The sequence below is a fragment of the Sediminibacterium sp. genome, assembly GCF_019264485.1.
Classification (GTDB): Bacteria; Bacteroidota; Bacteroidia; order Chitinophagales; family Chitinophagaceae; genus Sediminibacterium.
In genome coordinates, this window is record NZ_JAHVAA010000007.1 from 171,789 (window position 1) to 215,731 (window position 43,943).

The following is a 43,943-nucleotide window of genomic DNA, read 5'->3' on the forward strand; positions in this document are numbered from 1 at the left end:
TTACTAATATTCATATAAAGCACATTAGGTATAAAAAATAAGCTATATCAAAAGCATGATATAGCTATTTAAATAAACTCTCTTAAAGTAGTCGGCAGTTGATTATTATACTAACTGACCGACTACTTTAATCATGTATAATGTTATGGTACCAGTTGCCCCCCGTTCAAAAATTCCTCAACTCTAGATAATATATCTGAAATGTCTGAGTTGCGAATATTTCCTCTCGCCTGACTAGATCCTGTAAAGAAAACGGTTAGTCTACCAACTTGAGAAGGATCGTGAGCTGTTTTTTCATTGTAAACACCAAAGTTTACGGTTACACTCTTGCCACCCTTGCGTTTCAAAACAGAAAGAAAATTCTGAAGATCTTTAATGTCAAAAGTTACTGATTGAGTGTACTTAGTATTGCGGCTGTTACTAAACAGTTTTGCATATTCTGCTGCCATTGATGCAGCTGCATCCTTAGAAATCATTCCAGGAATATTTGCAGCATTTACTTCAACAGCAACTATTGATTCTTCTGATTTTGCGCTTGCCTCGTTTGTAACACCATCCTGTTCTTTCTGGCAGGCTACCAGAAGGGTGGTAACAACTGACAGCAGTAAAACTGTGCCTAAGATTTGAAACTTTTTCATCTAATCTGTTTTTAAATAGGTTTGACCAAGGTTTGTTTGAATGGGTATTACAAGTTCTGCGATAGGGATTTATCCAATTACTTAATCCTATCATGTACAAAGTTCTGCTTTTTTTCTCAGGTTAGCACTATTTAATCACTGAATTCTGTTCCGTTTTTTCACTGAATTTTAGCACAGTGTTTTAACCGTATATTTTTAATTAGTCTTTATAATTAAATGATTATCATGATATTTAGTAAGTATAATTAATGTGTTTTCTGATGTTGATAAAATTAACTAACCCTATAAAAATGAGAATAAACAAGGCAGTCAAAACAGAAAACATAGAAATATAGGGAGAAATATAGATTTGCTGACCCGCTAAAACCCTATAAGCCAGGTATTGCAACATGCAAACGATTGCAAGTGATAGTATAATAATAATGATATTGGATGGGAAAAATTGCCGCATCAAAAAACGCGATAATTGTTTGGGAGAAGCGCCCAGTGTCAGCAATAATTTTATCTCTTCTTTACAGGAACTGATGGTTAACTGGATAAAAAGTGTAAAAATTAAAACTGCAAATAACAGCATCAGTAAACCCGTTACTCCCGAAATATTTACCACCATCTCTACTACCTGTCTGTACCTGCTGAATCTTGTTTTATCCTGATCAGTAGCTAAGTTTTTTTCTTTCAGGTAACGTACCAAATCAGGATTGCCGGGATCTTTTGTACGAATAATTATTCTTGACGGCGCTTTATTTCCTGTAGTACCATATTGTTGATTGGCCCAGTCCATAAAAGATTGCGGAACAAGTAAGGATGATACCCTGTCACTAAAACCAACCACCCTTCCACGCATGCTGTGTACCCCGCCATTTTCATCATAGAGGTTTACCTGAAAGAAAATCATTTTCACTACATCCCTTGTCAGCTGCGGTAACCCCTGTGATAAAGAAAACTGAAAATTATAAATGTCTAAAAACATTCCCGGTACAATGATGGGAACGAAATTGCTTGACTCATCCCAGTACCATTCTTTTGTATTTACATCAAGGAAACTGTCGGGTACACTTTCAAACGCGATATCGGTATAAAAAGGAAACTGTGCGCTGCTGCTTTGAATGGATGCTTTAAACCGGCTACTGTGTAAAATGCCCACAGCATCGGTAAAACTTTGCGACCCTATATCCTGAATCTCGGCTTCTGAAAGGGTGGTATTTTTCAGGTTCCGGTCTGTCAGTATTTTATTAACCACAAGAAAATTGGCAATACTGTCGCGATTACCGCTTCCGCTCAATAATTCATTGTAATTGCTTTGTAACTGAACAGCTGAAAGAATCAGTATCATGGCTATTGACAAACCAACAATGGCCATAGCAAAACGGATACGACCGGCACCGGTTTTAATGAGTTTTCGCAGCAGTATATTCAATCCTTTCATAAGAATCTTTATAAGATAAATTTCCTTGAATACGCAAAATGATCATCGTCGTGCAGATCGGTAATGATGATGCCGGCATTTCTTTCTTTACAGGCTTCGGCAATAAGTGCAGCTGCTTTGCCGGCATTTGTTTTATCTAAATGACTAAAGGGTTCATCCATGATAAGCCATTCAAATGGCTGAACCAGTGCACGTATAATAGCCACACGTTGCTGCTCACCATAACTGCAGCGTACAGCCGGCTGATGCATGATATGCTCAACACCCAGTGCCTGCGCCATTTCTGTGATCCGCTCTTTTTCGCAATACACAGTTTGTAAAACCCTGTTCAGTTCTATATTTTCAAATGCAGTAAGATTAGGAAACAATCGGAGATCCTGGAAAACAACACTGATTTTCTGCTGACGATAAACAGCCAGCTCTTCAGCTGCTAAACTGTTGATATCGCGTTCACCCCATTTAATGATACCCGTATAATCGGTTCTCATTTTATACAGCGAATGGATAAAAGTGGTTTTCCCTGTTCCACTTGGCGCTTTAATCTTGATCCATTCGGGGGCGGTAAATACAATATCACTGTTCCAGATACCCGATACCTGTTGCAGTAATTTTTCTTTTAATGGAACCGGTACTACTTCATGAAGCGAGATGGTCATAGCCTGAATTAATTTTTCAAACCAAAGAAAAAGTCCTGCCATGGCAGGACTTTTTTGCTATAATAATTTCAATTAATTGGTTCGGATGATGGCAGGTATTCCGCCAGGGAACATTTTCTCCTCGAGTTCTTTTTGTTTTTTTGATGCTACTCGCATGTCTACAGCAATATCTGTAAGCAGACTGGTAAGTGTAACAAGGCTGTTTTGTTTTTCATTCTGCATACGTATTTCAAAAACACCTTTCACGCTTTTGCCGTCGAAATTATCAGATGAACCAATAATATCTTTAAAAGTTTCTTTGGCAGTTTTCATCGACCTGTTATAGTCGCTTGTGCTGCTACTACTCATAAAGCCTCCGATGGTATTGGCAATGTCGAAATAAAAGACGGTTGATTTTCCTTTAAAGCGATTGAGTACATCGGTATTAATAACTGCCTGACTTTTGTTTGACATATACTGTGCATAGGTTAATGAGTCGCTGGCAATGACCAGGTTTTTCTCATCGGCCAGCATATATATACCCAGCATACTCATGAGCTCACCGCTTTTATAAGTAGCTCCTTCTTTACGGATATAACCCAGTTCGGCAACTTTATCCATCATTTTGGTGAAGCTGGCTTTATCGCCAACAGGGGCATTGAAAATCATTTTACCCAATGGTTTTTTCTTCGTCATATCCTCCTCATCCGTTTTTTGGTGAGGTTCAAGCTGACTAAAACCAAGGTCTGATACAACTACTGCGATTTCGCCTTTTAAAGATTTATAAAGATCCTGTAAAGTAAATCCTGCTTTTTCTAACCTGCCATTGATCAGTCCTTCCATTTCAAGTTGTTTCAGGAAACCGCCGAATATTTCAGGATTAAAAGAAGCCAGCATAAAGCCATTGATTTTGTCAGACGGATATCTTTCAATCATAGAGAGGTTTACAGTAGGGCCTGCATATTCTTTTAGTATGTTACTTACAACAGGGTTGGTGTAGGTAGCAGATTTAGCCACAATCTTGCCTGCTTCAAAACTCAGTGTAGCTGTAGAGTAATTATCTTTCATTAACTCTTCCACTTTCGGAAGCGATAATGGCAACATACTTAATGCACCCAGTGAACTGTTCGATGAACTGAATACATAACCGTCTGCCTTGTCTTTAAACATATTGGTAAATGCTGAAACACCTGCCATAGATGCATCTTTCTCGAGACTGTAATAGGAACCCACTTCTTTTTTCAGGTCTGCTTCTACATTTTTCTTTTCAGGAATTTTAAATTCCATATTTACTGTATCATAAGGAACATCACTTGCCATCTGAATATGTTTATAAATCGTAACGATTACATTTTTATCTGTCCAGGAAAGTGCTGTATTATCATCTGTAAGGAAATAGGAATGGTTTTTTTCTTTGGTGATGGTTTTTGAAGCAAATTCTTTTTGTGCTTTCAGCCAGCTTTCAAACTTGGCTGCATCCGACAATCCGCCCATTACATTCATGATGGTAGTATTGCCATCTTTTTGATCGCCTTTTTGTGAAAAGGAAAAGAAGAGTTGCTTTTTCCAGTCGATGCCTGCATTATTTCTGAAGTCGTCTAATTTTTTTCTGTCTTCGGTATCTGAAGAATCATTCTTGAAAATGCGGCTGAAGAGGGTATCAACACTGATTCCTCCTGAAGTTAATTTATCCTGCATGGCACCCGGATCGAGTACAATGACAGCACTGGCAGTTTTTGGAATTAAGGCAGCTTCCTTGGGTCCTTTGTTGGAACAGGAAGTGAAAATGACCATCAATAAGGTCACGGGCAGAATGTAACGCAGAGCAGACTTCATATGCTTATATTATATTATAGCATACGAAGTTATAGTCTGTTGGCGAAATATACCAGAAATCTGGTTTTACTTCATTATAGCTCCATAAATGGCTTCCTGTATGTTTGGACGCACATTCAACCGCCCCAGTTTATTGTCGTTTCGGGTAGGATTAACCCTGCTGGAGAGGAAAATATAGACCAGTTGCTTCTCCGGATCCACCCAAACACAGGTGCCGGTAAAACCGGTATGACCAAAAGTAGCGGCAGATACACTTAATGAAGGATATGGCTCTTTACGCGTGGCATTGTCTTTTTCGGGTTTGTCGAAACCAAGTCCGCGCCGGCTGATATCGCTGCTGTAAGCGGTAAACAGATCAATGGTTGATTTAGTAAGCAGGCGTACACCGTTTAATTCACCACCATTGAGTAATAACTGGTATAATTTAGCAAGGTCATAAGCACTGCTGAATAAACCGGCATGACCTGCAATACCGCCAAACATGGCAGCACCTTCATCATGCACATCGCCATGCATCTGCTGTCTGCGGAAATGGGCTTCTATTTCAGTAGGTACCAATGTACTCAGTGGCATTATTTCACGTGGCTTAAAACCAGTTGTGGTCATGCCAAGGGGTTCATAAAATGTTTTACGTACATAACTGTCTAAAGACATACCGCTGACAGCTTCTACAATTTTGCCGAGGAAAATAAAATCATTATCGCTGTACACATATTTTCCCTGCGCCGTTAACCTGCTTTTCAGGATACGTGCATACATGGTATCATGCCAGTCGTTACGGAGGTATAAGTTTTCCGCCACACGGTGTGAAAACTGTGCTGTAGGAACCTGTACAAAATATTGTGGAGAAGGCTGTCCGGTTGCGGTATCAATTACTTCACGGTAAAAAGGAATAAATGGATTTAATCCTGCCTGGTGCAATAAAATATCTTTCAGCTTCAGTGAAGCTTTATCGCTGCCATTTACCCAGGATAAATAATCGCCCAGTGTTTTATTAAGGTCTACTTTTCCTTCTTCGTAAAGCTTCATGACTGCAACAGTAGTAGCAGAAATTTTGGTAACTGATGCAAGGTCAAATACCATATCGTTGGTCATGGGTACTTTACGATCGGTATTTACATGACCAAAAGACCGCTGGTACACCAGTTTGCCGTTTTTTGCAACCAGCACTACCATTCCGGGTGTAGCGCCGCTGTCGATAGCAGCTTTGGCAATGGTTTCAATCTTATGCAATGAATCGCTGTTGAGACCAACAGATTCTGGTGTGGCAAGTGGCAGCATATTGTTGTACACGATGCCATCTCCAAAACGAAATGCTTCACAAACAGTAACAGGTAATTTTCCTTTGGCATTTATTTTTCCAAATAACAGATCGGCTGCTGCATCCTGCGTAATGGCATCGTCTTCATAACAAACCACGAGATTACCGGCATTACAGATGTACTGAACCGCATAAGGGTTGCCGAATGCAAATGTGATGCTGTTGTTTTTCTGCAATTTGTTCAGCAGGTCGAGGCTGTTTTTGCTTAGTCCAAACTGGTTTGCCGGTCTACGGCTATAGTTGTGAAAGCCTACTACCACTGCTTCGTATTGGTCTAACTGCTGTAAAATTTTTGCTGCTTTTTCTTCATTGTCTTTGTTTTCAAAGAAAAAAACATCTGCATTCAATTGTTGCTGTATACGGGTGGCAAACTGGTTGCTTTTATCAATTCCCAAACCCACATACGCCACTTTTTTTGCAAGAAGGGGTAAGAGTTTGTCATTGGTTTTGCGTAACACGGTGAGCGCATTGGCAGCAAGCGCTTTTTTAATCTCCTCTGTTTTTGCATTGAGGTCTGCAGCAATATTTTCTGTTGAGATGACCTGTTTTTTATTCAGTCCGAGGTGGTATTTAGCGAGTAATACTTTCTTAACACGGGCATTGAGATCGTCCCAGCTAAGCTTGCCTTCTTTGATGGCCTGTTTTACTTTGGCAATGCTGCCGGGAATATCGCCGGGTAAGCAAAGCATATCATTGCCTGCAATAAGCGACATCACAGAAGCATCTCCTTTGGGAAAAAATTTGGCAACACCCTGCATTTCCAATGCATCGGTAAAAGAAATACCCTGATACCCCAGTTCATTACGCAAAAGATCGGTTACATTTTTAACAGACAATGAAGTGGGCAGGTTAGCCGTGGTATCGATAGATGGAATAGCCAGGTGAGCAATCATCATACTTCCCACACCCGCTTTAATTAATTCGCGGAAAGGGTATAATTCAAGCTGATCAAGTTCTGCACGCGATTTATTGATCACCGGAAGATCGTAATGTGAATCAACACTTACATCGCCATGACCCGGGAAATGTTTGGCACAGGCCATCACGCCCTTATCCTGCATACCTTTCATATACTGCACACCAAACAGTGCTACTTTGTATTTATCTTCTCCAAAACTTCTGTCGTTGATGACAGGGTTCATTGGGTTATTGTTGATGTCGATATCCGGAGCATAGTTTACATGGATACCAATTCTCTTACACTGCTCCCCCACAGCCAGTCCAAACTGGTATATAAGCCTTGCATCAGGAACAGCGCCCATCATCAGCTGACGGGGAAAATTAATGACACTGTCTAAGCGCATACCCAGTCCCCATTCGCCATCAATGGCAATCATTAATGGTGTTTTGGCAATGCGCTGATAAAAATTGGTGAGTGTAGCCTGACGAACCGGTCCGCCCTGAAAAAAACAAAGACCGCCCACATTGTATTTTTTAATGAGATCGGTTACTTCTTTTACATGATCTGGTCCCAGGTTACTATGTGCCCTGATAATCATTAACTGGGCAATACGTTGGTCTTTCGACAATTTGCGGAATTGTTTTCTTACCCATTTATCGGCAGCAGGAGTATGTTCATAAAACTGCTGGGCTGATAAGCCACTCAGGAAAAGGGAAAATAAGACAGAAAGAATGCTTCTTTTCATTTGTGTATTTCTGTTGATTTTGGTCACATGGAATTCGCCGATAAACATTTCTTTTAATAACAAACTTTGTTACGGCTCATTTCATATAGCCCGGTTCAGCCCACAAGGTAAGGATTCTGTTTAATCTTGCGGTTTTTTGCGGTTTTTGAAATCTAAAGGGAGGATTATGACAGGCCTAATGAGCGGAATAAAAAAACCGCACTTTGCAGGTGCGGTTTTTAAGATGTTGATTGAATAATCAGGCTTCAGTTTCTTCTTCGTTTTCTTCTTCAGTTATTTTCAGCTCTACATTATTGGCTTTTAGTATACCAAACCACTTTACCATTTTTTTCATGTCGCTGGCATACACACGGGTGAAATCCATATCGGGATAAACTTTCTCGAAATAGGATTTAACTGCTTTCGGATCATTCTCGGCAGGCAATGCTGCTTTGTTTGCGGCCATAGCCTGAAACAGTTCCACGAGGTTGATATTCTCACGAACGGTGTATACTTCTATGCTTTCGAGGTGTGAGAAATTATGCACACGACTGCTCACAAACTTGGTTGTTTTATCGTCGAGAGAACGAACAATGGCACCATCTGTTTTGCTGCCAACCATTTCATACAAACCGCTGAGACCAGTGATGGATATCAGTTTACTATATTCCATATACAATATTATTAGGGCTGCAAAGTAAGGGAAAAAGGGTTAGACTAAATCAAGGAAATTAGATTGGCTTGCAGGTTCCTGCATTTTCATTTCTGTATATATGACCCTTCAGTTTTTACCGGTTATCAAAATAGTTCCTCAGCGGTAGGATTCGTCGACAGGAGGTTATAATTTGTGACAGACGATGCGTTATTGAATTGCATGCTTTTGTCTTTAGTGAAACTGCTGCTATGAAACAAGTTCTTCTGATTCTCTGTTTATTCCCCTTTTTCACATTCGCACAAAATGCTCAACGCCCCCGCTGTGCCGATCAGCCCGTGTACCGGCAATTTGATTTCTGGGTAGGTGAATGGGATGTATTTGCCACCAACGGACAACAGGCAGGTACCAGCAAAGTGGAAAGATTACTCGATAGTTGTGTACTGCTCGAAAACTGGCAGTCGGCAGGAGGCTCCAGCGGAAAAAGTTTTAATGCCTATAATGGCGCCAAAGCCAAATGGCAACAATATTGGGTTGATAATAGTGGTGGTGTTACCGAATACCTGAACGGGCGTTTTGAAAATGGATCGATGATTATGCAGACGGAAAAGATTCCGTTACCCAACCAAAGTTTCAGGATTATGCGAATGACTTTTACACCCTTATCAAAAGATAAGGTTCGTCAGCACGGAGAAAGTTCAACAGATGGTGGACAAAGCTGGAAAACAGATTTTGACCTCGAATATCGTCGTAAACAATAAACTTTTACGCAGAAGTGCTGCGTAACCTATATTATGGAACGTATAGATTTTTTAAAAACTTTTTCTGTAGGCGCCGCTGCGCTTTACGTGCCTTCAACAGTAATGGGTCAGATGGACAGACCACCTCAGCTCGACAAGCAACTGATCATGGATTTTGTGGGTGCCGGTCATAATAACCTGGAGAAAGTAAAACAGTTGTATGCAGAACAACCCACTTTGGTATATGCTGCGCATGACCTGGGCGGTGGCGATTTTGAAACAGCACTCGAAGGTGCCGGACATGTAGGTAATAAAGAAATAGCCAACTTTTTAATTGATAAAGGAGCGCGTACCAACCTATTTGTTTTAACGATGTTGGGTAAAACAAATATTGTTAAACCTTATCTCGAAGCATTTCCTTCTTATGTATTTGCAAGAGGTCCGCACGGACTTACTTTATTACACCATGCAATGCGTGGTGGAGAAGATGCAAAAGAACTGCTGGAGTATTTGAAAAGTAAAGGGCTGAAAGAAACAAAAACCAAACTATAACCTAAACAACCATTAACCATGCAACATGCCATTAGCTGGTTCGAAATTCCGGTTACGGATATTGATCGCGCCCAACGTTTTTATGAAGCGATTTTTCAATTCAGTATGATTCCGCTTGATTTTCCGAATATTAAAATGCGGATGTTTCCTGTAGACAGTCCGGATTCAATAGCAGGGGCTTTATGCGACAGTGGTGGTTTTCATCAGCCTTCGGAAACACATGGGCCATTGGTGTACCTGAATGGCAATCCGGATGTACAGATTGTGTTGGACAGGGTTGAAGCCGCAGGCGGAAAAATACTGGTTCCTAAAATGGAAATATCACCTGAGTATGGTTGTATGGCAGTTTTTTTAGACAGCGAAGGAAACCGGGTGGCATTGCACAACGTACCTCAGTAAAATTTTAATTAAACAATACCAACACTATGAAAAAAATGATTGCTATTTGTAGCGTACTTTTTTTGCTGATTCAGCATTCAAATGCACAGTTTAACAACGACTCTTTAAAAGCACAGTTAATTAAAGACTGGGAAAGAGCAAAAGTTTATACTGCTGAATACCTGGCTGCCATGCCTGCAGATAAATACACGGTTAAGCCGGTTGAGGGTATCCGTAGTTTTTCTGAACAGATGCTTCATCTGGCACAGGGAACCATTGGGTTGAGTGCCAATGGAACGGGTAAAACAAGAATTTATCCCGGCTACAATATGGAGCGTTCTGCAACGGCACAAACAAAAGATTCGGTAAGTTATTATGTAAATGCGGCGTATGATTTTGCCATTGCGGGTATTAAAGAAATGGATGTTTCCAAACTGAGTGAGCTGATAAAACGTGGTAATTTTAATGAATCAAGATTAAGTTGGATTTTGAAGGCTCACGAACACCAGACACACCATCGCGGGCAGTGTACCATTTACATTCGTTTTCAGGGAGTAACACCTCCGGCCGAGAAACTATTTTAGTCCCTGCGGAATCCTCTGTGTCCTCCTGTTCTCTGCGGTGAATATTCGAGTAAGTTCACCGCAGAGAACAGGAGGAAATGGAGATCATCGCAGAGCCGTTTATTTTAACATAAATTGAATAAAGGTTGTATTATATTTATCATATGAAGAAGCTGAAAACTATATCAACACCAGGTCTAATAATACTTATTTTACTTGTTGGCTTGTTGATCTGTTTTTTCTTATTGCCTAAAGTGGATAAGTTTGAATTTATCGGGGCAATTCTATTGACTGTATTTTCTTATGAAGGCCTATGCCTGTTATTACCGGATGACCCGTTTAAGCGTTTCAGAAAAAAAGAACGAAACCCTTTGCTGGAAGAATAAATAATAAATAGCTGCAATTTTCTAAGCCACAGATTCACATCCGCCCCAGGCGGATGTGAATCTGTGGCTTATGTATTAAGGGTTAATCTGGAAACAATGTCTTGTCAATATTTGGAATTACGCGCAGCGCATTTTTGTAATACACTTTCTTCAATACTTCATCACTCAAACCCATGCCATACATTTTCCAGAATGCATGGTATTTTTTGTGGTAAGGAAAATATTCATCAGTAGTTTCCAACACCCTGAAATAAGTAGGATATTCATCGGGTACCCAACTGTCTTTTCCAAACATGATCCTGTCCTGGTATTTATCGAAGAAAGCTTTTGCCATTCTTGGCTGACGACCGAGTTCTGCAATGACGGCACCAAATTCAACATACATATTGGGCATGGCATCCAGGAGGCTTGAGAGTTTACCAAGATCATTCGGATACCATCCAAAATGGGCGGCAATAAAATTTGTTTTGGGATGTCGCTTAATGATATTGTGTTGTTGCTGAATCAGATCAGACCAGGGAGCCGGATCTGTATTGCTGCGTTTTCTGTCGGGACGTGTTGCCAGTTCCAACCAGCGTTCATTTTTATCATCCAGTGGTTGCCAGAATGGTTCTGGATCGGCACTGTGAATGAGCACGGGTATTTTTAGTTCACCACATTTGGCCCAGATGGGGTCCAGTCTTGGATCATCAATGCGTAATAATTTACCAGTATTGTCTTTAAAAGAGAAGCCCAGGTTTTTATACACTTTCAAACCATTGGCACCGGCTTTTACATCAGTTTCCAGTTCTTTTACTGCTTTTTCGGCCCAGCCCGCTTCTCCCACACCAATAAAAGAAACATTGGTAAAATGAATGATGCGGTTCGGGGTCGATTTTTTTGCATTGGCGATGGCATCTGCAAGGTATTGTGGGTCCTGTAAACCAAATTGTCCGTTTACCGATTTAAATCCTCTGCCACTCAGGTTTACCATTACCCGCATATTCAGGTCGTCCATTTGTTTGAGTAATGCTTTTACATCCTGCGTAGGCATACTAAACTGATGGTTGTGAACATCAATAAATGGAAATTTGGCTTTGGTGGTTTTATGTTCCGGAACAACAAGGTTGCTCTTGGGTTCATATTTTTCAAAATCCATACTGGCATTTTGTGCCAGTGCAGCATAAGAGAAAAGAGATAAAAGAATCGTAAAAAAATGCTTCATGTGTATTGGGTTTGAACAGGAAAACTATTGAGTGCAGCGGAAACGGAATCGCCGTCCTTATATCTTAACGTTTTTTTCTAAAATCACTTGTCCTGGCTCAGCTCTTTCAACACATTGTTCAGTCTGGCTTTCAGGGTTTCGTAATCGGTAAATCCGCGTGCGAGTAAATGAAATTTCGATTCATTAACCTGTAAGAGTACACAGGGATAACCGCTCACCTGCAATTGTTTCACCAGAGAAAACTCATAATAGGCCTGTTCTTTGTATTCTTCACTTTTCAGTTTATTATAAAAAGTTTCGGGGTGGATGCTGTATTTCTCCAACAGGTGCCGATAGGCTTCATCATCTGTAAGGTCGCGTCCCTCAAAATGTAAAGCGTATTGAAGATCGGAAGCGAATGCTACCTGTTTATCGGGATAAAATTCTTTAAAAATACACAGGGCAATGGCAGGTTTTTCTGAATGCGGAAACCAGTCGCTCAGATCAGGGTTATTGATATGCCATAAATAGTCGGGGCCAAATCTAATACCTGTATATTCTTCCACTGTTTTATACGCTTTCTGGATATAACCGGCGGTAGCAGCAATGGATACAGGTTCTTCGGGCAAAATCATTCCACCGGATAATACTTCAACAGGCAATTGAGGAAAAGCCTCCTGAACCTGTTTCATCACCGGACTAAACCCATAGCACCAGCCGCAATAGGCATCGTAACAATAGAAAAGTGTTGGAGTCATGTGGCAAAGGTAAGCAGGAGATTTTAGGATGTCTGATGGCAGATCTCAGATTTGGGAAAAATAAGGGGTTGGGGTGAAAATAAATCTGCGATCTGCCATCTAACATCTGACATTCCGATTTCCTTTCTATTTTTGCAGTCTAAATCAATATTATGCCTGGGTTTGAATTATTTGGTGCCGAAGAAAGAAAAGAAGTGAATGATGTGCTGGAAACAGGCATCCTGATGCGTTATGGTTTTGACGGGGCCCGAAAAGGAATATGGAAGGCGCAGGAACTGGAGAAAGCTATTACAGAAGTATTTGGTTGTAAGTATGCTCAGCTTACTTCAAGTGGTACCGCCGCTTTAACTACGGCAATGGCAGCTCTGCATATTGGTGCGGGAGATGAAGTCATCATGCCTTCTTTCACTTTTGTGGCCAGTTTCGAAGCGGTACTGAGTGTGGGTGCCATACCGGTGCTGGTTGATATTGATGAAACATTAACCCTTGATCCGGCGGCGGTGAGAGCAGCCATCACACCAAAGACCAAATGTGTGATGCCTGTACATATGTGTGGTAGTATGGCCGATCTGGATGCACTCAAACAAATTTGTAAAGAGCATAACCTCATATTACTCGAAGATGCCTGTCAGAGTATTGGCGGAACTTATAAGGGCAAGGCATTGGGAACCATTGGTGATGCAGGAACATTTTCTTTCGATTTTGTAAAAACCATTACCTGTGGTGAAGGTGGTGTGGTAATGACGAATAATGAAGATGTGTACATCAAATCAGATGCTTATACCGATCATGGTCATGATCATAAAGGCGTTGACCGTGGTGCAGACCTGCACCCTTATCTGGGATACAATTTCCGGATCAGTGAGTTACATGCGGCTGTTGGTCTGGCCCAGATCCGTAAGCTTGATACATTTCTTTCTGTACAGAGAAAAAATAATAAAGCACTGCGTGTTTACCTCGAAGCCATACCAGAAATAAGTTTCAGAAAAGTGCCGGATGAAGCAGGCGACAGCTGTAGCTTTTTAAGCTGGTTCCTGCCAACAGAAGCCCTTACAAAAGCAGTAGTAGGCGAATTGAAAGAGCAGGGAATACTGGCAGGTAATTTTTACTGGTATGCCAATAACTGGCATTATATCAGCAAATGGGATCACCTGAAAACTGCAGCCAGCCTCAATAAACTAAGCGCACAGCAGGAGCAGGTTTTACTGCAACTCCAGACAACTCAATTTCCAGCCAGTGATGCCATTATGGGCAGGTGTATTTCTACTGCCATCAGTTTATTGTGGACAGACGAACAGATTAAAGAGAAAGGAGAGAAGATGGCAGCAGCGATTCGTAAAGTATTATCAAGCCATAGCATTTATGCCTGAGCCTAAATCATACACTGCTTATTATAAACCAGTACCACTTGGTTTCTGGTTCTACTTTTGGTTGGTGTTGCTGATAATCTTAATTGTTTATAACGTAATGAGATTATTATGGCCCTCCTCTGATATTAATAACTGGAGAAACTGGCTGACTCCGGTTGCTCATCTTTTTATTTTTTACAGTACCGGTGAACGGATTTATAAGCAGTATAAAAACAGTAAGCTTAAAAATTGTTTTGTTACCGTAGATGAATCAGGCATCAAATGGAACCTGAATCAGGGGAATTACAATGTAAAAGAGCGTGAAATGATTGTATGGGACGACATAAAAAAAATAGTGATTGAAAAGGATAAATTTACGGTGAAGTACATGTCTACCTATTTTTCTGACAGTATCCCTTTAGTTAAAATGAAGGAAGAAGACCGGAAATTATTGCTGGAAGCTTTAGTAGATCAAATTCAACATAGATCTATTTCTTCTGAGAATCGTATGGCAGCGGCTTGAAAGAAACAGGCTTAAAACTACGCTGTTTCCCTTCTAACATATTTACATGATCAAGACTGCCCAAACGGAACCGAAAGGGGACTTTGGTGATTTTCTCCAGTTGTAATTCCTTTTTGCAAAAAAAAGACAGGTTCTTGCTATAGTAATCATCTGGCAGCAAGCGAAAACCCGCAGCACGTATACTGTCTGTTATCGGAGGTTTTGGCAATAAAGCATTGTTCAATAATTGTGCTTTTACAGTTATTGAGGTAATTAGGAATAAATTCACAAACAAACAAATCCGTTTCACAAACATCTTGCATTGATTGTATGTAAATTTACAGCGTTTTACAATCGATAGATGTTAAAGCTGAATTACCTGTAAACAGAGTCGTTCATTATTGTATTTAGTTTGTATTATGTCGTTAAGTCAGTCACTGCAACAAAAATTATTACAAAAACTGTCGCCACAGCAGATTCAGTTAATGAAACTGTTGCAGGTGCCTACTGCCAATCTCGAAGAGCGTATCAAGGAAGAGCTGGAAGAAAATCCGGCATTGGAACTGGATGAAGAAGGGCATGCTGATGAATTTGGAGATGACTTAAAAGATGAATTCGACAGTAATGCAGATGATGATATGGAACGTGACGGCAGTGAAGAAGATTACGATAATGTAGACATCAGTGAATATGTGACCGATGACGATGGTGAGATTGCCGATTATAAAATGAAAGATGACAATTACCCGGAAATGGATGACCAGAAAGTGATCCCGATTCGTGTAGAAACAAGTTTTCATGAACTGGTATTGAACCAGCTGGGTATGCTGGAACTGGATGAACGTAATTTTAAAATTGCGGAACAGGTAGTAGGCAGTCTTGATGATGATGGTTACCTGCGTCGTGAACTCAGTTCCATCGCAGATGACCTCGCTTTCAGGCAGGGCTTAACAGTGGAGGAAAAAGAAATAGAAGCCATCATCCAGCAGATACAGCAGTTTGATCCGCCGGGTGTTTGTGCACGTGACCTCAAAGAATGCCTTTTATTACAACTCAAAAGAAAATTAACGGAGGGCATATCTGTAGAGCTGGCGATTCAGGTACTATCGAAGTATTTTGATGAGTTTACCAAAAAGCATTACGAAAAAATACAACGCGGACTGAACCTCAACGATGATCAGATCAGGGATGTGATCAATCAGATTATTAAGCTGAATCCCAAACCAGGCGGCAATATTGGTGAGATTAATAAGGCGGAGAGTTATATTATTCCCGATTTTTTCATCCTTAACAATAATGGAAAACTTGAGCTTACCCTCAATGCCAAAAACGCCCCCGATCTGCGTATCAGCGAAGGGTATAGGGATATGCTGAAAGAGTACGAAAAAGGAAGTAAAAAAGACAAGCGACAAAAAGAAGCAGTACTCTTTATTAAACAAAAGATTGATTCTGCCAAATGGTTTATTGATATGATCAAACAACGGCAGGATACATTGATTGGAACGATGAGTGCCATCATGCAACATCAGCAGGAATTTTTTCTTACCGGTGATGAAACCACGATGCGCCCGATGATCCTGAAAGATATTGCAGAGTTAACAGGGTTGGATATATCAACAGTGAGCCGTGTAGCCAATAGTAAGTTTGTACAAACTGAATTTGGTACGTACCGGTTAAAATTTTTCTTTAGTGAATCGCTGAGTACAGATAGTGGAGAAGAAGTAAGTACAAGAGAAGTAAAGAAAATATTAAGCGATATCATTGAAGCAGAAGATAAGCATAAGCCATTGAGTGATGAAGTGCTTACAGACATGCTTCAGGAAAAAGGATATAATATCGCCAGAAGAACTGTGGCCAAATACCGGGAGCAACTGAATATACCTGTAGCGAGGTTGAGAAAAGAGTTGTAGTAATATCCCTACTTTTTTATTTTATCTTCAGAAATACCTGATTTTTCCTGATTTCAGGTGAATAATCTTATTTGTTTTTAGCGCTTTTCTCTACCTTTATTTTAATCTGCAAGGGCAGCTAAAATTCAATATCCATCCACGTGAAAAAGCGAAATGTATTATTTGCTTTATTCATGGTCTTTTTTTTGGCCATGTCTCAACCCTGTCTGCATGCATCTTATACTGCAGATACCACCCGATTTATTATTCAGTCCGATACCAGTATTTGTAAAGGCGTATCTGTTCAATTACAATTGCGTGATCCATTACCCAAAGACACTTTGTTGCCGGGCGTATGGAAACAACTGATTACAGGTAACCAGATTAATCCGGCACTGTTTAATATCAGGCCTTTTGGATACGATAAAGTGAATCAATATCTCTATTCCATCATCAACAGAACAGTAACCCGTTACGACCTGAAAAAAAATGAAGTAACGATTATACCGGCAACCAACTGGCCAGGCGATTATTCTGAGTTTGTGTATGATTTTACAAACAATCGTTTAATATGCTGGAGAAGCGGGAGAGATAATATTTATGCATTACCTGCCAACGGGGGCACCTGGACACAGATTGGTGCAGGTGTAACTGACAACGAATGTTATGGTGCTTCTGCATACTGGAATCCACTCCTGCAGCAAACAGGTATTTACGGGGGGTATGGTTCTGCACAAGTGAAGAGCTGGATATTTGAACATAGCGGAACAGCCTGGCAGATGAAAAAAAACAATCCAGCCATCGATATGGTTCCGCCCAAGGGTGGCAATATTGTAGCGGGTAATAAAGATGGTTCGAAACTTTATCTTTTTTCTGGTCAGGGTAATTATAGTGGTAGTGAATTAACAGGTGCATGTGCCTTGGGAAGTCCGTGGGCAACTGCTACCGGTATTTTTTGCTGGCTCAAAGATTTGTGGGAACTGGATCTGAATACATATCAGTTCAGGAATATATTACCGGTGAATGATCCATCTATTCAATATGAAGGTGCACTGGCTTATGATTACGATAAATCAAGGTTTTTTCTTTTTGGTGGTTTTCAGCCAACAGGCGATTATATCAGTAACCTTTTTTTGAACAATACCAATAAAACATTTCGTTTCAATCCCTCCAAAGATGCAGGTTTTACAGAGTTTCAGGCAGAAGGAACATTAAGCCCACCGGCAATGGCCAGAACATCATTACCTAATTATGCCTACTATGATGAAATAGGGAAGCGTGTTATCTGGGCAAGGTTTGATGGTATCTGGGCCTATTATCCAGATTCGTCAACGGCACCAAAACCCGATACGGTATATAGATGGTCGACCGGTGCAACCACAAAAAATATCACCGTTGAACCAACACAAACCACCCGATACACAGTTACAAGAACCATTGGAACTGATATTTCAAAAGACAGTATACTGATTACCATTAATTCGCTGAATACTGCATTGACCGATAGCGTAAAACTCTGTGCTGATAGTACCCAACTTGATGCAGGTGCAGGGTTTAGTTCTTATTTATGGAACGATGGCACACAAACACAAACCATTTGGGCAAAGCAAAACGGCCGATATATCGTTACCGTTTCTGACGGAACCTGTTCGGTAAAAGATACAACAGAAGTATTGCTCGGTCGTGTGGTGGATGATTTCACTATAGGACTTGCGAAAGATTCTGTTTGTAGTGGAGAATCAGATTCTTTATTTATTCAGTCGCCTCAAACCGGCGTTACCTATAAATGGTATGTTCCAGGTAACCCCAATGCTGTTGCTACGGCTGAATACCTGAAACTGGCCAGTGTTGTATCTGATACAACATTTATGGTGAGTGCCAATGCCAGCCCGGCTTTATGTGCTGCAAAAGCTGCGAATATAACCGTCATCGTCAGGAAAAAAATTGCAGCACCAGATGTTCAGGCAGATAATATAACCGGCAATTCGGTGAGGTTTCGATGGAATGCCGTGGCCAATGCTGTAGGGTATAAACAGAGTACCGATAGCGGACTTGTATATAATGATCCATCATCTGGTTTTCAGGGACTCACACATAGCGTTAACGGATTAAATCCCAATCAAACCATTAAAGTATGGATAAAAGCCATTGGAAGAAATGCCTGTGAAGCGAGTGATAGTGTGAAAACCGTTGCTACTACGCTCAACCCTTTTGGTGATGGGATTTATGTGCCGAATGTGTTTACGCCCAATGGCGATGGGGTAAATGATATTTTCCTTGTGTATGGAAATACAATAGCAACCATGCGATTGGTCATTTATAATCAATGGGGTCAGGAGTTGTTTATAGCAACCGATCAGCAGAAAGGATGGGATGGTATATATAAAGGAAATCAATCACCCGCAGGTAGGTATTCTTATGCATTGGAGGTAAAGACACAGAGTGGCAGTAAACTAACAAAAGCAGGTTCATTCAACCTGATCAGATAATTATTGTATCATTAAATACATGAAATGAATGCGTAAAATTTTACTAATGACTGTTTTGGTGACGCTGATGCTGGTGAGCAGAACAAGTGCACAGGTGGATGCACATTTCACACAGTATTATGCGCATCCGCTATGGCTCAATCCAGCACTCACGGGAGTAAATGATGGCTATTACAGGGTAACTGCTAATTACAGGTATCAATGGCCTTCCATTTATTCGCCCTTTACTACCAAGGGTATTTCTGGTGATATGGCTGTGTCGGATGCTTTTGCAGTTGGATTAACTGTATTGAGCCAGACTACAGGCGATGGGGGATATTATTACAACAATGGTTATTTATCGGTTTCGTACAAAGCAAGATTAACCGAGTATAAAATTATCAGTGGCGGTTTCCAGGTGGGTATGTTGAATAGGGGTATTGATCCGGGAAAATTTCAATATGGTAACCAATACAACCCGTTGGTTGGTTATGACCCTACCATTCCGTCGAATGAGCAGTTCATGAGAAACAATGCCACGGCAGTGGACGGAAGTTTAGGGCTGGTATATTTCGATGCCGAACCCGACAAAGCCATGAATGCTTTTTTTGGTGTGAGTATTTATCATCCTACACAACCCCGTAATCAGTTCCTGGCCAATGGCAATAATAATAAGATCCCAATGCGTTATGCAGTTCATGGCGGTATGAGGATGCGCATGAGCGACCGGGTAGACCTGACGCCACATGCGGTTTTACTGAAACAGGGAGATGCAAGTGAAATTACGGGTGGTTTATCACTTAATATGCAGTTACAGGAGGGCACTGATTTTCTGTTGGGAACCACTTACCGGTTAAATGATGCAGTAGCACCTAATATTGGTATTCACCTGAATGGACTCACCATTGGATTCAGTTACGATATTAATATGTCGAAAATGAAAACAGCTTCCTCCGGAAATGGAGGATATGAATTATCTATCAGTTTTATTGGTCGAAGAAAAATCACTGACGCTAAGTTTGTATGCCCAAGATTGTAAGCCCTAAATATCGTTTCCTTTTTATAGCTATTACATTACTCACCATTATACCGGGTAAGCAGGTATTATATGCGCAGCGTGCGAAAAAAATAGTAAAAACAGCAGATGCCGCTTTTAAAGCAAAGGATTATTACCAGGCGGCCAAATTATATGCAGCAGTTTTATATGATAGTCCACTGGTAAAATCATCACCCGGTAAAGTATACCCATTTCAACCGGTAAGGGGTCGCGGAAAATTTAAACCTGCTGATATAATAAGGGTTACCTACCAATTGGCAGAATCTTACAGGTTGCATGATAATAGTGCAGCAGCTTTACTGCAATACAAGCGATACCTCGACTTTAACGACAAGCGTTTTCCACTGGCGCAGTTATGGTATGGTAATACAGTGTTGGCAAGCGGTGATCCTCAGCTTGCACAAAAATCATACAACGATTTTTTAACCCAGTACCGGAAAGAAGATGAGTACGCCAGCATGGCAAGATTGGGTATTGCATCCAGTTCCTTTGTGATGAAGGAGATGAGGGAAAATCCAAGGGCGAGCGTTAGAAAAACTGTTCTTACAGTATCCGGTGATGGTTCCAATTTTGCGCTCGAAAAAACCAGCGACAGTATTATCTGGTTTACCAGCTCGAGACATGAGATAGTGAGGAAGCAAAAAATATACCCTGTACGTCTTTATACAGGGAATGAAACCAATGGTTATGTAAGAAAACTGGTTTCAGGAGCAGAGGATCAGTTGAATATGGGTGCTTCTTCATTATCAGGTGATGGATTAACCCTTTATTTCACAGGCTGGAAAACAATTAATGGTTCGGCAGATCAATTCCAGATTTATTATATGGAGCGCAGTTCTGTATCTGCAAAATGGGGTAAACCAGTTGCATTACCTGCTCCTGTAAATGTAAAAGGGTATCAGTCGAAACAACCATTTATAACAGCAGACGGACGCTATCTTTTTTTCTCCTCCGATCAATCAGGTACAAAGGGTAATTATGATATCTGGTTGGTGAAAATGAATGGCAAAACACCAGATGGTGCCGCCATCAATGCGGGTGTAAATATTAATACAACCAGGGATGAGGTTTCGCCTTTTTTTGATGCAAGTGATAGTACCCTGTACTTTAGTTCGGATGGTGCAGTGGGTATGGGTGGAATGGATATTTATAAAAGCAGGGGAGCGCCGGGTCAAAATCAGTGGTCAGGTACCAGCAATCTGGGACACCCGCTTAACTCTGGTAAAAACGATCTGTACTATAAAAAGTATAAAGGATCTGATACGGTATATTTCAGCTCAGATAGAAACTCTTCCTGTTGTCTGGAGATATTCAATGCCGTACTTCTCCCTTTTTCACCCAAAACAGATACTGTATTAGTTGCACCGGTAATCCCGAAAAAAGATACAACTGCAAGTTCAGTAAAAGCGGTTATAGAGCCAGTAATCAAGCGAGATACGGTTGTAACAGTAAAAATTCCGGTTGATTCTGTGGATGCCATTACTACTGAAAGGGTACATGTAAATTATAATTTTGCGAGTGCCCGTATCAGGGATATAGATATGCCGAAACTGGATGATATTGTTCGGCAGTTAAAAGAGAATCCCGAACTCAATATCATGGTAGCTTCTTTTACAGATTGTATCGGATCGAGGGAAGCAAATGTGAATATGTCGAAAAGAAGATCTGCATCAGTTAAAGCCTATCTGGTTAAAAAAGGTATTGACCCTGCCAGAATCAATACCGATTATTTTGCAAAAAGATATTTCCTGATGGCCTGCAAAGAAGATACTTCATACAATAAGGCAGAGCAAATAGCCAACAGAAGGTCAGATCTTATTGTAACCACTGAAAAAAATCCACGCTGGCAGCCCTCAGGTAATGAAGTGGATGAAAATGGACAGCGTGATGGTAATCTATATACAGCCAATAGTGTAAACAATGAGTTGAAAACTGTTCAGCTGAAAAAAGAGACTGTCAATAAGCCTGTAAATGAAAGTCAGTCAGCAAAGGCTAAAAGGAAAACCCGTAATCAGAAAACCAAAGAGGAGAAAAGTATTGAAGAAAATAAGGAGAAGGTGTCAGGTAAGTTTGATCTTAAAAAATCTTCTCCCATCACTATAAATAAACAAAAACCCGTTGCTGAAGAAAAGATGGGTCCGAAAAATAACACGGCACAGCAGAAAAAACTGGATATCAGTGATCTGCTCGAGTTTGTGCCAAAAGTAAAGGCAAGCAATCTGGTGGATGAAATGAAGATGCGTATTCCCAGCAAGCCATTATTTGTTTATACCACTTCAGATTCTGTCAGGATTGACTTATATGATAACGGATCGTTTGATTATGATTCTTTATCTGTTATCTATAACAAAGAGATTGTGGTGTACAAACAATTACTTCGTACCAATAAGCCTGTTACTTTTTATGTGAAACTAAGTAGCAACCAGCGTGAAAACGAAATGATCTTCTTTGCAGAAAGTCTGGGTATTACACCACCCAATTCGGCATTGATGGTTATTACTGATGGCGAAAATAAACGTACTGAAGTGAATATCTCCAGTGATTTCAATAACAATACAGTGGTGTATTTTATCAAAGTCAGCAAGTAATCGTAGTTTTGCGGTGTCAAAATAAAGAATTGGCACTCAAACCCGGTTTATGAAAGATGTTGCTGAGATGCAGGAAAATAAACAACCATTACCACTTGTGATTTTTGCGAAAATCATTTCCTATGTTTTTCACCCCTTGTTTATTCCTACGTATATTTTCTTCTTTTTAATGCAGCAGGTGCCGTATGAGTTTGCGGGCATTACTCCCTGGCAGTTGAAGATGCGTTTGTTTGGTTTATTCTGGCTCACGGCTTTTTTCCCGGCTTTTGCAGTGTTCCTGTTGTGGCGACTGAAATTCAGTGAGAGTATTTTTTTGAGAACACAAAAAGAAAGGATCATTCCTTTCGTAATCACCATGTTCTTTTATTGGTGGATGTATTATCTCAGCAGAAATTTTACAGACCAGCCTATTGTACTCAAGTTTTTCTTTATGGGTATATTTATTTCAACCTCAGTAGGACTGGTGTTTAATAATTTCATCAAGATCAGCCTGCATGCTATGGCAGCAGGTGGTGCTGCAATGGCCATCATTTTATTTTCTTATTATTACCAGGCTCCTTTTGGTCTTTTTATCTGCATTGCTTTAATACTGGCAGGACTAATCTGTACTTCACGTTTGCTCGTGAGTGATCATACGAATGCCGAAATCTATTATGGTTTATTGGTAGGTGCGGGTTGTCAGTTAGGTGCTTATTTCTTTGTGATGTAAATGCCATCAGAAACGTACGCATCTTGTTTTATCGATGGTTGAATTTCTGATCTTCATGAAGCCACGGTAAGTGGCTGTTAGCTCCAGTCCGCCTCTCCAGTTAGATACTACTTTTAGTTTTGAGATGTTCACATCATAACTAACACCCACACTAAAATGCTCGAATTCCATTTTAATGGTAGGAATCAATGCATCACCCCATCTCATAAAACTTCCGATATAAAACAGATCGGGTTCATTACCATCATCATATTCTCTTACGGTAATTCCATATAAAACGCCTCCAAGGATCTGTTTGTTTTTATTCTGGGTGAAATAGTCGATAAAGCCCATGATTCTGCTGCGTTCACCGGAAGGCGCATTAATACCTGCATTGAATGACAGTCTTGGTGAAAGAAAATTTTCTGTAGAGCCAGTTACTGATTTAATGGTAGGGTTGGTTACATGCGATAAGCCAGCAGCCACATATACCCTTGTTTTATCATTGAAAGAAGTGCTTAATGACAGACCGGTACTCAAATCCCAGTAAGAATAACTGGTGTTGGTGATAGGTTGTGAAGTGGGATTGGATGGATTGTATTCTCCTCCGCGAAACTGGTCACCCAGTTTTAATTTCGATGCATCGAACTGACTTGAAACGGGGCCTCCCATAAATGCCAGCGAGAGGTAGGTGTCGTCATTATTACTGAGTGATTTGTGATAATTGATGGCAGGTAATATTTGTGTTCTTCTTAAACGAAGATCTCCTGCCACATCGATACTCATTTGAGAAGCGATAGTGAGGAAATCATTTTTTCCACCCATCGGAATTTTATGTTCTACACTAAAAGAGGATGTTTTGTAAGGAACGGTTACGCTTCCCCACTGACTGCGATGTGCCATGGAGACCCTGATATCGCCTGTAAATACACCGGCAAGTGAGGGGTTACGTAATAAAGGCTGCTCATAAAACTGTGAGAATGTAAAATCCTGGGCATGTGTCTTACCGGTAACCAGTAATGCTGCCATTACAATAAAGCTGAGGGTAGAATTTTTGCTCATTTGAGTATGGTTATATTTCCTTTAAATATGGTTGGTAACCCTTTTTCACAGATGACTTCCGATACATATACAAATACATCCGGTGTTACCGCTTTGCCAAAAGCAGTGCCGTTCCATGCATATGCCGGATCGCCGGGTGAGAAGTTGGCTTTTTCAAAAACCAGTTGCCCCCATCTGTTATATATCCTGAAACTTTTAATCAGTTTAACACCCTTACCCTGCACCAGTAATACATCATTCACACCATCGCCATCAGGTGAAAACGCATTGGGAACAAAGAGTTCAGTCGCAGGACAAAGTGTTTTAATACAAAGGGTATCTGTACTCACACATCCGTAGTTGTTTACTACTGTACAGGATATACATGCATCATTAGATAATTTTACTTCGGGTGTTGGGCATGTTGGACAACTGATAGATGCGGCACCACCCCAACGCCATTTTCTGATTTGGTCAGTGCCTCCATTGATACTGTTATTGGAAAGCACACTTAACTGGAAGCTGGTTCCTGCAGTAATGACTGTATCCCTGCCGATATTGATGGGTGTTGGGCGACCCACAACCACTTTTATCTGTGCAGTATCTGTAAAGCAATTGAATGCGTCTTTTCCGATAACATTATAAATAGTGGTTTCAACTGGTTTGGCTACAGGGTTAGCAACACTGGCATTGCTTAAACCATTTTCCGGATACCATTTGTATGTGCTGGCGCCTGTGGCGATGAGTTGTTTGCTTTCGCCAATACATAAGGTATCGCCCTGAGCGGCAAACATTTTTAATGGCTGTATAACACGTATGTTGGTTGATTTGATTTCACTGCAACCATGCTCGTCATATCCAATTACACGAACTGTTGTTGAACCAGCGGGTCTTACAGTTTTATTATTCGGGCCAGATGCAGTGATATTATTTAACTGATCATACCAGATATAACTCATGGCACCAGAAGCAACGAGACGAATTGAGTCACCTTTACAGATCGTGCTGTTGGGGGTTATATTGATAACGGGTAATGGATGTACTGTCATGGCTTTGTAGGCAGAGTCAAAGCAATTGTTAACAGTTGTTGCGGTAAGACGAACAGTGTATTGTCCATCAACGAGGTAACGAACAGAAATAACAGAGTCGGTACTTCTTGTGCCATTACCCAGGTTCCACAATAACATGGCGATGGTATCTCTTGAGTTTACAACGGGTAACAATTGCGTAAGCTGCCCCTGGCAAACATCCCTGATGGCATCAATGTCTACCTGCGGGAATTCAAAAACATCAACTGTAAACTGGGCTTGTAAAGTATTTACACAACCTGCATTGCTCTGTACGCTCAGGTTCATGGTATAAGTACCTTCACTGGTGAACCTGATACTATTCTCTTTTTGGTTAACGGTGTCGCCGGGAGCAATACTCCATTTCCAGCCAGCTATTCCAAAATTTGAATGACTGCGGTCGTTGAACTGGTAAATCGTATTACCACAATTATGAACACCTGATAAAGTAAAGTCAGCAATGGTTTGGTCAACTCTTACCATTACGGTATCTGAAGAACTTACGCAGATACCATTTGATATTTCCCATGCAAACTGGTAAGAACCTGTTGTTAATCCTGCGATTGTAGTATTCGGATTGGCAGGATCGGCTATTAATGCAGTATTCGGGCCAGTTACCTGTTTCCAACTACCGGTTCCTGCAAATGGAGTATTTCCCCTGAGTGCCGAACTGGTTGCAGCATTACAAACAAGTACATCAGCGCCGGCATCGGCAGGAGTTACAGGAGATACTACTGCTATTTCAACCGGTGCAGTATACATAACGGCACAAGTGCCATTTTTAACCAGTGTGCGATATAATGTGTTCCTGGTAAGATTATTATACCTTAATGTATCTGAAACGATATTGCTTAAACTACTCCAGCTTGCGCCACTGTTTTCAGATGATTCCCACTGAACAATCGTTCCAAGTCTGCCCGATAAAATAATATTTCCAGTATTGTTATTGTAGCAGACAGTATCAGTACCGGTTAAGTTTCCTGCAACGGTAGCCGCATCAACAACAATATTTACAGAATCGCTGAAGGCAGCAGAACAAACGCCACTTTGTACGAGTACCCTGAACATGGTTGTTGTGGCCAGATTACTGAAACTGTACTGATCGCCGGTGTAATTAATAAGGTTCCAACTGCTGCCATTGTTGGTTGAAGACTCCCAGCGAATCAGGTCGCCTACATAGTTGGTAAGTTGTAAGGTTCCATTATTTGATGTAACACAAACAGTATCGTTTGCAGCAATATGTCCGCCAACAGTAAACGGATTAACAGTTATGGTAACGGTGTTTGAATAGAGTGAAGCACAAACACCACTCTGTACCAGTACCCTGAATCTTGTGGTAAGGGTAAGATTTGAATAAGTATAGGTGTTTTGAGTTGTATTGATAATATTCCAGTTGGCTCCATTGTCAGTAGAACTTTCCCATCTGATGATAGTACCTGTATAGTTATTAATAGAAAGACTGCCGGTATTCAGGGTGGTACAAACTGTATCATCATTACTCAACAGACCTGCAGAAGTTGGAGGGTCTATTCTTACCTCAACTTCATTACTGGATGCCTGACAAACACTGTTTGAAATGGTCCACATAAAACGATATGTACCTGTACTCAAGCCCGATAAATTTGTACCAGCGAGGTTGGCATTGTCGAAGACAGCCGTTGTAGGTCCGGCTGTCTGGCTCCATATACCCACTCCTGAAGCAGGTGTATTACCATCGAGTCTGGCCGAACTACTGTTACATAAAGTCTGGTTCATACCCGCAACAGCAATTGTTACCTGCGGCATTACTGTAATTAATACAGGGTTGGAATAACCGGTAGCACAAACGCTGTTCTTCACCAATACCCTGAATAAAGTAGAACTGGTGAGATTGTTATACGTGTAGCTGTTCGTTGTATTTGATATAACAGACCATGAAGCACCATTATCGGTAGAATACTCCCAATGTAAAATATTACCGGTAGTTCCTGATAATTGCAGAGTACCTGTATTTGAACCGGAGCAAACAGTTGCATGTGATGATAATGTTCCGGGAACGGTAACAGGATCAATCCTTACCTGAACCGTATCTTTTGAATCAACACAGAGATTATTTGTAATCGTCCATACAAAAGAATAAGTACCCACAGCAAGACCTGTTACAACGGTATTAGGATCTGCTGCATTGGCAAAAACCGGAACAACGGGGCCAGACAGGTAAGTCCATACACCTGTTCCCGACACAGGTAAGTTAGCCTGCAATACAGTGGTTGTTGCATTACAAAGAATCTGATCGGCACCTGCGTTTGACGTTGTTACGGGTTGCACTACAGTTATGGTAACATTATTAGAGTACAAAGGATTACAGGAGCCACTTTGTACAGCAACACGATAAGACGTAGTTGTATTCAGGTTTGTGTAGGTAAATGTATTGGTTGTGTTTACGATACTATTCCATGAAGAGCCTCCTGAAGTTGAAAATTCCCACCTGAGAATATCGCCTGTATTTCCACTGAGTGAAAGAATATTATTATTGGAAGTGGCACAAACAGTAGCATCAGCTATCAAAGATCCAGGAACGGTTTGAGGGTCTATCGTGATCTGAACAGTATCTGCCGAGTTGGCACAGGTACCATTGGCAATTGTCCAGATAAACTGGTAGGTACCGGTAGTTAAACCATTTACTGTTGTATTCGGATCAGTTGGGTTTGTAAAGCTGATGGCAGATGGTGCACCTGCAATAACTGTCCAGGTTCCTGTTCCTGATGCAGGTGTGTTGGCACTTAATGTTGCAGTACTTACATTACATAAACGCTGATCTGGGCCTGCATTGGCAGGTGTTACAGGAGGAATGACTGTAACAGTTATGCCATTTGAATATACAGCAGGACAAATTTCATTTTGAACCAATGCCCTGTAAGAAGTGGTTGTATTCAGGTTGGTATAAGTGAAAGTATTAGCTGTGTTGGAAATGTTGCTCCATGATCCTCCATTATTAGTAGAGAATTCCCAGCGAATGATATTTCCATTATTACCAGACAGTGTAAGTATATCGGTATTGTTAGTGGCACAAACAGTAGCCGAAGCAACCAGATTACCCTGCACTGTAGGTGCGGCAATATATACTTCAACAGTATCAACCGAATTGGCACACATACCATTGGCAATGGTCCAGATGAAATGATACCTGCCATTCACCAATCCATTTACAGTTGTGGCCGGATCATTGGCATTGGTGAAATTAACCGCCGATGGTGCGCCTGCCGCAAGCGTCCATGTACCCGAACCCGAGCTGGGGTTATTGGCGTTTAATGCAGCAGCAGTTACATTACAGAGAACCTGGTCTGTACCTGCATTGGCAGCAGTGACAGGAGGTATTACCGTAACGGTAACTTCATTTGAATACAATGCGGGACAGATTTCATGCTGATTTATTGCCCTGTAAGAAGTGGTTGTATTCAGGTTGGTATAAGTGAAGGTATTAGCTGTGTTGGAAATAGTACTCCATGATCCGCCGTTGTTGGTAGAAAATTCCCAGCGAATAATATTTCCATTATTACCTGACAGTGTAAGTATATCAGTGTTGTTGGTGGCACAAACAGTAGCGGAGGCAACAAGGTTACCTGCAACCGTTGGAGGAACAATGCGTATTTCAACGGTATCTGAGGAGCTTGCACAGAGGGTATTTGAGATGGTCCATACAAAACGATAAGTACCCTGCACCATTCCATTTACGGTGGTGGCCGGATCTGCAGCATTGGTAAAACTTACTGCTGAAGGGGCACCTGCAAGAAGTGTCCAGATACCCGTACCCGAAACAGGGGTATTGGCATTTAACAGAGCGGCCGTTACATTACATAATACCTGATCACTTCCTGCATTGGCAGGTGTTACTTCCGGTAAAACGGTAACGGTAACAATATTGGTGAATAATGCAGGACATACACTATTTTTTACCTGGCCGCGGTATTGAGTTGTCTGTGTAAGATTGGTATAAGTTACGGTGCTGAGATTAGCTGTATTTGTTACACCCAGCCAGGTTATTCCATTATCAATTGAGTATTCTGTTTGTACAATATTTCCAAAAAATCCGGTCAGGGTTAATGCCCCGTTGTTACTGGTAATACAAACTGTATTATCGGCACTTATATTTCCGGCAATGGTAGGTTGTTGAATGGTAATGGCTACGGTGTCTTTAGAATCGGAACAGATACCGTTAGAAATGGTCCATACAAAATAATAAGTACCAAAACCTAAACCACTGATGACACTATTGGGATCTGCAGTGTTTGAAAATGCTGCAACGGTTGGATTGCCGGGCAGTGCCGACCATGTACCCATACCTGAAGTAGGACTATTACCTGCAAGGGTAGAAGAAGTAGTATTACAAAGCAGTTGGTCGGGTCCGGCATTGGCAGGTGTAACCAGTTCCAGAACGGTAACTGTTGCGGCAATACCGGAATATAATTCTGCACCTACACCATTTTTAACCAGGGCCCTGAATAAAGTAGTTTGGGTAAGGTTGTTATAAGTATAAGTATCCTGATTAGTACCTACAGTAGAACTGATAATGGTCCATGTAGTACCATTGGTAACAGAGAGTTCCCACTGAAGAATGGTTCCAAGATAATCGGTTAGCTGAAGTGTACCGCTGTTATTGCCGGTACAAACCACCGCATCAGGCCCAATAACACCCGGGTTGGTAGGAGGCTGAACTGTAATCTGCATGGTATCTCTCGAAACAGGACAATAACCGTTAGAAACAGTCCATACCAATAAATATTTTCCATCGGTAGGAGGAGCGCCATGAACATAATCAAGACCGGTAATGGTTGATCTTGGATTGGTTATTCCTGAAAAATTAAGTGTAGTAGTAGCGCCCGGTACAACAGACCATATTCCCGTTCCTGATACAGGCGTATTGCCGTTCAGTGTGTAACTGGATACACCATTGATAAATGTGGTATCGGGCCCTGCATTGGCAGGTGTTACCGGTTGTAATACAGTAATGGTATTCAGATTGGTATACAATACCGGGCAATTCTGGTTTTGTACTGCAGCCCTGAAAACAGTTGTTGCGCTTAGGTTGTTATAATCCAGCGTATTGGTGGTATTGGCAACAGTGGTCCATGAAGTACCATAATCAGTAGAATATTCCCAGCGTTGAATACTACCGGTGTTGCCGCTTAAAGTAAGTGTTCCATTATTTGATATAGCACAAACAGTTGCTTCTGCTGTAATATTACCCGGTACTGAAGGTGGATGGATAACAACCTGAACAGTATCTTTTGAATCTGCACAGGTTCCATTTGAAATGGTCCATACAAATTGATAAGTACCTGCCACCAAACCACTCACTGTTGTAGCCGGATTGGCAGTATTGGTAAAGGTTACAGTTGAAGGTGCACCAGCCAGTACAGACCATGTGCCAGTTCCAGATGTTGGATTATTCCCGTTTAAAGTAATACCTGTAACATTACAGATAGATTGATCAGTTCCTGCATTAGCTGTTGTTACTGCTGGTAAAACAGTAAGGGTAATAATATTTGAATACAATGGAGCACAAACACCACTTTGAACCGATGCCCTGTATTGAGTAGTGGAAGAAAGATTATTAAAGTTGAGTGTATTAGTAGTATTAGAGATAATGGTCCATGAAGTACCATTATCAGTTGAAGCTTCCCAATGAAGAATATTACCTGTATAACCTGCCAAAGTGAGTGTACCGTTATTTGAAGTGGCGCAAACAGTATTACTTGCAGACAAAGTACCAGGAACAGTTTGCGGATCAACAGTGATAGATACAGTGTCTCTTGAATCAGCACAAGTGCCGTTAGAGATAGTCCAGACAAACTGGTAAGTGCCCACTACAAGACCATTAACAGTTGAGTTGGGGTTGTTGGCATTGGTAAAGCTGACAGTAGAAGGAGCACCCGGAACAACAGTCCATGTGCCAGTACCATTTACAGGTGTATTGGCAGCAAGTATGGTAGCCGTTGTAAAACAAACATGTGTATCCGTTCCTGCATTGGCTGTTGTTACTGCGGGTAAAACAGTAATGGTAATAATATTTGAATACTGGGAATTACAAACGCCGCTTTGTACGGCAACCCTGTATTGAGTTGTAACAGATAAATTAGTATAGTTAAATGTGTTGGCTGTATTTGCAATAGCTGTCCATGAAGTACCATTATCAGTTGAAGCTTCCCAATGAAGAATATTACCTGTATAACCTGCCAGAGTGAGTGTACCGTTATTTGAAGTGGCGCAAACAGTATTACTTGCAGACAAAGTACCAGGAACAGTTTGCGGATCAACAGTGATAGATACAGTGTCTCTTGAATCAGCACAAGTGCCGTTAGAGATAGTCCAGACAAATTGGTAAGTGCCTACTACAAGACCATTAACAGTTGAGTTGGGGTTGTTGGCATTGGTAAAGGTTACAGCAGAAGGTGCACCCGGAACAATGGTCCATGTACCGGTACCATTAACCGGTGTATTGGCAGCAAGTATGGTAGCTGTTGTAAAACAAACATGTGTATCCGTTCCTGCATTGGCTGTTGTTACCGCTGGTAAAACAGTAATCGTAATAATATTTGAATACAATGGAGCACAAACACCACTTTGAACCGATGCCCTGTACTGCGTGGTAGTGCCAAGATTAGTATAGTTGAGTGTATTGGTTGTGTTGGCGATAGTAGTCCATGAAGTACCATTATCAATAGAACTTTCCCAATGAAGAATATTACCGGTATAACCTGCCAGTGTAATTGTTCCGTTATTGGTAGTAGCACAAACTGTATTGCCTGCAGACAGTGTGCCGGGAACAGTAGCGGGGTATACAGTAAGTTGAACGGTGTCTTTTATATTGGTACATACACCATTGCTAACTGTCCATTCGAATTGATATACACCGGCAACAAGACCGCTTACTGTGGTATGGGCATCCGCAGCATTAGTAAAGCTAACCGCAGATGGACCTGAAATAAATGACCAGCTACCACTTCCGGAAGAAGGAGTAGTGGCATTCAAACCTGTGGCGGAAACATTGCACACACTGAAATCAGTTCCGGCATCAGGCATTTCAACAGGAGGTACAACCGTAATGGTGGCAATGGTTGAATATACCGGGGTACAAACACCACTCTGTACCAGAACCCTGTATTGGGTAGAAGCAGTAAGATTTGTATAAATGTAAGTATTGGTAGTGTTAGAGATGGTTGTCCAACTTCCGCCGTTGTTAACAGAGAACTCCCATTGAATTATGTTTCCTGTATAAGTATTCAGGCTTAGCGAACCGGTATTTCCTGTAGCACAAACAGTGGCATCATTTCCCAGTGTGCCGGGAACAGTAATTGGAGAAACGGTAATAGTGATATTATTACTATATGCAACAGCACAGCTTCCGCTTTGTACTACTGCCCTGAATGAAGTAGTTTGGGTAAGATTATTGAATGTGTAAGTGCTGGTATTAACTGCATAGCTGTTTGGCCAGGTAGTTCCACCATCTACCGAAGATTCCCAGCGAATAATATTACCTGTATTACCTGCGAGGGTAAGCGTACCTGTATTACTACCGGAACATACAGTCATGGCACTGCTTAAAGTACCTGGTACAGTTAACGGATCAACAGTAACAGTAACCGAATTGGAAAACTGAATACTGCAACTTCCACTTTGTACCACAGCCCTGTATAAAGTGGAAACAGTGAGGTTGCTGAATGTATAAGTATTGTTTGTGTTGGTAATAGTTGTCCAGCTTGTACCATTATCAATTGATGATTCCCAGCGAATAATATTTCCTGTATAACCTGTGAGTGTAACAGAACCCGTATTGGTTCCGAAACATACATTGGTATTTGCTGAAAGGGTACCTGCAACAGTTTCCGGACTAATGATCACATTTACAGTGTCTCTCGAAATAGTACAGGGATTATTTGATATGGTCCATACAAATACATAAGTACCTGGAATCAATCCGCTTACTGTACTGTTGGGTAATGCAGCATTACTGAATATAACAGCAGAAGCACCGGAAGCCATTGTCCAGTTACCTGTACCCACTAAAGGAGTATTACCACTTAGTTGAGCAGAGCCGAGGTTACACAATAACTGATCGGCGCCTGCTGCAGCTGTGGTTGGGTTTGGTTTAACGGTAATGTCTGTTGAGTCTGTTGCTGTACAGCCATTGGTTGAAATAGTAGTTATTCTGTATCGTACAATTGCATTTGCTGTAGATGTATTGGTTAATACATCTGTAATAGTAGTTGTTGAAGAAGGCGTGTTGTTTGATGAGTAACCGGTAACTATTCCTGAAACAACTGAAGATGTCCATGAAAAGGAAGACCCTGGCAGTGAGCTACTGAACTGGATATTGGCAGCAGTACCCGAACAGATTTGAGCTGCATTGTTGGTAACTGAAATGGCAGGATTTGGATTGATGGTAACAGTGAGTGTATACGGTGTTCCTGCACAACCTGCATAATATGGGGTAATTACATACTGCACAACAGCAGCTGTGGTAGAAGACGAATTAATAAGTAAGTCGCTGATATTGCCTGAGCCATTTGTGGTATTACCGCTACCTGTGCCGCTTGTAAAAGAAGATGTCCATAAAAAAGTACTTCCTGTCTGTGAAGCAGAGGGTGTATAAGATAAGAGTTGATTGGAGCAGATGGCTGTGGTTGTATTTGTGCCAATATTGTTGGGGTATATTCTTAAAATCATTGAATCCCGACTGGTATTGCTGCCGCAGTTACCGGTGGCATTGTAAGTAGATGTTCCGGTGAAATACAGTTTTACTGAACCGGCAGTCTTATCGGCCAGACTCGGAGTATAAGTTGGGTTTAAAGAATTGGCATTGGAGAAAGTTCCGGTACCGGAAGTACTCCAGCTATAGTTATTGGTGACATAAGAAATAGCACCTGATAGATTTACCGTATTGGTATTGTAACAGATTGAAGTATCTTTTGAATTGAGGATACTTGCCATTGCTACTGCGTTTTTAAAAACTATCTGTGTGTCACTGCAGCTTACACCATTCGTGGTAAACTGAACACTCACAGAATAAGCTGCAGAACTGTTGAACTGAAAACGCGGATACTGAGAAGAAGCATTATTAGAGCCCTGAAAACTCCATGATCCAGTGCTTGATACTGCCCATAAATAACTATTGCCTGCATTACTGTTGCTGTAAGTAACTTTATAATACTCATCAGTTGCGCTATAACTTGTTATTCCATTATTACATTCAATCACATCAGGATTCAATTTTACAGAAGCTATAGTTAGTGATATGGAGGCAGATGCTGTAATACAAGTGCTTGATGTTAAACTCGCCACATCGGGCCCAACAATTACACGATAGGAGGCGCCGTCTGTACTGGTAGCATTACTTATGGTATAACTGCTGGTTGTGGAAGCTGTTCCGATATTGGACCATGTAACACCCCCATCTGTACTTTTCTGCCATTGGTAAGCTGGCGATGTAAATGGATTATTGACAATAGATGCATTAATAGTTGTGCTTGTACCCGCACAAATGGTGGTACCTGTATTGAACGAAACAGTAGCAGTAGGTGTACAGGCGGTGAAAAGAATATCATCGATAGCCAGATCATTGCCGCACTGGGGCTGGCCACCATAAGCATCAACCATTTCCAAGACCAGCGATGTAGTACCAGATGGCAATGCAAAACTAAAACCATATTGAAGCCAGTTAGGCGCAACAGAACGGTTGGCTGTAAGTGGCAGATCACCAGTGTTATAAGTGGCAAGAACAGTACCTGAAGTATTTTTAATATTGAATGTAACATTGGGATAAACATAACCACTGCCACAAATAGGTAAAGTATTACTGGTGGTATTTACATTGGCCATCCAGGCAGAAAAATTATAGGTAGAACCCGGACAGAGATTGTCGACCTGTTGCGTAAAAAATACTGATCCGCCGGTACCTGCATTTACCAGAAACATATTACCATTTGAATTGCCTGTATGGTCGGCACCTACAGCCCAGTCGTTGCGGCCTGAATTTTGAACACGTGGGGTAACTATATACCTGCCATCATCCAGTGCACCGCTGCTTTGGAAAGAATAGTTGGTATTGAAACCAGCGGGTACTGTGGTTTTGGAGGAAGAAGAAGAACCTTGCCCGAAGGTTTGTGAAAAAACCGGCGCTAACGCGCTGCTGGAACAAGTGCCTTGCCCTTCTACCAATAACGAGGTATACAGACAACAAAGCAAGAGCACAACATGGTATGTGTACTTCTGGGGGATCATGGATATTGGATATAAGATGTTATCAGAAAAAAGCGGGATAGATCACTTTTCTCTGCATACAGCTCTCATAGGTCAATGCAATGTACACAGCTTATTGTGCTAATCAATGTTATGCGTATATGACATATTCTTCTTTTCTTTGTAGTTCAAATCCTACACAATTATTATCACTAACTCTATTCTTTATACATTAAGAAAAATACTATTTACAGATCATGTGGTATCGACTGGGTCAATTCATTTTAAAACAAAGGTTATTACTGATTTTTTTGTTGATGATTGCTACGGGAATCATGACGTATTATGCAACACAGGTGCGTTTAAGTTATGAGTTTACCAGGGCTATACCCACCGATAATCCCCGTTACCAGGAATACCAGTCATTTCTGAAAAAATTTGGCGGAGACGGTAATATGCTTGTTTTGGGGTTTGATAAAAACGATTTCTTTTCTCTTGATTATTTTAATCAAGTAGGTGCTTTACATGCGTCATTAAAAAAAATAAATGGTGTAACAGGTGTATTGAGTATTCCCGATGCAGTAAACCTTCGTAATAATCGTGAGCAGCAGCAACTGGTTCCTGAAAAAATATTTCAGCTCCCCTATCAGTCACAAAGCAGTCTTGATTCATCAAAGCAGGTCTTTCTTAGTTTACCTTTCTATAAGACCTTACTCTACAGCGATTCCGGTAGTGCATACCTGATGGGTGTTTCAGTAAATGGCGATACCATAAACAGCAAAGGGAGAACAAGACTCATCAATGATATCATGCAGCAGGTTGAATTGTTTGAATCAAAAACAAAAACCAGTTTACATGTAAGCGGACTCCCATTCATCAGAACAACAGTGGGTAACAGGATTAAAGATGAGATGAACTGGTTTCTGATAGGATCACTTGTTTTGTCTGCCATTACCTTATTGATATTTTTCCGCTCCATCAGTGCCATGCTTATGAGTCTTGTAGTAGTAGGTATAGGTGTTGTGTGGAGTTTGGGGACCATCGTACTACTGGGTTATAAAATTACCTTGCTAAATGCATTGATACCACCACTGATTGTAGTAATTGGTATTCCCAACTGTATTTACTTCCTCAACAAATACCATACTTCATATAGAGAAACGGGTGATAAAGAGAAAGCACTCATTACCATGGTGGGCAGAATGGGTATTGTTACACTCTTTTGCAATATCGCTGCAGCTATTGGTTTTGCTGTATTTGCATTAACCAAGAGTGCTTTGTTACAGGAATTCGGGATGGTAGCCGGAATTAATATCATGGCTCTCTTTGTGATATCACTCATTTTTATACCGGTAGTATTGAGTTATCTCAAGCCACCTAAAAACAGACACACTAAATACCTCGATAATCCTTTTCTCGAAAAAATGTTGGTGCGTATTGAACGTTGGACTTTTCATCATGCCAAATGGGTGTATGGTATAACTATTGTATTGAGTGTATTTGCAGTGCTGGGAATTTTTCGTTTGAAAAGCGAAGGGTTTATTGTGGATGATCTGCCAAAGACAGATAAAATATATACCGATCTAAAATGGTTCGAAGCACATTTTGGTGGTGTAATGCCGCTGGAGATTTTAGTAGATACAAAAAAGAAAAACGGATTGCTGAGAAATACAGGACCTGTTTCCAGAATCAATGAATTATCTGCATATATCGGTGCAAAGCCAGAAGCTGCAAGGCCTCTATCATTTGCTGAAGGACTCAAATTTGCCAAGCAGGCTTATTATGATGGCGATATATTGAGTTATGATGTTCCTTACGAAGGTGATCTTGCATTTATGGGGCCCTACCTGAAACAAAAAGCAGACAGTAATGCGGGAACAGGTGTGTCGAAAATCATCAGCAATTTTATGGACAGCGCCAAACAGGTAGCGAGAATAACGGTGAATATGAAAGATGTGGGTAGTTCGCAATTGCCATTACTGATTGCCGATTACGAACAAAAGGCCAGGCAAATATTTGATACTGCTTCTTATAAAATTACCTTCACAGGCAGCAGTATCACTTTTCTCGAAGGGTCAAGTTTTATTATTAAGGGGTTGAAGGAAAGTATTTTCTGGGCTTTTTTACTCATCACTTTATGTATGCTTTACCTCTTCAGGTCTTTTCGTATACTGGTTTGTTCATTAATACCCAACCTTATTCCACTGGTTATTACCGCAGGTGTTATGGGATGGGTGGGTATTGCACTGAAGCCCTCAACTGTACTGGTTTTCAGCGTAGCACTTGGTATTGCCATCGATGTAACCATTCGTTTTCTTATCAATTATAAACAGGAACTGCCGCATTATAATAACCAGGTAGCCCAAACATTGGTGCAAACCATCAGGCATACAGGAATCAGTATCATTTATACATCATTGGTACTTATTGCCGGCTTTATTATTTTCTGTATCAGCGATTTTGGGGGTACCCAGGCCCTGGGCTGGCTCACTTCACTAACATTGGTAATCGGTACATTAACCAACTTAGTACTTTTACCTGTACTCATTCTTCATTTTCAACAAAAGAAAACCAAACCGGTTTTATAGGCGGGAAAGAAATACGTTAATTAAATATTACATTTATATACTATTTATTCCAAATGTCAAATAGAGGGTCAAAAATTGATCTTGCAGGAAGAAATGAGCGTTCTTAAGAGAAATAATTTCACCAAAATGATACTCTCAAGATAAAAAAAGCAGTAGATACTAAAGGTATTTTAGCATTTATGGTGTCTTTAATTATTGATTATCATTTTGTTATAAGTTAGCAATAATTAACTTTTAATTCAAAGTCAAAATTTTTTCGGCGAGTTTATCTTTTTTTTAGGTCAAACAGCGTTTTTGTAAAGCTAGCTGTCTAAATTTAACACTTCTATAAACCTAAAAAACTAAATGCGCATGAGAAAATTATTGGCACTAGTTGCCAGTGTTGTGCTATTGATGGTACAGCTACAGGCACAGACCGGCCGGACCTTCACGGGTAAGGTCACGGATTCCAAGGGTGCACCGCTTGCAGGTGTTACCGTTTCAGCGGGCTCTGAGAGGAGAACCGTAACAGACAATGCGGGAAATTTTACCATTCAGGTGGCCGCTAATGTCAGATCACTTCGTTTCAGCTATGTTGGCTACAATATTCTGGACGCCAGCATTTCCGACAAAAATTCCATTACCGTTAGCATGACTGAAGAAGACAAATCATTGTCTGAAGTAGTGGTGGTAGGTTATGGTACGCAGAAGAAAAAAGAGATCACCGGTAGTATTGTAAGTGTTAAAGGCGATGCATTGGCCAATAAACCCAACCAGAGTTTTGATCAGGGATTGGGTGGTCGTGCGGCAGGTGTTCAGATAACCATTCCAAGTGGTGTACTGAATTCACCACCCGTTATCCGTATCCGCGGTACAAACTCTATCTCTCTGTCATCGTATCCACTGATTGTATTGGATGGTGTTCCAATGTTTACCGGAGACTTCAGTGCTACCAGCTCTGCAGGTAATATTCTGGCGAGCATTAACCCTAACGATATTGAAAGTGTAGACGTAGCCAAAGATGCGGCTGCAACTGCTATCTATGGTAGCCGTGCTGCTAATGGGGTATTGTTTATTACTACTAAAAAAGGTAAAGCAGGCCGTTCAAAAGTAACCTTAGACAGCTGGGTAGGTTTTAGCCAGGTGCAGCGTTTACCTGAACTGATGGATGCTTTCCAGTATACCGATTACAAGAACTCTGCACTGGTAAATGCAGGTACATTCAATGCCACTACCAATGCTTTTGCATTAACCAATGGTCCTGATGGTCAGCCGATTAATACTCGCTGGACAGATTATGTTTATCGTACAGGCGTTCAGCATAGCAATACCATCAGTATATCCGGAGCCAATGAGGCAACCAGCTATTATTTCTCTGCAGGTTATACTGAGCAACAGGGTATTATCAGGAGGAATGATTACAAGCGTTTGTCACTTACCATGAATGTAGATCATAAAGTAGGTAAGGCAGTTAATATTGGAGGTAAAATTCAGTATTCATCTGAGAAAAACCTGGCTGCTGTAAGCTCTGGTTCTTTAGGTGATGCTTTTGCTACTGCAGGTCTGGGTCGTGTGGTTCAGGTAACTGCTCCTAACATTTCCCCGTACAACAATGATGGCACCTATAATTATAATGGTGCGTTGATTGGAGTAATGGGCAATAAAGTGGGACAGGTTGGTTTTAACAACCCTGTTATTCAGTTAGACCTGAACAGGAACGATAACTATATTGAACATATCATCAGTAATGTATACGCACAGATCAAACCATTTAGCTGGTTAACTGGTCGTACTACTTATGGTATTGATTATGTTTTATCGGATAACGATATTTTCTTCCACCCAATTTCGGGTGAAGGTTTTGCTTCAACAGGTTCTGTTACTTCTACTTATAGTAAGAACAAAAGATGGGTATGGACTACTACCTTACAGTTCGATAAAACTTTTGGTGAAAAACATACTGTAAGTGCTTTAGCAGGGATTGAGCACCAAAAATCTGATGCTGTTGGTTTTGGTCTGAACCGTATTACCGTTTCTGATCCTGCATTTACCAATATCCAGGGTGGTTGGGCTACACCTAATACTGCTGGTTTAGGTATTGGCGAAAACTACCTGTATTCAGAGTTTGGTCGTGTTCAATATAACTACGATCGTAAATACTATCTTACTGGTAACCTGAGAAGAGATGGTGCGTCTCAATTGGGAGCCAATACCAAATATGGTACATTCTGGGGAGTGTCTGCAGGATGGGAAGTAATGAATGAAAAATTCTGGTCTGCAGCTAAACTGGATCGCGTATTCAGCAGCTTTAAGCTACGTGCCAGTTATGGTAAAGTAGGTAATATCGGAGGTCTGGGTAACTTTGCTTCCTTATCACAATATGGTTCTGGTTTATATGGTGGTGCTGCTACTGTAGCTTACAGCCAGGCAGGTAACCCTAACCTTACCTGGGAAACCAGTAAGAAAACAGATATCGGTATCAACTTTGGTATCCTGAAAGATAAGATCACTGCTGAAATCGGTTATTACAATAGTAACAACGATGGTTTGTTATTATTTGTACCACAGCCTCCTTCTGCCGGTTTACCTTCTTCTATTCCTCAGAATATCGGAACCATGTATAACAGAGGTTTTGAGTTTCAGGTAAACTGGAATGCAGTAAGTAAAAAAGATTTCAGCTGGAATACTTCATTCAACCTTGCTACCAATGCCAACAAAGTAACTTCACTGGCACCTGGTATCAATAATATCATAGGTTCAACCGGCGGTCTGGAAAATCCTAGTATTACATTGCCAGGTCATCCGATTTCTATGATTTTTGTAACCCGTACAAAAGGAGTTGATCCTGCAACTGGTCGCAGAATCTTTGTAAACTCTCAGGGTCGTGATGTTTACTTCCAGCACGTTGCTCCTGCCGGACAATCAAGGTTTATGTTTGCTGACGGAACTACAGCAGGTACAGTAAGTAATGCTGACGCCGTTGTGTATAAAAATACCAATCCTAAAGTCTTTGGTGGTTGGGAAAATACTTTCCGTTTCAAAGGGTTTGAGTTAACTGCATTGTTAACTTATCAGTTCGGTAACTGGATTTATTTCGGAACCCAGGCTGGCTTAAGAGATCAGCGTTTCTGGAACAATGAAGTAGCTGTATTAAGAAGATGGCAGAAAGCGGGAGATATCACTGATATTCCTAAAGCTGTATTTGGTGATAACGTATCAAACGGTTCTTCATTCCCACTTGATATTAACGTGTTTAAAGGCGATTTCGTAAAACTGAGAACGTTGACTTTAGGTTATAACCTGCCTAAGTCATTGCTCGAAAAAATTAAAATTACCAGCGCACGTTTCTACATCAATGGAAACAACCTGCTGATCCTTACCAAATATCCTGGTCCGGATCCTGAAGTATCCTCTAATGGTAATGGTACTACCAACTTTGGTGTTGACAGAAACACAGTTGCTAACCAGAGAGGTCTTACTGTAGGACTCAGTGTAGGATTTTAATTGTTAAACTATTAATGCAGTAAAATGAAAAATAAACTTTTATATGTAATCATGGCTGCAGCGGTGGTTCAATTGACCTCCTGCGCCAAAGATAAATTTATCAACCCGGTACCCACGAATGCCATTTCTGATCTGACAGCTTTCGACAGCAAAGACAGAATTGAAGGTCAGGTACGTTCCATCTATGCATCTATCAAAAATGCTGGTATGTATGGTGGTCGTTATCAGATATTCAACGATATCCGTGGTGAAGAATTCATGAACGACCGTACCAATGTGGTAACCGGTTTTGATATCTGGAACTATACACCCAGTAACAGTTCTACCAACAGCGTACTGAACCATTGGTCGCGCGCTTATTATGTAATTAACCTGGCCAACGTGTTTATAGATGGTATGGCGGCAAAAGGCACAACAATAGTCGGTGCTAATCTGTCGAATAACTATCTCGGTGAAGCACGTCTGTTAAGGGCATTGAGCTATTATTCACTGTTACAACTGTATGCCCGCCCATTCTGGGATGGTAACGGAAGTAAACCAGGTGTTCCTCTTCGTTTAAAAGGAAATACCGGTTCTGGCGATTATGCTTTGGCACGTGCTACCGTTGCTGAAGTATATACACAGATACTGGCCGACCTCACTTTTGCTGAACAGAACCTGCCATTAACAAATGCCAATGCAACATTGAATACAACACGTGCACACAGAAATACAGCTATTGCTTTGAAAACACGTGTGTTATTAAGTATGCGTCGTTATGCAGATGTAATCACTGAAGCCAATAAAATTGTAAGCGCTACTGCTCCGTTTGTTGCATCTTCCGGTGTGGCTCATGCATTACAGGCCGATTACAGAACCATGTTCACTACTAACTATTTCACAACTGAATCAATCATGTCAATGCCATTTGCTTCTAATGAAACTCCTGGTGGACAAAATCAGTTGGGTTATTATTATGGACCTTCTGCTTTCAATGGTGGTAATGGAGAATATTCATTGTTAGCAAGCGGTATCATTTCAGATGCAGGCTGGTTACCAACCGACAGAAGAAGAAGTTTTGTACAGGTATTCAGTGGTAAAAGCTACCTGACCAAATACAGTGTTGCGTCAACATTTATTGATCCTGCTCCTGTAATGCGTTATTCAGAAGTATTACTGAACCTCGCAGAAGCAAGGGTACGTTCAACCAATACAGTTGATGCACAGGCAATCGCTCTCTTGAATGCAGTACGTGGCCGTTCTGATGCAACGACTATATTTACTGCCCTCAACTTTGCAAATGCAGACGCTTTAGCAAATGCAATTGTAAATGAAAGAAGGATTGAATTCCTTGGTGAAGGTTTACGCGGTACAGATATCACCCGCTTAGGCTTACCATTGCCTGCGAAACCAGGTGTTGCAGCTATCGCGGCTACTGCCCAGCAGTATATATGGCCCATTTCTTCAAGCGAATTGTTATTGAACCCATTGTGTGTAGACAACTAATACATAATTGACGAACGATTTATCAGTCGTCAGAAGATTACATAAAAGCTGGTATGCATTTGCATACCAGCTTTTCTTTTACCTAAATGATTGACTTACAGTATGTATAAAGACGGAGAAATTGATATGAATACGGAGTAAAACCTATCGTATTTGAATCTGATTGTATTACCAATTGACCGTACAGCCCATTGCTTTTTCTTCAAAAACTAAGTAATGTTAACATAATTTTAATCTTAATGTGTTTAACATTAAGTTAATAAACAGCGTATTTTATATGTTCTTTTTTTATCTGCGTTGTTTTTTTTACAAAAAGCGCAGCATTTTGCCCCCTAAACCTGTCCATTAGTGTGCATTTATGTTTTCTTTAACTAAATTGCGACTCGCATTTTTTATTTAAAAACTGAAATAATGAGAAAATTCGTCACAGTCTTTCTGTGTGCCTTGCTCAGCATTGCACAGGTTTGGGCTCAAAACCAAACCGTTACAGGTAAAGTAACAGACCAAAAATCAGGCCAGCCGCTTGTTGGTGTTACTGTATCTTCTGGCAGCACGAATGCATTAACAGATGGAGCCGGTACTTACCGTATCTCTGTTGCCGCAGGTGCCAAAACAATCACTTTTATGTTCGTGGGTTATGATCGCATCGAGCTTCCTATCAGAGGCGCTGTGGTTAATGCTTCACTAAACCCTGAAACAAAATCACTGGAAGAAGTGGTTGTAACAGGTTATTCCCGTGAAAGAAAAACACAGTTTGCCGGTGCTGCCACTGTTATCAGTGCAAAAGCAGTTGAAACTGTACCAGTAGGTTCTTTCGATCAGGCTTT

General features: G+C 40.9%; 26 protein-coding genes. 16 read left to right on the forward strand and 10 right to left on the reverse strand.

Translation table 11 applies throughout. The features are described 5' to 3' along the window. Nucleotides 1-143: 143 nt before the first annotated feature. The 6 genes from KXJ59_RS05130 to KXJ59_RS05155 all read right to left on the reverse strand — a co-directional run bounded on the left by KXJ59_RS05130 (nucleotide 144) and on the right by KXJ59_RS05155 (nucleotide 8,154). Entirely contained in the window at nucleotides 144-638 is a 495-nt protein-coding gene (locus KXJ59_RS05130) for a hypothetical protein (RefSeq protein WP_295201874.1), read from the reverse strand. Between the two features lie 232 nt (nucleotides 639-870). Beyond that, nucleotides 871-2,064 (reverse strand): FtsX-like permease family protein, encoded by a 1,194-nt coding sequence (locus KXJ59_RS05135; RefSeq protein ID WP_295201876.1) that lies wholly within the window; start codon nucleotides 2,062-2,064, stop codon nucleotides 871-873. A gap of 8 nt (nucleotides 2,065-2,072) precedes the next feature. After that, nucleotides 2,073-2,720 (reverse strand): ATP-binding cassette domain-containing protein, encoded by a 648-nt coding sequence (locus KXJ59_RS05140; RefSeq protein ID WP_295201879.1) that lies wholly within the window; start codon nucleotides 2,718-2,720, stop codon nucleotides 2,073-2,075. A 72-nt stretch (nucleotides 2,721-2,792) separates the two neighbouring features. Further along, nucleotides 2,793-4,535 carry a DUF4836 family protein gene (locus tag KXJ59_RS05145; RefSeq protein ID WP_295201881.1) on the reverse strand — a complete coding sequence of 581 codons (1,743 nt, stop codon included), beginning with the start codon at nucleotides 4,533-4,535 and terminating at the stop codon, nucleotides 2,793-2,795. Between the two features lie 66 nt (nucleotides 4,536-4,601). After that, the gene (locus KXJ59_RS05150) at nucleotides 4,602-7,502 is read right to left on the reverse strand and encodes a glycoside hydrolase family 3 N-terminal domain-containing protein (RefSeq protein ID WP_295201883.1); all 2,901 of its coding nucleotides are present in this window, start codon (nucleotides 7,500-7,502) and stop codon (nucleotides 4,602-4,604) included. A 238-nt stretch (nucleotides 7,503-7,740) separates the two neighbouring features. Beyond that, nucleotides 7,741-8,154, reverse strand: coding sequence for a DUF5606 domain-containing protein (locus tag KXJ59_RS05155; protein WP_295201884.1), 414 nt, complete (start codon nucleotides 8,152-8,154; stop codon nucleotides 7,741-7,743). 230 nt (nucleotides 8,155-8,384) lie between these two features. Here KXJ59_RS05155 and KXJ59_RS05160 point away from each other — a divergent pair, with 230 nt between their 5' ends. The 5 genes from KXJ59_RS05160 (at nucleotide 8,385) to KXJ59_RS05180 (ending at nucleotide 10,752) form a co-directional block, all read left to right on the forward strand. Next, nucleotides 8,385-8,894, forward strand: coding sequence for a hypothetical protein (locus KXJ59_RS05160; RefSeq protein ID WP_295201886.1), 510 nt, complete (start codon nucleotides 8,385-8,387; stop codon nucleotides 8,892-8,894). Between the two features lie 33 nt (nucleotides 8,895-8,927). Then, on the forward strand, nucleotides 8,928-9,425 hold the full coding sequence (locus KXJ59_RS05165; protein WP_295201888.1) for a hypothetical protein: 498 nt from the start codon (nucleotides 8,928-8,930) through the stop codon (nucleotides 9,423-9,425). Nucleotides 9,426-9,443: 18 nt separating this feature from the next. After that, nucleotides 9,444-9,824: a VOC family protein gene (locus tag KXJ59_RS05170; RefSeq protein ID WP_295201890.1), complete on the forward strand. Its 381-nt coding sequence runs from the start codon at nucleotides 9,444-9,446 to the stop codon at nucleotides 9,822-9,824. 26 nt (nucleotides 9,825-9,850) lie between these two features. Next, on the forward strand, nucleotides 9,851-10,387 hold the full coding sequence (locus tag KXJ59_RS05175; protein WP_295201893.1) for a DinB family protein: 537 nt from the start codon (nucleotides 9,851-9,853) through the stop codon (nucleotides 10,385-10,387). 143 nt (nucleotides 10,388-10,530) lie between these two features. Continuing rightward, nucleotides 10,531-10,752: a hypothetical protein gene (locus KXJ59_RS05180; protein WP_295201895.1), complete on the forward strand. Its 222-nt coding sequence runs from the start codon at nucleotides 10,531-10,533 to the stop codon at nucleotides 10,750-10,752. 82 nt (nucleotides 10,753-10,834) lie between these two features. Here KXJ59_RS05180 and KXJ59_RS05185 read toward each other — a convergent pair whose 3' ends face one another. Next, nucleotides 10,835-11,956, reverse strand: coding sequence for an amidohydrolase family protein (locus tag KXJ59_RS05185; RefSeq protein ID WP_295201896.1), 1,122 nt, complete (start codon nucleotides 11,954-11,956; stop codon nucleotides 10,835-10,837). Nucleotides 11,957-12,039: 83 nt separating this feature from the next. Then, entirely contained in the window at nucleotides 12,040-12,693 is a 654-nt protein-coding gene (locus tag KXJ59_RS05190; protein ID WP_295201898.1) for a DsbA family protein, read from the reverse strand. Between the two features lie 152 nt (nucleotides 12,694-12,845). On the opposite strand from KXJ59_RS05190, the gene KXJ59_RS05195 reads away from it, so the two are divergent. From KXJ59_RS05195 to KXJ59_RS05225, 7 genes are all read left to right on the forward strand, one after another. After that, nucleotides 12,846-14,063 (forward strand): DegT/DnrJ/EryC1/StrS family aminotransferase, encoded by a 1,218-nt coding sequence (locus KXJ59_RS05195; RefSeq protein WP_295201899.1) that lies wholly within the window; start codon nucleotides 12,846-12,848, stop codon nucleotides 14,061-14,063. Between the two features lie 97 nt (nucleotides 14,064-14,160). Beyond that, nucleotides 14,161-14,565, forward strand: a complete 405-nt coding sequence (locus KXJ59_RS05200) for a hypothetical protein (protein ID WP_295201900.1) — start codon at nucleotides 14,161-14,163, stop codon at nucleotides 14,563-14,565. Between the two features lie 398 nt (nucleotides 14,566-14,963). After that, entirely contained in the window at nucleotides 14,964-16,454 is a 1,491-nt protein-coding gene (gene rpoN, locus KXJ59_RS05205) for an RNA polymerase factor sigma-54 (RefSeq protein ID WP_295201902.1), read from the forward strand. A gap of 140 nt (nucleotides 16,455-16,594) precedes the next feature. After that, a complete protein-coding gene (locus KXJ59_RS05210) occupies nucleotides 16,595-18,922 on the forward strand; it encodes a gliding motility-associated C-terminal domain-containing protein (RefSeq protein ID WP_295201904.1) in 2,328 nt (775 codons plus the stop codon). A gap of 28 nt (nucleotides 18,923-18,950) precedes the next feature. Continuing rightward, nucleotides 18,951-19,940, forward strand: coding sequence for a PorP/SprF family type IX secretion system membrane protein (locus KXJ59_RS05215; RefSeq protein WP_295201905.1), 990 nt, complete (start codon nucleotides 18,951-18,953; stop codon nucleotides 19,938-19,940). Beyond that, nucleotides 19,925-22,546, forward strand: coding sequence for an OmpA family protein (locus KXJ59_RS05220; protein ID WP_295201907.1), 2,622 nt, complete (start codon nucleotides 19,925-19,927; stop codon nucleotides 22,544-22,546). The genes KXJ59_RS05215 and KXJ59_RS05220 overlap by 16 nt, the downstream gene beginning before the upstream one ends. A gap of 49 nt (nucleotides 22,547-22,595) precedes the next feature. Further along, complete coding sequence (locus KXJ59_RS05225) at nucleotides 22,596-23,255, forward strand: hypothetical protein (protein WP_295201909.1); 660 nt, start codon at nucleotides 22,596-22,598, stop codon at nucleotides 23,253-23,255. A gap of 6 nt (nucleotides 23,256-23,261) precedes the next feature. On the opposite strand, the gene KXJ59_RS05230 is transcribed toward KXJ59_RS05225, so the two are convergent. Together KXJ59_RS05230 and KXJ59_RS05235 are read right to left on the reverse strand one after the other, a co-directional pair. Continuing rightward, the gene (locus KXJ59_RS05230; RefSeq protein ID WP_295201910.1) at nucleotides 23,262-24,296 is read right to left on the reverse strand and encodes a PorP/SprF family type IX secretion system membrane protein; all 1,035 of its coding nucleotides are present in this window, start codon (nucleotides 24,294-24,296) and stop codon (nucleotides 23,262-23,264) included. Continuing rightward, nucleotides 24,293-35,602, reverse strand: coding sequence for a PKD-like domain-containing protein (locus KXJ59_RS05235; protein WP_295201912.1), 11,310 nt, complete (start codon nucleotides 35,600-35,602; stop codon nucleotides 24,293-24,295). Before KXJ59_RS05235 ends, KXJ59_RS05230 begins: the two co-directional genes overlap by 4 nt. 215 nt (nucleotides 35,603-35,817) lie before the next feature. Between KXJ59_RS05235 and KXJ59_RS05240 the strand changes: the two genes are divergently transcribed. The 4 genes from KXJ59_RS05240 to KXJ59_RS05255 form a co-directional block, all read left to right on the forward strand. Further along, nucleotides 35,818-38,148 (forward strand): MMPL family transporter, encoded by a 2,331-nt coding sequence (locus KXJ59_RS05240; protein ID WP_295201914.1) that lies wholly within the window; start codon nucleotides 35,818-35,820, stop codon nucleotides 38,146-38,148. 351 nt (nucleotides 38,149-38,499) lie between these two features. Continuing rightward, a complete protein-coding gene (locus KXJ59_RS05245) occupies nucleotides 38,500-41,631 on the forward strand; it encodes a TonB-dependent receptor (RefSeq protein ID WP_295201916.1) in 3,132 nt (1,043 codons plus the stop codon). Nucleotides 41,632-41,655: 24 nt separating this feature from the next. After that, nucleotides 41,656-43,116, forward strand: a complete 1,461-nt coding sequence (locus KXJ59_RS05250; RefSeq protein ID WP_295201918.1) for a RagB/SusD family nutrient uptake outer membrane protein — start codon at nucleotides 41,656-41,658, stop codon at nucleotides 43,114-43,116. 411 nt (nucleotides 43,117-43,527) lie between these two features. Next, the coding region (locus KXJ59_RS05255; protein ID WP_295201920.1) for a carboxypeptidase-like regulatory domain-containing protein at nucleotides 43,528-43,943 on the forward strand (416 nt) is incomplete at its 3' end.

What these genes read in the sequence shown, in the direction of transcription:
- KXJ59_RS05130 (WP_295201874.1), bottom strand. Translation starts at nt 638, where the DNA reads ATGAAAAAGTTTCAAATCTTAGGCACAGTTTTACTGCTGTCAGTTGTT.
- KXJ59_RS05135 (WP_295201876.1), bottom strand. Translation starts at nt 2,064, where the DNA reads ATGAAAGGATTGAATATACTGCTGCGAAAACTCATTAAAACCGGTGCC.
- KXJ59_RS05140 (WP_295201879.1), bottom strand. Translation starts at nt 2,720, where the DNA reads ATGACCATCTCGCTTCATGAAGTAGTACCGGTTCCATTAAAAGAAAAA.
- KXJ59_RS05145 (WP_295201881.1), bottom strand. Translation starts at nt 4,535, where the DNA reads ATGAAGTCTGCTCTGCGTTACATTCTGCCCGTGACCTTATTGATGGTC.
- KXJ59_RS05150 (WP_295201883.1), bottom strand. Translation starts at nt 7,502, where the DNA reads ATGAAAAGAAGCATTCTTTCTGTCTTATTTTCCCTTTTCCTGAGTGGC.
- KXJ59_RS05155 (WP_295201884.1), bottom strand. Translation starts at nt 8,154, where the DNA reads ATGGAATATAGTAAACTGATATCCATCACTGGTCTCAGCGGTTTGTAT.
- KXJ59_RS05160 (WP_295201886.1), top strand. Translation starts at nt 8,385, where the DNA reads ATGAAACAAGTTCTTCTGATTCTCTGTTTATTCCCCTTTTTCACATTC.
- KXJ59_RS05165 (WP_295201888.1), top strand. Translation starts at nt 8,928, where the DNA reads ATGGAACGTATAGATTTTTTAAAAACTTTTTCTGTAGGCGCCGCTGCG.
- KXJ59_RS05170 (WP_295201890.1), top strand. Translation starts at nt 9,444, where the DNA reads ATGCAACATGCCATTAGCTGGTTCGAAATTCCGGTTACGGATATTGAT.
- KXJ59_RS05175 (WP_295201893.1), top strand. Translation starts at nt 9,851, where the DNA reads ATGAAAAAAATGATTGCTATTTGTAGCGTACTTTTTTTGCTGATTCAG.
- KXJ59_RS05180 (WP_295201895.1), top strand. Translation starts at nt 10,531, where the DNA reads ATGAAGAAGCTGAAAACTATATCAACACCAGGTCTAATAATACTTATT.
- KXJ59_RS05185 (WP_295201896.1), bottom strand. Translation starts at nt 11,956, where the DNA reads ATGAAGCATTTTTTTACGATTCTTTTATCTCTTTTCTCTTATGCTGCA.
- KXJ59_RS05190 (WP_295201898.1), bottom strand. Translation starts at nt 12,693, where the DNA reads ATGACTCCAACACTTTTCTATTGTTACGATGCCTATTGCGGCTGGTGC.
- KXJ59_RS05195 (WP_295201899.1), top strand. Translation starts at nt 12,846, where the DNA reads ATGCCTGGGTTTGAATTATTTGGTGCCGAAGAAAGAAAAGAAGTGAAT.
- KXJ59_RS05200 (WP_295201900.1), top strand. Translation starts at nt 14,161, where the DNA reads ATGAGATTATTATGGCCCTCCTCTGATATTAATAACTGGAGAAACTGG.
- rpoN (WP_295201902.1), top strand. Translation starts at nt 14,964, where the DNA reads ATGTCGTTAAGTCAGTCACTGCAACAAAAATTATTACAAAAACTGTCG.
- KXJ59_RS05215 (WP_295201905.1), top strand. Translation starts at nt 18,951, where the DNA reads ATGCGTAAAATTTTACTAATGACTGTTTTGGTGACGCTGATGCTGGTG.
- KXJ59_RS05220 (WP_295201907.1), top strand. Translation starts at nt 19,925, where the DNA reads ATGCCCAAGATTGTAAGCCCTAAATATCGTTTCCTTTTTATAGCTATT.
- KXJ59_RS05225 (WP_295201909.1), top strand. Translation starts at nt 22,596, where the DNA reads ATGAAAGATGTTGCTGAGATGCAGGAAAATAAACAACCATTACCACTT.
- KXJ59_RS05230 (WP_295201910.1), bottom strand. Translation starts at nt 24,296, where the DNA reads ATGAGCAAAAATTCTACCCTCAGCTTTATTGTAATGGCAGCATTACTG.
- KXJ59_RS05235 (WP_295201912.1), bottom strand. Translation starts at nt 35,602, where the DNA reads ATGATCCCCCAGAAGTACACATACCATGTTGTGCTCTTGCTTTGTTGT.
- KXJ59_RS05240 (WP_295201914.1), top strand. Translation starts at nt 35,818, where the DNA reads ATGTGGTATCGACTGGGTCAATTCATTTTAAAACAAAGGTTATTACTG.
- KXJ59_RS05245 (WP_295201916.1), top strand. Translation starts at nt 38,500, where the DNA reads ATGAGAAAATTATTGGCACTAGTTGCCAGTGTTGTGCTATTGATGGTA.
- KXJ59_RS05250 (WP_295201918.1), top strand. Translation starts at nt 41,656, where the DNA reads ATGAAAAATAAACTTTTATATGTAATCATGGCTGCAGCGGTGGTTCAA.